This is a genomic window from Rhizobium azibense (genome assembly GCF_004342325.1).
GTDB classification, from domain to species: domain Bacteria; phylum Pseudomonadota; class Alphaproteobacteria; order Rhizobiales; family Rhizobiaceae; genus Rhizobium; species Rhizobium etli_B.
Genome location: NZ_SMBJ01000008.1, coordinates 111,210 through 167,640 on the forward strand (window position 1 = coordinate 111,210; position 56,431 = coordinate 167,640).

A 56,431-nucleotide genomic window follows, 5' to 3' on the forward strand; every position below is an offset into this window, starting at 1 on the left:
GACTTTCCGTGAAGACAGCTTTTTGCCGCACGGAACGGACGAGGCTGAATTCGCCGAAGACCAGCCCGTCCTGTTGACGGCATCAGCCGGAAACGCCAACGCTGCGACCGTGCGTTTCGTCGTCGACGGCGCAGAACCGCCGTCGGTGGACACTTATGAGCGCATCGTCTTCATGTTCGACGGATACGACCAGGAGCAGCTCGAAGCCGCGCGGGTCCAGTGGAAGAGGTTGAAGAGTGAGGGGCACAGCCTCACCTATTGGCAGCAGACGCCGGAGGGACGCTGGGAGAAGAAGGCCTGAGCGCCAAGATCAGGCAAGACCGCCGTCGGCCACGATCTTGTCGATGAAAGTCTTCTTCGACGCGGTATAGGCGGCACGATTTCGGGCATATTTTCGGGCAAGATCGACCTTCAGCTCTTCGTAGGCTTGGACGAGCGTGGGATCGCTCCGAAGCCTATCGCGAAAAAGTATGTTCCGTTTCCAGTTGTGACCCTGATATTCGACGACATGGGCAAGGTGCGTGCGCGTCTCGCCCTTGATGCCGCGGCCGAAGATGTGGTCGTCTGGCACGATATCGGCTCCAGCATAATCGTAGCCGATCTGTTCCATCGGGCCGATACAGGTCGCCCCGTCTTCGAAACGTCTGACGCCGATCAGAATGTCGATGATTGGTTTTGCTTTGATCGCCGGGATGGCGGTACTGCCGAAATGCTGGATGTCGAGCGCCAGAGATCCGAGCGCGCCCCGGATTCTATGCTCTTCCAGCTGGTAAGCTTCCCGCCATCTGGCGTCGGGAGCGGCGAGCCTGACGGTCAAATGCCGCACGCCCAACCCAAATGATTCGTCTTGCGCCTGCGGCATTATATTGAACGTCCTTGGCAAGGGTCGATCTCGCCACTCTAACATCCATCGGCGGCACTGGCATCCGGCCGACGATCCGGAGGTCAGTCGTGGAATGCTTCGACCAACTTCCGCTTGCCGAGCATGAAGGCGTCGGCAACGTGGCGTAGCGGTGCGACGTCGACATCCGAGTTGCCTGCCTTGATGATTTCTGCGAAGCGCCTGTAGAGCGTTGGATATTCCTCTTCCGGAGCGGAGAATTTCAGTTCGCCGTTGACGGAAAGCTTCGATCCGCCTTCCGCAAGCTCCATCCTGCCGGCTGCCGTTTCGGCAATGATGTCCCAACTCTGTTTGCCGGTTTGGCGCCAGTCGAATTCGCCGTGGACCGGAACATCGTCAGCATTCTTGAAATGCAGGTCGGCCGCAATCGGCGCGTCGCGGTTTTCCGGAAACTCGAGCGTAGCGCTCGTCAGGAAGATCGCCTTCGGCAGGATATGGGTGACGATTGAAAGCGCATTGATACCCGGATCGAAAACGCCGAGCCCGCCCGCCTGCCAGATCCAGTCCTGGTTCGGATGCCAGTGGCGCACGTCCTCCTTCCAGATGACGTGGACGCTTTCGATCCTCGTCGAGGCGAGGAAGGCCTTCGCGGCCTCGACCGCAGCCGCATAGCGCGAATGCCAGCTTGCAAAGAGCGAGACGCCTTTTTCGGCGGCAAGCGCTTCGAGGTCGGCGACTTCGCTCAGGGTCGCGCCCGGCGGCTTTTCGAGGAAGACGTGCTTGCCGGCAGAAAGCGACTTATGGGCTGCCTCGTAGCGATATTGCGGCGGCATGCAAAGCGACACGGCGTCGATCGCAGGCACGGCGTCGAGCATGGCTTCGATGCTTGTGAAACTCTGGATGCCGTCGACGGTGCCATGGCGGCTTGCCGTCGCAACAAGCTTGAAATCGGAGTTCTTGGCGATCGAAGGGAGGTGCTGGTCGCGGACGATCTTGCCCACTCCGACGATGGCGAGGTTGATGGGTGACATGGCTGAAGCTCGCATTCGGTGTTTCGCTCAAAAGTATGATTTATTGGGCGCTGTTTTATCAGAATGTTATCGCCGGGCAAGCGGCGTTGTCACGTGAGTTCGACAAGGCCCGACGCCTAGCCCGCCATGGCGTCCTCATATTCGGCCGAAAGCTCCAGCCACTGTTCTTCGGCGGCTGCGAGCTTTGCGGCTGCCTCGCCGCGCTGCTTGGCTTTCTCGCTGGCCTTTGCCGGAGCCTTTTCGTAGAGCGTCGGATCGGCAAGTTCGGCATCGAGGTCCTGAATCTGTTTCTCCAGCTTCGCAGTCAACGATTCGATTTCGTTGATCTTTTTCCTCAGCGGCGCGAGCGAGGCACGCTTGCCGGCATTGGCCTTGCGCTGATCCGCCTTGGAGGAGGGCTCGTCGCTTAGATCAGGCTTTTCGTCTTTTTTTTTGCCCGCAAAGACGACCAGGTTGCGGTATTCCTCCATATCGCCTTCGAAATTCGAGACCGTGCCGTTGTTGATGAGCCAGAGACGGTCGACCGTCGCCTCGATGAGGTGGCGGTCGTGCGAGATAAGGATGACGGCGCCATCGTAGTCGTTGAGCGCTTCTATCAAAGCGCGGCGACTGTCGATGTCCAGGTGGTTGGTCGGCTCGTCGAGAATGAGAAGGTTCGGCGCGTGGAATGCGGCAAGCCCCATCAGCAGGCGGGCCTTCTCGCCGCCGGAAAGATCCTTGGCAGCAGTCGACATCTTTTCCGTCGAGAGCCCCATCTGCGCCACGCGGGCGCGGACCTTCGCCTCGGGCGCTGCCGGCATCAGGCGGCGCACATGCTCGACCGGCGAGTCGTTGGGAACAAGGTCGTCGAGTTGGTGCTGGGCAAAAAAGCCGATCTTCAAGCTCGGTGCGAGCTTGATGTCGCCGCTTTCGGCCGAAAGCCGGCCGGCGATGAGTTTGGCGAAGGTCGACTTGCCGTTGCCGTTGGCCCCGAGCAGCGCGATGCGGTCGTCGTTGTCGATGCGAAGGCTGATATTCTTGAGGATCGGCTTGCCCGGTTCGTAACCGACGGCGCCGCTCTGGATCGCGACGATCGGCGATGCCGGCTGCTTTTCCGGCTCGGGGAACGTGATCGGCTGCACATGATTTTCGATCACCGCGGCGACCGTGCCCATGCGTTCGAGCGCCTTGACGCGGCTCTGCGCCTGGCGCGCCTTGGAAGCCTTTGCCTTGAAGCGGTCGATGAAACTCTGGAGATGCTTGCGCGCGGCTTCGTTCTTGGCCTTCGCTTTCGTCTGCAGTTCGTCGGCTTCCGCCTTCTGCCGCTCGAACTGGTCGTAGGCGCCGCGGTAGAAGGTCAGCTTCTTCTGGTCGAGATGGATGATCGAATTGACGGCATTGTTCAGGAGGTCGCGATCGTGGCTGATGATGATGACCGTGTGCGGATAGCGCCGCACATAGTCTTCCAGCCAGAGCGTACCTTCAAGGTCGAGATAATTCGTCGGCTCGTCGAGAAGCAGCAGATCTGGTTCGGCAAAGAGTACTGAGGCAAGGGCCACGCGCATGCGCCAGCCGCCGGAAAAGGCCGAGGCGGGGCGCTGCTGGGCATCCTGGTCGAAGCCGAGGCCAGCGAGAATGCTTGCCGCCCGCGCTTCTGCCGAATGCGCATCGATATCGACAAGGCGCATCTGGATTTCGGCAATCCGGTGGGGATCGGTTGCGGTCTCGGATTCGGCAAGCAGCGCGGCGCGCTCCTTGTCGGCGGAAAGCACGATCTTGATCAGCGGCTCTTCTGTGCCCGGCGCTTCCTGCGCCACCTGGCCGATGCGTGCATTCTTCGGTATGGAAACTGAGCCAGTCTCTGCGCCGAGATCGCCGGTGATGATCCTAAAGAGCGTAGATTTGCCCGCGCCGTTGCGCCCCACAAGGCCAGCCTTCGTGCCCGCCGGAAGCGTCACGCTGGCATTGTCGAGGAGTAGGCGCCCGGCGATGCGGGCAGAAATGTCGGTAATCGTGATCATGCGCGGCGTTTTGGCCGAAAGCCGCGATCAAGGCAAGACCGTGTCGATGGAAGCGGGCTGAAAGCTTGCACCGGTTGGTGGCGATTGGACCCGGGCGGCAATTGGCGCTGCTCGGGCGTTTGGCTTGCAGTTGTGCGGCCGTTGCCGATCGCAGCAAGCCCGTCAACGCATCGGTTACCGATGCCGGTTGCACCATCGCGTGTTCCAGCGTCTCGATCCGTTCGACATCGGCAAGCAGCTTGGCCCTTATTTCGGTTTCGGCCAAAAGCACGTTCCGTTCGCAAGAGATTCTGCGAGAAATTCCATCTTGCTCATCAAGTCCGCAAGACCTTGGTCGCCATTGCCGCAGATATGCGGCTTTGAGCCCGCGGAGTGGTCTTTTCCCCGCATTTGATAGCCACGGCGCGCGCTGCGCGGCCCTCGCAACAGCCGTCCTCAAAGACCTCAAGTTCAGGACGCACCGGCCCAACGGCGGATGGTCCGGTCATGAGCCGGTTCGAGCACTGCCTTGATCTGCATGAAGGAAGGGGCTCACCATGACAGCGGCGTGAAATTGCCGCGTCCCCCTTGTTTTCGGGGCTAGGGGCGGGTAAAGACCGCCCACTTTTCCCGCTAAACCAGAGGATTTGACCCAATGGCGATTGAACGCACCTTTTCGATGATCAAGCCGGATGCAACGAAGCGCAACCTGACGGGCGCTATCACCAAGATGCTGGAAGATGCCGGCCTGCGCGTCGTTGCTTCCAAGCGCGTCTGGATGAGCAAGCGCGAAGCTGAAGGCTTCTACGCCGTTCACAAGGAGCGGCCGTTCTTCGGCGAACTCGTCGACACGATGACGTCTGGACCGACCGTCGTTCAGGTTCTCGAGGGCGAGAACGCAATCCTCAAGAACCGCGAGATCATGGGTGCGACCAACCCGGCAAACGCTGACGAAGGCACGATCCGCAAGGTGCACGCCCTTTCGATCGGCGAAAACTCCGTTCACGGCTCGGATGCTCCGGAAACGGCCGCGCAGGAGATCAAATACTGGTTCTCCGACACCGAGATCGTCGGCTGAATCGAAATTTCAGCCGGGAGGCTGAAGCCTTTGAAGTGACACTGAAAGCCGGGGCCTCGCTCCGGCTTTTTGGTTACGCGGCCGGGCACTTGTCTGTATTGCTGAAGTCCGTCGTTCCGTCCGGCTTGAAGACTTCCGGGTTCTGCGTATAGAGCGGTCCGACGACGAGCGGCTTGCTCGGCAGGATCGATTGATCGACGTCCGAGACCAGTTGTGTCTTCAGCTCCTGTAGCGTCGTGCCCCCGGCATCGACGAGACGGATCTTGACGGAGTAAGGCCTGTCCTTGCGTATGCAGTGGACGTTCGGGCTCTGGAGAGTGATCTTGTCCCAGGCCGGGTAGATTTTCTCGGTGAGCACGATCGGGTCGCCGCCGGCCGGGTTCTCGAATTCGGCTATCGCCACTGCGCCATCCGGAATGGCCGCAGTCTTTTTCAATGTGACGAGGTAGGTCGCGCTTGCGACGCGGTAATTGAACACAAAAATATGGCCGCTTACTTCGACCATTTTCTCCATCTCGCGCTGGCAGGCGGCGATCAGCGCGGCGCTCAGGGCCAGCGCCCAGACAACCTTGGTCCTCATATCGCGTCCTCCTTCTTGCGACGGTAGTGCCTGCTTGCCTTGGCGCGGTTGCCGCACACGCCCATGTCGCACCAGGCACGGCTCTTGTTCTTGCTGCGGTCTATGAACAGCCAGCCGCAATTGCGGCATATCTTCAAGCGCTGCGGAACAGGCATCGCGATCAGGCGAAGCACCGAATGAGCGGTCGCAGCGTCAAGCCCGTTGGGCCTGGAATTTCGCAGTGTTACGGCAAGTTTCGAAAGCAGGTCCGCAAGGAGTCGATCATCATTGCCTGTCAAAACCCGTTGCCGGAAATAGCGGTCCGTGGCTTCGCGCAGCGCGATGAAATTCGGCCTGTTTTCCGGCGGCACCGGCAGCACCCGGCCGAATAGGGCACGCTCGGCGCAAAATTCTGCCGCCGCATCCGGAAAGCTCGTGAACTGTTCATCCGCCGCAAAGCGGTCGATGCTGCGGGCCTTATCATGGCGCAGAACGACGCTGTTGGCGACATCCAGCGCCAGCGCGCCGCCAGAAAAACGATGTGCGGTCCAGGCAAAGATCATAGTGAAAATATAACTGGTAAAATAGGGTTTGCCAGTTATTATTTGCAGGCGATCCGGAGTTTCCGATGGGTTATCTTTTGCAGCAGCTGGCAAACGCGGTGCCGTTGGCAGCGCTCTACGCGGCGCTTGCCTTTGGCTATGCGCTTGCCTTCGGCGTCACCAAGCGAGCCGATATCACCTATGGTGCCGTCTTCGCTTTCGCGGGACAGATCCTGCTGCTGTTCACCGATTTGGCCTATAACCGCCTCTGGCTGGTCCTGCCCGCATCGCTCGCGCTCGGCGCTGTCATGTCGTTCACCTATTCGCTCGGCGCCGGCTTCTGGATCGGCCGCTCCGTCATGCAGCCGCTCGTGCGACGCTCGCCGAACACGGTCATCGTCGCAGCCCTCGGGGTGACCATCCTGCTCATGGAGACGGCGCGGCTGGCCTCCGATACGCGGGAGCTCTGGCTCTCGCCATTCCTCAACCGAACCGTCGTTTTCTGGAGCGACGCATCCTTCAAGGTGACGCTGACTTACATCCAGCTGATCAATACCGGGCTGATGTGTGCGTTAATTGCGGTGGGCGGTCTGGTGCTCCGCCGCACCGCCTGGGGTCGCGTCTGGCGCGCAGTGACGGACGATCCGTTCGCCGCTGAACTTTGCGGCGTGAGCTCAACCGGCGTTTTCCTCGCTGCCTACGTGGCTGCCGCCTTCGTCGCCACCTGCTGTGGCATCCTGACGACCTTCTATTACGGTTCGATGGATTTCGGCGCGGGCCTGCTCTTCGGCCTCAAGGTGCTGATGATCGCCGCTGCCGGCGGCTATTCCGATCCCCTGAAATCGGCAGGCGGTGCCGCAGGCATCGGTTTTGCCGAAACCCTGTGGACCGCCTACGGCCCCTTCCTCTGGCGGGATTTCGTCATCTTCTCGCTGCTCGTCTTCCTGCTGGTGCTGAGCCGGCGCGAGCGCGCCATTCCGTGACTACTTCCACTTGTCGCGCGCTTTCTCGTCTGCATCCTTGGCAGAGACCCAATCGCCTGCCGAGCCATCCGTGCAATGTTCCTTTTTCCAGAAGGGGGCGGAGGTTTTCAGGAAGTCCATCACGAAGTTGGCGCCGTCGAATGCCGCCTGCCTGTGCGGCGCGCAGGCAATCACCAGCACGATATTTTCCTTTGCGCTGATTTTTCCGAAGCGGTGGATGGCGGTGAGCCCAAGCAGGCCGAAACGCTCGATCGCCAACGTGGCGACGCGCGTCATCTCCGCCTCGGCCATGCCCGGATAATGTTCCAGTTCCAGCGCTGCCAATGTGCCGCCTTCGTCGCGGCAGAGACCGGAGAATGTCACGATCGCTCCAACGCCGGGTGCGGCCTTCGCCAGACGGTCGACTTCAGTCTGCAGGTCGAAGTCTTCGCGCTGGACGCGGATAGTCGGGGCCGGGCTCACGACATGCTTTCCCTTTGCTGATGCGCGATGACCTTAAACCGCACGCCTAAATCCTCCTGCTTGTCACAGCAATCCGGTGCTCCCGGCTCCTTGGGGCGAAGGAAGTCAGAGAAAGAGAGTGATCGACAGCGCGCACGGGCCGTGGCTGGCTTGCGGCGACAAGCACAGGAATGACGCAGGAGCGTTGGCCAGCCGTCTTGATACGCAGTGTTTCCATTCGTCTTCTCGCTAGCGCGAGCGTGCGTCCGTTATCCGTCACCCGCCCGTCATCGGAGGAAAAATCCCGATCTCACGGGCATTGCCAATCGGTTCGTCGTGTTCGGCGTGTTCCTGATCGAGGGCCACGCGGATGACGTTTTCGTATTGCAGCGCCGTCTCATATTCCTCGCCCAGTGTCTTCAAGTGACCGAGAAGATCGGCAACGGTGAGGACGGACGCGGGAAGGGCGATCTCTTCCTCGCTCTTGCCGATCCGTTCCCGCACCCAGGCAAAATAGACGAGACGCGTCATTCTTCGTCATCCACGATATGTTTCAAGCCGGCGCGGAAATAGTCATAGCCGGTATATATGGTCAAAATGGCCGCGATCCAAAGCAGGCCGATGCCGATCTGCGTCGTAAAGGGAAAAATCGCATCGCCCGCCGGACCGGCAAGCAGGAACGCGATTGCCACCAGTTGCAGCGTCGTTTTCCATTTGGCGATCCGCGTGACGGGAACGCTGACCTTGAGGGCGGCCAGATATTCGCGCAGTCCCGAAACGAGGATTTCGCGGCAGAGGATGGTGATTGCCGCCCAGATCGACCAGCCGGCGATTGTCTGATCGGCGGCAACCAGCAGCAGGATCGAGGCGACCAGGAGCTTGTCGGCGATCGGATCGAGCATGCGACCGATATTCGAAGTCTGGTTCCAGATGCGCGCCAGATAACCATCCAGGAAATCGGTGAGGGAAGCGATGATGAATATCCAAAGGGCGACCCATCGCGCCGTGTTGCTGATCGCAAGCCGTCCCTCGACAAAGAAGCACAGGACGATCAGCGGTACCGCGAGAATGCGGCCGTAGGTCAGCAAATTGGGAATATTATACGCGCGCGATGCCATGAAACCGTTCTCTGAATTTTTGTGATTGTAGATGACGGGTTTGACCGCAAGCCGTCAACATTCTTTCTGTTTTTCTGCCGCCTTTGCGTGGAATTTGCGACCGTTGCCGCTATTTCGCGGCATCGTCGTGAAAATGGTTATAGACCTGCTTTGCGACCGTCTCGGAAATGCCGTCGACTGCCATGAGATCGGAAAGCGCTGCCCGCGAAACGGCTTTTGCGGTGCCGAAATGCTGCAGCAGCGCCCGCTTGCGGGAAGGGCCGATGCCGCCGATCTCGTCGAGCGGGTTCTTCACCATCTCCTTCTTGCGCCGCGCGCGATGGGAGCCGATGGCGAAGCGGTGGGCTTCGTCGCGCAGGCGCTGGATGAAATAGAGCACGGGATCGCGTGGCGGCAGCGTGAAGCTTTCGCGCCCCGGCGAAAAGAAGCGCTCGCGCCCCGCATCGCGGTCGACGCCCTTTGCCACGCCGATGGCAATGACGCTGTCAGTGATGGCGAGTTCTTCGAGGATGGCGCGCACTGCCGTCATCTGGCCCTGGCCACCGTCGATCAGGATCACGTCCGGCCAGGCAGGGAAGGGCAGATCGGCGGCCTCAGCGCTCGATACCGTCTGCGTCCGGTCCGGAATGCCTTCCTCCTTGATCAGCCGCGAGAATCGCCGGGTCATGACCTCGCGCATCATGCCGAAGTCGTCTCCGGGCGTGATGTCGGTCGATTTGATGTTGAACTTGCGGTACTGGCTCTTGACGAAACCTTCTGGCCCGGCCACGACCATGCCGCCCACCGCGTTCGTGCCCATGATATGCGAGTTGTCGTAGATCTCGATCCGCTGTGGCGCATAGGGTAGGCCGAACGTTTCCTTGAAGCCCTCGAGCAGGCGCGATTGCGAAGCGGTCTCGGCCAGCTTGCGGCCATGTGCCTCGCGGGCATTGGCAACGACATGGTCGACCAGATCGCGCTTTTCACCGCGCTGCGGCACCAGGATCGACACCTTGTGCCCGGCCTTTTCGCCGAGCGCCGCCGCCAGCAGTTCCATTTCCTCGATTGTTTCCGACAGCATGATCTGCTTCGGCACCGGCTTGTCGTCGTAGAATTGCGCCAGGAATGCATTGAGAACCTCGGCGCTCGAAAGCTGCGGGTCGGCCTTCGGAAAGTAGGCGCGATTGCCCCAGTTCTGGCCCGTGCGAAAGAAAAAGACCTGGATGCAGGAAATACCGCCCTCGTGGTGGATCGCAAATACATCCGCTTCCTCGACGCCTGCGGGATTGATGCCCTGATGGCTCTGGACGTGCGACAGCGCCGCGAGGCGATCGCGATAGATCGCCGCACGCTCGAAATCGAGATCTTCGGCGGCGGCGTTCATCTCCTCTGCCATGTGCTCCTTCACCTTCTGGCTTTTGCCGGAAAGGAAATCCTTGGCCTCCTGCACCAGTTGCGCATAGTCTTCGTCGCTGATCTCGCGGGTACAGGGGCCAGAACAGCGCTTGATTTGGTAGAGCAGGCAGGGGCGCGTACGCGTCTCGAAGACGCTGTCCGTGCAGGTGCGGATCAGGAAGGCGCGCTGGAGCGAATTGATCGTGCGCCCGACGGCGCCGGCGGAAGCGAAGGGACCAAAATAATCGCCCTTGCGGGCGCGGGCGCCGCGATGCTTGAAGATCGACGGGGCGCGATGATCGCCGGTGATGAGGATATAGGGAAACGACTTGTCGTCACGCAAAAGCACGTTAAAGCGCGGCCGCAAGCGCTTGATCAGATTCGCTTCCAAAAGCAGCGCCTCGGTCTCCGTGCGCGTCGTCACGAATTCCATGTGCGAGGTCAGGCGGACCATCTGCGCGATCCGGTTGGAATGGACCCGGCCCATCGCATAGTTGCCGACGCGCTTCTTGAGGCTGCGCGCCTTGCCGACATAAAGCACGTCGCCATCGGCATTGAACATGCGGTAGACGCCGGGGCTGTTCGGCAGCCGCTTGACGAACTCGCCGATCAGTTCCGCGCCGGCAAGCCCGCTCTCGTTGCCGCCGCCTTCGTTCCAGTCGATCGCAGCCGGAAGCGGCGAGGCGGAAAGGTCGCTTTCCACCTCGATATCGTCTTCGTTTTCATCGGTTTCATCATAAAGAACACCGCCATCGGGCAGCTTCTTGGCATTCATTCCTTGATCTCCAGCACATCCGGCGTCTGCCACGCAAGATGCTGGCCGCCGTCGAGTGCAATCATCTGGCCCGTGATCGAAGGCGTCTCGAACAGAAAACGAATCGTTCGGCCGAATTCCTCCAATTCAGGTCCTTGCTTCAAGATAAGGGCTGCGACCTGTGCTTGAAAGTCTTCCTGCAACTGCCGTTCGCTCGGCATCGAGGGGCCAGGCCCGATGGCGTTGACACGAATCTTCGGAGCAAGTGCCTGCGCCATCGTCTGCGTTGCGGTCCAAAGTGCCGACTTCGACAGGGTATAGGAATAAAAGCTCGGCCGCAGCGCCCAGACGCGCTGGTCGATAACATTGACAATGAGGCCAGTGCAGGTTTCCGGCAGCTGGGCGGCGAACTGGGCAGACAGGATCGAAGGGGCCCGCACATGCACCGCGAAGTGCTCGTCCCAGGCAGCATCGTTCGTCTTTCGCACCGAATCTTCGCGGAAGACCGAGGCATTGTTGACGAGCAGATCAATGGGTCCAAGGCGATCCGCGGCCCTTTTTACCAGCGTTTCCGTGTCGCTTGTTTTGGTAAGGTCGGCTTGCACTGCAAAGACGTACTTGCCTCCTTGCCGCAATTCCGCCGCAACCGCCTCCGCCTCGTCGATCGAGCGATTGGCATGAATGGCAACGGAAAAGCCGTTTTCCGCCAGATCCTCGACTATCGCCCGGCCTATTCTCTTGGCAGCCCCGGTTACGAGCGCGGCCTTAAGTCTTTTCTCGTTCAAATGCGTGCCTTCTGGTCCCGCGAGTCTAAGTGCGCTTCTATATAGCGGCAGGCACAGACTATATAAATAGGCTGTGAGATTGCCTTTTCGGCAGGCCTATTCTATGTATTATTTGAGAATTAAATTTCCTAAAATAAGTATTGACAATTTAACCAACCGTTATGGTTAACAAATATTCTGTTGCGCTATAGCAACATCAAATTTCAGCCGCTTCTCTGCCTCAATCATTTCACAATTTGGCTCTCTCAAATCCGCAATTGCGCTCCACTTTCGGCCTCGATCCGAGAGGGACATCTAGTAATTTCTCGCGAATGCTTCGACTCAGGACAGTTACGAAGGGCGCGAGATCGAAAGGAGAATGAGTATGCGTACATTTATTGCTAGTCTGATGGCGTCCGCCTTCGTGATCGCCGGCTTTTCTGCCGCCAATGCCGCCGACGCAGTCGACCAGGTTCCGGAAGCTCCGGTAGCACAGGCCGAGCCGGCCGCTCCGGCAGGCAACTGGGAAGGCTTTTACCTCGGCGGCGCAGGCACCTATAACAAGGGCAACTTCGGTGGAGACCGCGACGGTTACGCAATGGGCGGGCAGCTCTACACCGGCTACAACTGGCAGAGCGGCCAGATCGTTTACGGTGTTGAAGCCGATCTCGGTTATTCAGGCCTCGACAGCACGTCAAACGGCATCACTAACAAGAACCGCTTCAACGGCTCCGTTCGCGGTCGTGTCGGTTACGACCTGAACCCCTTCCTGCTCTATGCCACGGCTGGCGCCGCTGCGGCGAACAACAAGGTCAGCGGCTTCGGTGATTCGGAGTCCAAGACGGCTTTGGGTTACACAGTCGGTGCCGGTGCTGAAGCGTTCGTGACGAACAACATCACGGCACGTGTTGAATATCGCTTCAGCGACTATCAGAACAAGGACTTCGATCTCGGCGCCGCCAACGTATCGCGCGGCTATGATGAACACAGCGTGAAGGTCGGTATCGGCGTCAAGTTCTAAGTCTGCCGAACACCATCCGATGAAAGCCGGGCCTTGCGCCCGGCTTGAACATGAAGAGGCCGGAACATCGGATATGATGATCGGCCTCGTTTTTGTCAGCCGTGCGGCTTGAGTTCCTGATAGGCTGGAAATTTCTTCTCGAATTTGCCTGCCCAGTCGATCAGTTCCGGATGCTCGGCTTCCCACTCGCCCTTGAAGCGCAGTTGCAGATAGCCGATCGTCGCAGCAAGCGCGAAGTGACCGCCATTCAGCCTGCGGCCGATCTTCGGTGGATGCGCGCTGATGTGGTTCAGGCCGCTGACGGCCTTCTTCCACTGGCGGTCGATCCAGGGCTGGTGCACCTTCTCCTCGTCGCGGAAGCGGCGCTCGTAAACGATCGCCAGCAGGCAGTCGCAGATGCCGTCGCAGAGTGCTTCGAGAATTTCGGCATCGGTTCGCTTGCCGTTCTTCGAAGGGTAGAGCTTGCTGTTCTTGAGCCGTCCGAAATAGTGCATGATCGCCACGCTGTCGAAGACCGAAACTCCGTCATCGGTCAGAAGCGTCGGTATTTTGCCGAGCGGGTTGTTGTCGACGAGGATCGCCGGGCCGGCATTGGTATCGACGCGGATCTCGGCGACGCCGAGTTCCAGATAATGCGCGGCCATCAGCACCTTGCTGGAATAGGGCGATGTCGGGGAGCACAGCAGCTTCATGTTTCACCTCTAGAGCAGATTCGGCGCGGACTATTTCGCACCTGCAGCAAAGGGTCAATCGGCCTTTGCGGTCGTCGCTTCACCACGCAGCCAGAAGGCACGCTGTGAGGCGAACCGATCCTGGGCGAGACAATCCTTGAGCGCCGGCAGCAGCACGTGCAACTCGTCCTTCAGTGTGAAGGGCGGGTTGACGATGATGAGACCCGAGCCCGTCAACCCGGTCACGCCGCGATCGCTGCGCACGCTGAGTTCAGCGCACAGCATCTTCGGAATTTGGGTCAGTTGCATCCCCTCGTGAAATTCCTTGATGGGAGCGCCCCTTTTCAGCGGATACCAGAGGCAATAGGTGCCCCCCGGAAACCGCCGGTATGCTTTGGTCAGGCCCTCGACCAGGCGCTCGTATTCGCCGTCCTCCTCGAACGGCGGATCGACAAGCACGATGCCGCGCTTTTCCTTCGGCGGCAGATGCGCGCCGAGCGCCAGCCAGCCGTCGAGCTCGGTGATACGGGCATGGTGATCTCCTTCGAACAGCCGGTGAAGGCGGACGTAGTCCTCCCGATGCAGTTCCATCGCCGAAAGCCTGTCCTGTGGGCGAAAGAGCATGCGCGAAAGCTTCGGCGAACCGGGATAGAAGCGCACGCCGCCATCCGGGTTGAGTTCCCGCACCGCGGAAAGATAGGGTTCGAGCAGCTCTGCCACCTGCGGCGCAAGCTCGGCCTTCATGATCCTGCCGATGCCGTCCTGCCACTCGCCGGTCGTTTGCGCCTCTTGCGAGGAGAGGTCGTAAAGGCCGACGCCGGCATGCGTGTCGAGCACGCGGAAAGCGCCGTCCTTCTTCTGCAGATAGCGGATGAGACGCGCCAGAACGGCGTGCTTCAGCACATCGGCAAAGTTGCCCGCGTGATAGATGTGGCGGTAGTTCATTTTCGCTGATGCCTGTTATGAATTCATGTCATAGCCGTCATTTCCGGCTTTTGGCGGATGACGCCTTGGAATATAGAAAAGCCATGAACATTGCGACCCCCATGCACGCCAAATCCGCCGACCCCGGCAAGAGGGTCGGGCACACTGCCTGTCCGCACGACTGTCCCTCCACCTGCGCACTGGAAGTGGAGATCGCAAATGACGGCCGCATCGGCCGTGTGCGCGGTGCCAACGACCACACCTATACGTCCGGCGTCATCTGCGCCAAGGTCGCCCGCTATGCCGAACGCCTCTACCATCCGGACCGGCTGATGCATCCTGTGCGTCGCATCGGCGCAAAAGGCGAGGGGCGCTGGCAGCAGATTTCCTGGGACGCGGCCCTGGACGAAATCGCCGAAGCCTTCGTGAGGGCGGAAGGGAAGGATGGCAGCGAGGCGGTCTGGCCATACTATTATGCCGGCACCATGGGCTGGGTGCAGCGCGACAGCATCGAGCGGCTGCGCCACGCCAAACGCTATTCCGGCTTTTTCTCGTCGATCTGTACCAACCCGGCCTGGACCGGCTTCACCATGGCGACGGGCACGCTGCGCGGTCCCGATCCGCGCGAGATGGGCCGCACCGATTGCGTCGTCATCTGGGGCACGAACGCGGTCGCGACGCAGGTCAATGTGATGACGCACGCGATCAAGTCGCGCAAGGAACGCGCCGCCAAGATCGTCGTCGTCGACATCTACGACAATCCGACGATGAAGCAGGCCGACATGGCGCTGATCGTCAGGCCTGGCACTGATGCGGCACTTGCCTGCGCCGTCATGCACGTCGCCTTCCGCGACGGTTACGCCGACCGGGCCTACATGACGAAATATGCCGACGATCCGGCAGGTCTCGAAGCGCATCTCAAATCGAAGACGCCGGAATGGGCGGCCGCGATCACCGGCCTGACGGCCGACGAGATCGAAGCCTTTGCAAAGCTCGTCGGCACGACGAAGAAAACCTATTTCCGCCTCGGCTACGGCTTTACCCGCCAGCGCAACGGCGCAGTCGCCATGCATGCCGCCGCCTCGATCGCCACTGTGCTCGGCTCCTGGCAGTATGAGGGCGGCGGCGCCTTCCATTCGAACAGTGACATCTTCCGCATGAACAACGCGGAGCTGACCGGCAAGTCGATGAAGGATCCGGATATCCGCATGCTCGACCAGTCGCAGATCGGCCGCGTGCTGACCGGCGACGCCGCATCACTGCGCCATCGCGGACCGGTCACCGCCATGCTGGTTCAAAACACCAATCCGATGAACATCGCGCCTGAGCAGCGCCTGGTGAAGCGCGGCTTTGCGCGTGACGATCTCTTCGTGGCCGTGCACGAGCAGTTCATGACCGAGACGGCAGAAATGGCCGATATCGTCATTCCGGCCACGATGTTCGTCGAGCATGACGACATCTACCGCGCGGGCGGGCAGAACCATATCCTGCTCGGCCCGAAACTCGTCGAACCGCCGCCGACGGTGCGCACCAACCTTTTCGTCATCGAGGAGCTTTCAAAGCGCCTCGGGGTCGCGCACCAGCCAGGCTTCGGCTTTAGCGCCCGGGAAATGGTTGACCGCATTCTCGAAACAAGCGGCCTGCCGGACTACGACCACTTCCTCGAGCATAAATGGTTCGACCGCCAGCCTGACTTCGAAGACGCGCATTTTCTCAACGGTTTCGCGCATCCCGACGGCAAGTTCCGCTTTCGGCCGGACTGGGCGAACCAGCCGGCGCCTAACCGTCCACCGGAATCCGTCGGCCTGCTCGGCCCGCATCCCGAGCTGCCGGCTTTTCCGGACCAGGTGGACGTCATTGAAGTGGCCGATGCCGAACATCCCTTCCGGCTTGCAACGTCGCCCGCCCGCAACTTCCTGAATTCCAGCTTTTCCGAAACAAAGACGTCGCGGCAGAAGGAGGGGCGTCCTGAACTGATGATCAATCCCCAGGATGCCGACATGATCGGCATTGCTCACGGCGATCGCGTCCAGATCGGAAACCGGCGCGGAGAGGTGCGCCTGCACGCAAACGTCACGAACGAGGTCAAGCCGGGCGTTTTGATTGCCGAAGGCTTGTGGCCAAACAAAGCGCATCTCGACGGCGAGGGCATCAATGTGCTCACCGGCGCAGACCCAGTCGCGCCCTATGGCGGTGCGGCGGTTCATGACAATAAGGTCTGGCTGCGCAAGGATGCCGTATGACGAAGTTCGCGAAGGCAAAGGCGCAGGTCGTCGAGGAAACGACGCTTGCGGAAGGCTGGACACGGTTGAGCGCTTACAAGCTCGATTACACGGACTCGAACGGCCTCACCCATCGCCTGCATCGCGAGGTCTATCACCGCACGCCGGCCGCGACGATCCTGCTCTACGATCCGAAACGCGGCTCCGTCATCCTCGTCAAGCAGTTCCGCCTGCCGCCCGATCTTCGGGGCGAGCCCGCCTTCATGATCGAAACGCCGGCCGGTCTCCTCGACGGCGAGGAGCCGGAGGCAGCGATCCGCCGCGAAGCGATGGAAGAGACGGGTTTTCGCGTCCGCGACGTCCGGTTCCTCTTCAAGGCCTACAGTTCGCCGGGTTCGAACAGCGAAGTCGTGCATTTATTCGCCGCGCCGATCGATACGTCCGACCGCGTCTCGAACGGCGGTGGCCTGGACGAAGAGCATGAGGATATCGAAGTGCTGGACGTGCCGCTGGACATTGCAATCACCATGATCCAAAGCGGTGATATCTGCGACATGAAGACGATCGTCCTGCTGCAATGGGCGGCGATGAACAGGAATAGCTTGACCTGATTGGCATTTCTTCCAAGCGCCGTCGATCTTTCGGCGTTCTACCCAATCATGCCCGACCGTTTCCAGGATGCCGGATTGCCGTTTGCTCGCGAGTGCAAAGGCCGTCACGACAAGGCCGCTCATATTCGTGCAGCGCATAGAAACGCCATCAGGAGAGTGCCCATGTGGCTCAGCAATTTCACGCTCGTTCTTCCCCAAGAGGTGGTGAGCCGGGGCTCAATCCGGATAGAGGACGAGGCGATTGCCGAGATACGGCCGGAGCCGGTCGGCAATGCCGCGATCGACGGCGGCGGGCGCTTGCTGATGCCGGGATTCGTGGATCTGCATGGCGACATGATCGAGCGCGAGATCGCGCCGCGCCCGAACGCCATGATGCCGATTGATTTCGGCATCCATGAGCTCGACAAGAAACTCGCGGCCGCCGGCGTGACGACGGCTTTTGCGGCGGTTTCCTTCGCGACCGAGAGCGTCTACGGCTATGTCCGTTCGCTCGAAACAACGGGTGCGATCATCGAGGGAATCAACCGGCTCAAGCACGATCTCTTGATCGACCATCGCGTCCATGCTCGTTATGAGATCACAAACACGGGTGCCGCGCCCGCGCTCGAAAGGCTGCTTCAAGCCGGTCATGTCGACATGGTGTCGCTCACCGACCATACGCCGGGGCAGGGGCAGTACAACAACATCCAGAGCTACATATTGAGCATCGCCGAGCGCCGGGCGATCTCCGAGGAAATGGCAGCGGAAATGGTCGCCCGGCGCATCGCCATGCGCAACAATCCGGAGATCGAGGCAAGGCTGAGGGAGATCGTCGCCCTCTCGCTCAAATGGAAGCTGTCGCTTGCTTCGCACGATGACGATAGTGCGGAAAAGGTTGCCAGGATGCATGATCTCGGTGTGACGACCAGCGAGTTTCCCGTCACGCTGCCAGCTGCCTTGGAGGCCCGCCGCCGCGGGCTCTGGACGCTTATGGGGGCGCCTAATGCGCTTCGCGGCCAGTCGATGTCCGGCAATCTGAGTGCGCTCGATGCCGCAAGGGCCGGGCTACTGACGGTGATTGCTGCCGATTATCACCCGGCGGCTTTCGTGCCCGGCATCTTCAAGATCGCCGAGTATACCGCAATGCCGGCCGCGGTCGCCATGGCGACCGAAAATGCCGCCCGTTCCGCAGGTCTGACCGACCGCGGCGCAATCGCCGTCGGTCAGCGCGCCGATCTTGTCGTCGTCGAGCCAGGCGATGTGCACCGCATCCGCGCCACCTTCTGCGGCGGACGCTTCGTCTACAGCGACGGCACCTTGCATCAGCTTCGGGCACGCGCTGACTGAAGGATCAGGCGATCAGCGAAATTATGCGATCGGCATTCGGGCGGGCGGATATCTCGGCGCCGACCGCCCTGCCGCCTTCCATCCTCACCTTGCCTTCGGCAAGGAGCCGCAGCGCCTGGGGATAGAGCTGATGCTCGACCGTCAGGACACGCGCGGCGAGCGCTTCGGCGGTATCGCTGGACAGAACCGGTACGGCGGCCTGTCCGATCACCGGCCCTTCATCCATGCCTTCGGTCACGAAATGCACGGTGCATCCGGCGATCCGCATGCCGGCGTCGATGGCGCGCTGGTGCGTATGGAGGCCCGGGAAGAGCGGCAGAAGGGAAGGGTGGATGTTGATCATCCGGCCCTCGTAACGTTGGATGAATTTCGCGCTCAGAAGCCGCATGTAGCCCGCAAGGCAGAGAATATCGGGCGAGAGGCGGTCGAGCGCTTTGAAGATCGTCGCCTCGTGGGCCTCCTTGCTGTCATAGTCCTTGCGGACGAAAGCAAAGGTGGAAATGCCTTGCGCGGCAGCTTTTGAAAGGCCGCCCGCATCCGCCTTGTCGGAAATCACGCCGACGATTTCAGCGGGAAAGTCCGGAGCTTTCGCTGCCGCGACGAGCGCCATCATGTTGGAACCGCCGCCGGAAATGAAGACGACGACGCGTTTGCGCGGCATGGTCATAGAGCGAGCGTGCCCTTGTAAACCGTTCCCTGCGCAGCTTCTGCGCGAGCGATCATGCGGCCGAGCGTGATGATCCTTTCGCCTTCCGATTCCAGGACGGCAGTCACCGCAGCGGCATTTTCAGCCGAGACGACGGCGATCATGCCGACGCCGCAGTTGAAGGTGCGCAGCATTTCCTTCGCCTCGACGCCGCCCGTCTTGGCAAGCCAGGAAAAGACCGGCGGAACCTTGACCGCGGCAAGATCGATCTCGGCGGCGAGATGCTTCGGCAGTACGCGGGGGATATTTTCGGGGAAGCCGCCGCCGGTGATATGCGCCAGCGCCTTGACGGCGCTGGTTTGGCGGATCGCCTTCAAAAGCGGCTTTACATAGATGCGGGTCGGCGTCAGCAGCGCCTCGCCGAGAGCCGTGCCTTCGGCGAAAGGCGCCGGCGCCTCCCAGCCGAGACCCGAAAGCTCAACGATCTTGCGCACCAGAGAAAAGCCGTTCGAGTGAACGCCGGAGGAGGCGAGGCCGAGGATGATATCGCCTTCGGCGATATCGCCTGCCGGCAGAAGCTGGCCGCGCTCGGCAGCGCCAACGGCAAAGCCTGCGAGATCGTAATCGCCGGAAGAATACATACCGGGCATTTCCGCCGTCTCGCCACCGATCAATGCACAGCCCGCCTCCCGGCAGCCCGCAGCAATACCGCCGACGATCGCCGCACCCTGATTTGGATCGAGCTTGCCGGTCGCGAAATAGTCGAGGAAGAAAAGCGGCTCAGCACCCTGCACGACAAGGTCGTTGACGCACATGGCAACGAGATCGATGCCGACCGTTTCGTGATAATCGGCGTCGATGGCGATCTTCAGCTTGGTGCCGACGCCGTCATTGGCGGCGACGAGAACCGGATCGGTGAAGCCGGCAGCCTTGAGATCGAACAGGCCGCCGAAGCCTCCGATTTCGCCATCGGCGCCTGGCCGTCTTGTCGAGCGTACGGCAGGCTTGATCTTCTCAACCAGAAGATTGCCGGCATCGATGTCCACGCCTGCGTCGCTATAGGTCAGGCCGTTTCTTCCAGACTGGCTCATGCTGATCTCCGATGGCTGGTTCGGGCGGTTTAACGAACCGCGTCACATGCGGGTCGCAATTGCATGAGAGTGCGCTTTATGCAAGGCGGCTATGGAGAAAAGCCCCAATTTCCCGCTCTTTCCATAGGCCAGGGTTGGATTTTCCGCCGCAGGGTTGACCATCTTCGGGCCTGCATCCTATGTGCTTCGAGTAGCGGCGCGAAATGATTGCGTCACTGGGCAGACAAACGGGGAAAGCGATGCCACATCAAGTCAGCGGAGCAAGTCTCAAGCGGCAGGTCTTCTTCTGGCTGGGCGTGCTCGCCTTCTTCATCGTCTTTCTCTATATATTCAGCTCCATCTTGCTGCCCTTCGTCGCCGGGATGGCGATCGCTTATTTCCTGGATCCCGTGGCCGACCGTTTGCAGCGTCTGGGGCTCAGCCGCCTGATGGCAACAATCGGCATCCTTGTCGCCTTCGTCATCATCTTCGCGCTGGCGCTGATGATCCTCATTCCGGTCCTGATCAATCAGTTCAACGATTTCGCCCAGCGGCTCCCCGGCTATATCAGCCAGCTGCAGGCCTTCATCGCCGATGTGCAGGATTCGGTGTTGCCGGGTTGGGTCGCAAACCAGCTCGGCACGATCAAGGACAATTTCTCCGGAATATTGTCGGAAGGCATGGGCTTCCTGACCGGCCTCTTTGGCCAGATCTGGAATTCAGGCAAGGCCATCGTCGACGTCATCTCGCTGCTGGTCGTGACGCCGGTCGTTGCTTTTTACATCCTACTCGACTGGGATCGCATGATTTCAAAGGTCGATCAGTGGATTCCGCGCGATTATGTAAAGGACGTTCGCCAGATCGCTCATGAGATCGATCAGGCGATCGCCGGCTTCATTCGCGGGCAGGGCTCTCTGTGCCTGATCCTCGGAATCTTCTATGCCGTCGGTCTTTCGCTCATCGGCTTGAACTTCGGCCTGCTCATCGGCCTGTTTGCCGGGATGATAAGCTTCATTCCCTATGTCGGTTCGCTGGTCGGGCTGGTCCTTGCCGTCGGCGTGGCGCTCGTCCAGTTCTGGCCGGACTACCTCTGGGTCGGCGCCGTGCTCGTTGTCTTCTTCAGCGGCCAGTTCCTGGAAGGCAATATCCTGCAGCCGAAACTCGTCGGCCACAGCGTCGGACTTCACCCGGTCTGGCTGATGTTCGCACTCTTTGCGTTCGGCGCGCTTTTCGGCTTCGTCGGCCTGCTCGTTGCCGTGCCGGCCGCTGCCGCTGTCGGTGTCCTTGTCCGCTTTGCGCTCTCGCGCTACCTTCAGAGCGATCTTTATGCGGGCCGCTCGCAACCTGCCGACGCCCGGACGACAAAAGCCGAATCCAAATGAACGACGTGAAGCGCAAGGCGGGGGAACAGCTTCCGCTGGTCTTTTCCCATGATGCAGCAAGCGGCCGAGACGACCTTTTGGTCTCCGACCGACTGAGTGCTGCGGTGACCATCATCGACGCCTGGCCGCAATGGCCGTCGCCGGTCGTCATCCTGGCCGGGCCGGTGGGGTCGGGAAAGTCGCATCTCGCAAGCATCTGGAAAGAGCATAGCGGTGCCGTCTGCATCCATCCGAAGCGGGGATCGGAAGCCGCCGTTACTGCGGCAAACGGACCTGTCCTTTTCGAGGATGTCGACCGCCTCGGCTTCGATGACACGGAGCTCTTTCACGTCATCAACAGCGTGCGCGAAAACGGCAACAGCCTGCTGATGACGAGCCGACTCTGGCCGATGTCGTGGCCGGTGGAGCTTCCGGACCTGCGCTCCAGGCTCAAGGCTGTGACCGTCGTCGAAATCGGCGAGCCGGACGAGGAATTGCTGTCGCAGGTTATCGTCAAGCTCTTCTCCGACCGGCAGCTTAATATAGATGACAAACTCGTCCTTTATATCGTGAACCGGATGGAGCGATCGCTGAACGCGGCCCAGACGATCGTCGAAAGGCTCGACCGGCTGGCCCTTGCGCGCGGAACGAAGATCACCCGGGCTCTCGCTGCTGAAGTGTTGAATGAATTGGGCAATTCGGCCTCTTCCGATTGACTGTCACAGTTCCGTCGTGAAACTGATATACTGCGCATGGACGAAGGAAACGGGGTTATCTGAACATGGACAGTGCGGTTGCGGAGCATCAGGAACCCATTCGGGAGACGTCGGCAGCTGTCCCGCCACTGGAAGACCTGCTCGCTAGTCCCGAACGTTTCATCAACCGCGAATTTTCCTGGCTGCAGTTCAACCGTCGCGTTCTGGAGGAAACGCTGAACACTGAGCACCCGCTGCTCGAGCGCGTCCGGTTCCTGTCGATTTCGGCGGCCAATCTCGACGAATTCTTCATGGTGCGCGTCGCCGGCCTCGAAGGCCAGGTGCGCCAGAACATCGTGGTTCGCACGCCGGACGGGAAGACGCCGGCAGAACAGCTCGACGCAATCCTGCAGGAGATCGACAATCTGCAGATGGAGCAGCAGGCTTCGCTCGCCGTCCTGCAGCAGTATCTCGCGAAGGAAGACATTCTGATCGTCCGTCCCGGCGCTCTCAGCGACGCCGACCGGCAGTGGCTGGCTGCAGAGTTCGAGCAGGCGATCTTTCCGGTTCTGACGCCGCTGTCGATCGATCCGGCTCACCCGTTCCCGTTCATCCCGAACCTCGGTTTCTCGATCGGCCTGCAGCTTACCAGCAAGCACGGGCGCGAGCCGATGACTGCGCTGCTTCGCCTGCCGCCTGCGCTCGATCGCTTCGTGCGGTTGCCCGATGACGCTGGCACGATCCGCTACATCACGCTGGAGGATGTCGCCAACATATTCATTCACCGGCTCTATCCCGGTTACGAGGTGCAGGGCTCCGGTACATTCCGCCTCATTCGCGACAGCGATATCGAAGTGGAGGAAGAAGCCGAAGACCTCGTGCGCTTCTTTGAAACCGCCTTGAAGCGCCGTCGCCGCGGCAAGGTGATCCGCATCGAGACGGATTCCGAGATGCCGGCATCGCTTCGCCAGTTCGTGGTGCAGGCGTTGAACGTTCCAGACAATCGTGTCGCCGTTTTGCCGGGCCTGCTCGCTCTCAATACAGTCTCGGAGATCACCAAGGCGCCGCGCGACGACCTTCGGTTTCCACCCTACAATGCGCGATTTCCCGAGCGCGTTCGGGAACATGCGGGAGACTGCTTTGCGGCCATTCGCGAAAAGGACATGGTGGTTCATCACCCCTACGAGTCTTTCGACGTGGTGGTCCAGTTTCTTCTCCAGGCTGCGCACGATCCTGACGTTCTGGCCATAAAGCAGACCCTTTACCGCACCTCGAACGACAGCCCGATCGTGCGTGCCCTCATCGATGCTGCCGAAGCCGGTAAGTCGGTGACTGCACTCGTCGAACTCAAGGCCCGTTTCGACGAAGAGGCGAACATCCGTTGGGCGCGCGACCTCGAGCGCGCCGGCGTGCAGGTCGTCTTCGGCTTCATCGAGCTCAAGACACACGCGAAGATGTCGTTGGTCGTTCGCCGCGAGGAAGGCAGGCTCCGCAGCTACTGCCATCTCGGCACCGGCAACTACCATCCGGTTACCGCAAAGATCTATACCGACCTCTCGTTCTTCACCTGCAATCAGGTGATTGCCCATGATATGGCGAACATCTTCAACTTCATCACCGGTTACGGCGAACCGGAGGAGAGCATGAAGCTCGCCGTCTCGCCTTATACGCTGCGCTCGCGCATCCTCCGTCACATCGACGAGGAGATCAAACATGCCAAGAACGGTGCGCCGGCAGCGATCTGGATGAAGATGAACTCGCTCGTCGATCCGGAAATTATCGACGCGCTCTATACGGCAAGCCGGGCAGGCGTTGAAATCGATCTGGTCATTCGCGGCATCTGCTGCCTGCGCCCGCAGGTGCCGGGCCTGTCCGACAATATTCGCGTCAAGTCGATCGTCGGCCGCTTCCTGGAGCACAGCCGCATCTTCTGCTTCGGCAATGGATACGGGCTGCCGTCCGACAAGGCGCTCGTCTATATCGGCTCCGCCGACATGATGCCCAGAAACCTCGACCGCCGCGTCGAGACGCTCGTCCCGCTCATCAATCCGACTGTGCACGAGCAGGTTTTGTCCCAGATCATGCTGGGCAATATCATTGACAATCAGCAGAGCTACGAGATATTGCCCGACGGCACGTCTCGGCGCATGGAAGTGCGCAAAGGCGAAGAGCCGTTCAATGCGCAGCAGTATTTCATGACCAATCCCAGCCTTTCCGGCCGTGGTGAAGCCCTGAAATCCAGTGCGCCCAAGCTGATTGCCGGTCTGCTTTCCGGCTGGACCAAGAGATAAAACTGGACCTGCATGGTTGAATCAGAAGCCCAGGGGCGCCTGCCAGGGATTGCCCCGGTCTCCGTCGTCGATATCGGGTCGAATTCGATCCGCGTGGTCGTCTACGAGGGCATGTCCCGCTCGCCGGCGATCCTTTTCAATGAAAAGGTGCTCTGCGGCCTCGGTAAGGGAATTGCCCTCAACGGCAGGATGGATGAGGAAAGCGTCGCGCGCGCGCTTTCCGCACTGCATCGGTTCAAGGCCCTTTCCGACCAGGCCCGGGCGGCGACTATGTATGTGCTGGCCACGGCTGCCGCGCGCGAAGCCTCCAACGGGCCTGATTTCATCCACCAGGCCGAAACGATCCTCCAACGCAAGATCCGGGTGCTTTCCGGCGAGGAGGAGGCGAAGTTTTCCGCGCTCGGGGTCATCAGCGGCTTCTTCCATCCCGACGGCATCGCAGGCGATCTCGGCGGCGGCTCTTTGGAACTCATCGACATCAAGGAGCGCGAGATCGGCAGGGGGATCACCCTGCCGCTCGGGGGACTTCGCCTTTCCGAATATGCCGGTGGTTCGCTGGCGAGAGCCCGCACTTTCGCCCGCAAGCATGTTCGAAGCGCCGCAAAAATCCTGGAGAAGGGGACCGGACGGACCTTTTACGCGGTTGGTGGCACCTGGCGCAACATCGCCAAGCTGCACATGGAACTTACCCAGTATCCGCTGCACATGATGCAGGGCTACGAGGTTTCTTTCGAAGGGATGATGCAGTTCCTCGATCAGGTGGAAGTGGCCAGGGACTCCAAGGATCCAGCCTTCCAGGCGGTTTCGAAGCATCGCCGTGCACTGCTGCCCTTCGGCGCCGTTGCCATGAAGGAAGTGTTGAGCGCGATGAATCCCGGTGTCATTTCCTTTTCGGCGCAGGGCGTCCGCGAAGGTTATCTCTACTCGCTGCTGTCGGAAGGCGAGCGCCGCGCCGATCCGCTGCTTTCGGCGGCCGGCGAGCTTGCCATCCTGCGCGCGCGTTCACCTGAGCATGCGCGCGAGCTTGCGGGATGGACCGGCTATATGATGCCCTATTTCGGCGTCGTGGAAACGGAAGAGGAAGCGCGCTACCGCCAGGCGGCGTGCCTGCTCGCCGACATCAGCTGGCGCGCGCATCCGGACTATCGCGGCCTGCAGGCGCTGAACCTGATTGCCCATTCCTCCTTCGTCGGCATCAGCCATCCCGGCCGGGCGTTCATCGCGCTCGCCAATTACTACCGCTTCCAAGGCCTTCATGACGACGGCTCGACGGCACCGCTTGCCACGATCGCCGGCTCGCAATATGTCGAGCGAGCCAAGCTGCTCGGTGGCATGCTGCGCGTCGTTTATCTCTTCTCGGCCTCCATGCCGGGCGTGGTGAAGAATCTGACATTCCGCAAGTCCTCAAATCCAAACATCGACCTCGAATTCGTCGTGCCGTCGGAATATCGCGACTTTGCCGGAGAACGCCTCGACGGACGCCTGCAGCAACTTTCGCGGCTGACGAACAGACGGCTGGCGTTCAGATTCGAGTAGGGGCAAGCAAGCCAGCCACAGCGGCCTGCGCCCTGAGCGGTTCTCCCGCAACTCAAAATGAGTTTCCCGCGCCCAAGGACTTGGGCGAAAGCCTGCTGTGACAGGCACCACGGATGAGGCGAACGACCGGTGAAACGGTTTGCCCGGGGGATGCCTTATAGCCGCAAGAAAGAAGAGGATGGAACTTGCGCGCCACCCTCTTACTGGGGGCGTAAAGCTATCTTGCACTCAAAAAGTCACCCACCTCCAGCAGGCTGAACTCGTTGTCATCTGCCTTGTCGACGGCACGGCCGGCGGAGAAGGGAAGGTTGTTGTCGTTGCCGACGATGATGTGCGTGGCATCGACGCGGTCGACATTCTCGATCGTCACGAAGGGCATGTCGTAGAAGCCTTCGCGGCCGCCCTTTTTCTTCTTGTTGTCCGGGTCTTCGATATGCATCAGGTCGATATAGCCGATCTTGCGCACGGCCTTGCCGACCTTGGCATCGTCGAGCTCGATTTTGTAGATGCGCTTGAATTCGGCCGGAGCTTGGAAGCAGTCCGGCCTGGGCTCCTTGGGATCGGCACAGACCTTGTCCTTCGTACCGGCGCCATTGTCGCGTTCTATGACGAGGGCGGTCGTGTCGTCGAGCATGTTGAAGTCACCGATCGCAGCACCCTTGTCCTCGAATGGATAGAACCAGCTGCTGCCCGTCCATTTCTTGGAGGCGATCTCGAACTCGATGACGCGGATGGCAGTCTTGCCGTCAACGGACTCCATCTTGCCGTCGTCCTGATAGAGCGAGCCTTCCAGAAGGCCGTAAAGCTTGGTTCCGTCCTTCGACATGGCAAGACCCTCGAAGCCGCCGGAGCGCTTCAAGTTGAAGGCAGGCAACTTGGCGGCCGGATTTGCCGGAACCGAAAGCAGCGGGTTGTCGGGCGACATCACCGGCTTTCCATCGGCCGTGGTGGCAATCACGTCGGTCAACTGTCCTTCGGTATCGACTTTCAGTAGATAGGGACCGAACTCATCGCCGAGCCAGAAGCCGTCGGCGACCGGCTGGATGGATTCGATGTCGAAATCCCCGCCGGTCAGATAGCGTTTCTCTGCACCTTCGAGAGTAATCGGGAAGGGTGCGATCTTGTTTGGATCGGAGAGGAAGATATTCTTGACGATGTCGGCTTTGCCGGTCGTCCAGTCCAGTTTCATCTGGTGCAGGAAGAGCATCGCATCGCTGGAGTTGCCCTTGGAGCCGAAACCGTTGTCGGACAGTGTCCAGAACGTGCCGTCTTCCATTGTCTTGATGCCGGAAAAGCCTTGGACAGGCTGGCCGTCGAGCGGCAGCTTGATGTCGGTGATGCGCTGTCCGTCCTTGCCGGGAACCGAGCCGAGCGCTTCGGTTCGCTTGCGGTCCGCAGTCGTGAACTTGCCGGCGTGCTTCAGGAATTGAGGCGCGTCGGCGGGCGCGGGAACCAGCGTGTTGGCAGGCAGGATCGCCTGGCCTGCGAGCTTGGCCGGAAAAGCCTGCTGGTCGGCGGAAGCGGAGGCGGCGGCGAGGAAGAAGAGAAAGACGGAAGTAAAAAGCGCAGCTTTCATGGAAACCTCCAGAAAATGAATGGCGGTTTCGCTTAGCAGTCCATTGATGGCGCTTAGTTGAAGGTTGAATGAAGCTTTGGTGACGTTGTCGACGTGGGCAGGGCCTGTGCCAGCGTCATGACGCCCAGTCCCTGGCCCCGGCCCTTGAGGGCATGAACACCCAGGTCCTGCGCGCTGATCCTTTCGGGCAGCGTCAGGCGTTGGGCAAGCTCGCTCGAGATCAACACCGGCCGGTTCAGTGTCTTGCAAAGGGATTCAAGTCTTGAAGTTGTATTCACCGTGTCGCCGAAATAGGTGATCTTATGGTGATCGACTCCGATTTCGGCTGTGATGACCAAGCCGCCATGAAGTGCCGCGCGCAGGCGGGGCACCTGCCCATACTGCTTCAGCCAGCTTTCCGCATCGGCTTCGATATCGTTGAGGATGTCGAAGATGCAGCGCACGCAGCGGCCGTCCTTCAGCCCGCGCGCGAGCGGCCAGGTTATGATTGCAGAATCGCCGACGTAATCATCAATCGCACCTTTGTTCCGCCGCACCGGTTCGGCAAAAGCGGCAAACAGCGAGTTCAGCAATTGCTGTGCTCGAAGATCACCGTGTTTTTCGGCAAAGGGCGTCGAATCGACGAGGTCGATAAAGAGGAAGATGCGTTCCTCCTGGACGGGGGTCCGGTAGCGTCCGGAGAACATGCTGAGAAAAACATCGCGGCCGAGCAGCTCGCGCACGCGCAAGACGAAGATGATGACGGCGCAGACAGCCAGTGCATACATGAAGACGTTGAACGGCATCACCAGGATGTTCAAGAGCGACTGAGGCTTGATCAGGCCGACCGCCGACAGCAGCGAGGCGGCCAGCGCATAGCCGATGTTCATGAAGATTTCATAAATCAGCAAAGCCGAAATGATGAACGCCGCCGTTGGAAGTTTCTGGAGCCGTCGGTAGAGCGGGCGCAGGAAGGCTCTGCGCTCGAAGGCCAGAATCGGCATGCCGATAAAGACCGCAAAGACCGCCCCGATGATGACCGGTTCGTCGGGAAAGACCACCAGGCTATAGGCTACGCCGCTTGCAGCCATCACGGCCGTTAAGAGAAGCCAGTTCTGCGCTGGAGAAATCTCTTTCATGACATCTGACCTGTGTTGGTACCCGCGGGCATTTTTCCACGCGAGACGCTTCGGTCAAGCGATTTCGCGAGCCGGCTCGAGGGGCAAGGCATCAAAGCGAAACGGTATCGACTCTCTTGCCGACGAAACGAAGCGCGATCTCGCCCTTTATGAGCTGGAGAGCGGGCACGCCGAACAATTCGCGGCGCCAACCGCTAAGTGCCGCGACCTGCGCCTTCTCGCCGTCCGCGGCAATCTTGTCGAGGTCTTCGCTGTTGGCGATGACTTTCGGCGCAACGCCGTGTTTTTCCGAAATCAGCTTCAACAGTACCTTGAGCAATTCGACCGCAGCGGCAGCACCCTCAGGCGCTTGCGTGTGGCGGGGCACATGGGGCATCTCGGCTTTCGGCAGGGCAAGGGCCGCATTGACGGCTTCGAGAACCGCCGTACCGGCGGCAGAACGCTCCCATCCCTTGGGGATCGTGCGCAGGCGGCTCAGGGCGTCGGTGTCCTTTGGCTGCTGCTGGGCGATCTCGTAGATCGCATCGTCCTTCAACACGCGCGAACGCGGCACGTTGCGCGATCGCGCTTCTCGCTCGCGCCAGGCCGCGACGAATTTGAGGGTTGCGAGTTCCTGCGGTTTGCGCAGCCGCATCTTCAAACGTTGCCAGGCGTCATCCGGATGCATGTCGTAGGTCTCGCGCGATTCAAGAATATCCATCTCCTCCGAGAGCCAGGACGAGCGCCCCTCGCGCTCGAGTTCGGCCTTGAGATAGAGATAGGCGTCGCGCAGGTGTGTGACGTCCGCCAATGCATAATCGAGCTGCTTTTCGGAAAGTGGCCGGCGGCTCCAGTCGGTGAAGCGCGAGGATTTATCGATCTGCACGCCCTTGGTCCGGCTGATGAGCTGGTCGTAGGAAACGCTGTCACCGAAGCCGCAGACCATGGCGGCGACCTGCGTGTCGAAGATCGGATGCGGGATCAGCCCGCCGCGGTGGAAAATGATTTCGATGTCCTGGCGCGCCGCATGGAAAACCTTCAGCACGTCCGCGTTGGCCATCAGTTCGAAGAAGGGTGCAAGGTCTATGCCCTTAGCAAGTGGATCGATGATGACTTCCTTCGTCAAGCTTGCCATCTGTATCAGGCAAAGCTCCGGCCAGAATGTCGTCTCACGCAGGAATTCAGTGTCGATTGTAATGAAGTCGGACTTGGCCAGCTCTTTGCAGGCGGCCGCCAGTTCGGCGGTTGTTTCTATCATGTCAATTCATTCGCAAGGAAAAAGGTCGGTTAAACCTTCCTTCTCCTTTACGCTCGATATGTCAATACGTTGAAGGTGCCTATACTGGCGTCTCCGGCGGCGATCATCGCTGGCAGACAATGAAAGCGTAGATTTGCGGCATATCCGTTCCTTGCGTAAGGCCGGAAGAAGGTGGCGGAAGGCGGAGCGGCCAGTAGCTTACCTTAAGCAACCCGCAGATAACTCGTCATGCCCGTCTTCTGATGCTCGATGATATGGCAATGAAGCACCCAGTCGCCCGGATTGTCGGCGACAAAGGCGAGCTGGACCTTCTCATCGGGCTGGACGAGATAGGTGTCGGAAACGAGGGGCATCACCTTGCGTGTCGAGGACGAAATGACCGTAAAGCTCATGCCGTGCAGATGGATCGGATGCAGGTGCGGCGTCACGTTCTCGAGCTGGAAGATGTAGCTTTTGCCAAGCTTCAGTTCGGCAAGCGGGGCGGTCGGATCGGCAATGTCGCCCGGCCACGGCAACCTGTTGATCGCCCAGAAACTGTAGCCGAGTGTACCGCATATGCTGTCGACGGAGGCGTTTTCCGCTGTGGCGCTGAGCACCAGCGGGATCTTCTCGGCGGCGGAAAGATCGGCGTGCGGGACCGGATTGGCGGCAAGCGGAGCAAGGTCGCCGACGTTGCGTTTCAGCGACTGACCGACGGCGCGCAGGCAAGCGATCGTTTTCGGCGCGGTTCCCCTGATATCCTCCAGTATCGCTACACCGCCTTCGCTGTCCGGCATCCGCACGGCAAGATCCAGCCGCTGTCCCGGACCGATCTGGAGCAGGTCAAGCCGAAAGCGCTGCGGCACCGGATTGCCGTCGATGGCGATCACCGTCGCCTCGACGCCTTCCATCCGCAGCGAATAGACGCGGGTCACATCCGTCACGGCGATGCGCAGGCGCACAAGGCTGCCGGCTGGTGCATCATATTGCGGCTCCTGCTGCCAATTCGCCGTGCGCACCGTTCCATAGGTGCCGGTCTTTGCCGCGTCGCGTGGACGGAAGGGTGCAATGAATTGCCCATCTGCGCCGAGCCGCCAGTCGCGAAGGTTGAGCACGATCTCGGCATCGAATGTCGGATCGGCCGGATCCTCGACGAGGATCACGCCGGTCATGCCGCGGCCCATCTGGGTGAGCGTGTTGCAATGCGGGTGATACCAGAAGGTGCCGGCATCGGGCGGCGTGAAGGCATAGTCAAAGCTGTCGCCCTTATAGACGTAGGGCTGCGTCATGAAGGGCACGCCGTCCATCCTGTTGTCGATGCGAAGGCCATGCCAGTGGATCGTCGTCGGCTCGTCGAGAGCATTGGTCAGGCGTGCGGCAAAGGGTCTGCCACGGGTCATGCGAAGCACCGGCGGCGGGCCGCCATCGCCCCAGGTCATGACATCCCTTGTCGGGCCGGCAGCGGTGAGCAAAGCCTCTGTCATGGCCGCCTTCAGCACCTGCGGTTGGGGCGTCGAACCGGCCAAGCCGAACCTGCCGGCAACGCCCATGCCGGCACTGTAGGCGCCGGCGACGGCGGACGCCTTCAACAGATTGCGGCGGGTGAGTATGGGCATCTGGCGCTCCGGCAACAAGAATGGAGCCATCTTTAAAATTGACTGGGGTTTTCATCAATAAGGAAGTGGGGGCCAAACTGCCGCAGTTGCCTTGCATCAGGCGCGCCGAATAAAGGCGCCAAAGTGGTGCTCAATGCGGCCCAAGCCTTGACAAATCAGACCGTCCATGCGCTTTTCCGCCCGATTTTCTTGTCGGCACCGGAGAGCCATTCGAGCCCCTTGCTGCCGTCTCAAGCCAAAATACCAGGATTAGACAATATGCATCGCTACCGCAGCCACACATGTGCAGCCCTCCGCAAGTCGGATGTTGGCTCGAATGTCCGGATTTCCGGCTGGGTCCACCGCGTTCGCGACCATGGCGGCGTTCTCTTCATCGACCTTCGCGATCATTACGGCATCACGCAGGTTGTTGCCGATCCGGATTCGCCGGCTTTCAAGATCGCCGAAACCGTTCGCGGCGAATGGGTCATCCGCATTGACGGCCTCGTAAAGGCGCGTACTGAAGACACCGTCAACAAGGCGATGGCGACCGGCGAGATCGAGCTCTACGCGCAGGAGATCGAAATTCTCTCCGCCGCCAAGGAACTGCCGCTGCCGGTCTTCGGCGAGCCGGACTATCCCGAAGACGTCCGCCTCAAGTACCGCTTCCTCGACCTTCGCCGCGAAACGCTGCATAAGAACATCGTCAAGCGCACGCAGATCATCTCCGCCATGCGGCGTGAAATGGGCAATATCGGCTTCACCGAATATTCGACGCCGATCCTGACGGCCTCCTCGCCGGAAGGCGCGCGTGACTTCCTCGTGCCGAGCCGCATCCATCCAGGCACCTTCTACGCCCTGCCGCAGGCGCCGCAGCTGTACAAGCAGCTCTTGATGGTTGCCGGGTTCGACCGCTATTTCCAGATCGCTCCCTGCTTCCGTGATGAAGATCCGCGAGCCGACCGCCTGCCCGGCGAATTCTATCAGCTCGACCTCGAAATGAGCTTCGTGACCCAGGAAGACGTCTGGAATGCCACGGGTCCTCTGATGACCAAGATTTTCGAGGAGTTTGCCGAAGGCAAGCCGGTGACGAAGGAATGGCCACGCATTCCTTATGACGAGGCAATTCGCAAGTACGGCTCCGATAAGCCGGACCTGCGCAACCCGATCGTCATGGAGGCAGTGACCGAACACTTCGCCGGCTCCGGCTTCAAGGTCTTCGCGAACATGATCGCATCCAACCCGAAGGTCCAGGTCTGGGCGATCCCGGCAAAGACCGGCGGCTCCCGCGCCTTCTGCGACCGCATGAACGCTTGGGCGCAGAGCCAGGGCCAGCCTGGCCTCGGCTACATCTTCTGGCGCAAGGAAGGCGAAAAGCTCGAAGGAGCCGGTCCGCTCGCCAAGAACATCGGTGAAGAGCGCACGGATGCGATCCGCACCCAGCTCAGCCTCGATGACGGCGACGCCTGCTTCTTCGTCGCCGGCGAGCCGGACAAGTTCTACAAGTTCGCAGGCGAAGCGCGCAACCGCGCAGCCGACGAGCTGAACCTCATCGATCGCGACCGTTTCGAACTCTGCTGGATCGTCGACTTCCCGTTCTTCGAATGGAACGAGGACGAGAAGAAGGTCGATTTTGCGCACAACCCCTTCTCGATGCCGCAGGGCGGCTTGGAGGCGCTCCAGAAGCAGGATCCACTGACGATCAAGGCCTTCCAGTACGATGCCGTGTGCAATGGCTTCGAAATCGCTTCGGGTTCGATCCGCAACCAGTCCCCGGAACTGATGGTGCAGGCCTTCGAAAAGGTGGGCCTCAGCCAGGCAGACGTCGAGGAACGCTTCGGCGGTCTCTATCGCGCCTTCCAGTACGGCGCACCGCCACATGGTGGCGCCGCCTTCGGTATCGACCGGATCGTGATGCTGCTCGCTGGAGCGAAGAACCTGCGCGAAATTTCGCTCTTCCCGATGAATCAGCAGGCCCAGGACCTCCTGATGGGCGCACCGTCGCCGGCAACGCCTGCGCAGCTGCGCGAACTGGCGATCCGCCCGATCCCGCCGGTCAAAAAGGACTGATACAACTTGAAAAGCCCGGTGCCGTTACCGGGCTTTTCTGTTGGTGGAGTTCAGACCTTACTGGTTCGCCGTCACCTTCACGCCAAGCACGCCGGGCAGCGTGTTCGGAGCGCCCATGGCAGCGCCCATGATGGTCGGGAAGGGGACCGGCTTGGCCGGTGAGGCGCTGACGGCGAAGCTTTTCGGGTCGTCAAGATAAGTGTTGACCGCTCCCGAAATCGCATTCTGCAGTTCCGGAACGTTAAGCTGCGCCAGGGCAATCGGCGTCATAGCCTTCAGCGCATCCGCCATCTGCTGTGCCGAAATGTTCTGCTTGGAGCCAGCATATTCCAGCGCACGCTTCGTGATCGATGCGTCATCGAATCGGATTTCGGCGCCGTTGAACGAAAGTTGCTGCATCAGGCCGAGCATGGCGAGGCCAAGCGCCTGCTGCGCTTCTTCCTTGTTCGGGTTCGTTTCGGAGGCCTTCGCCGCTTCCTGCAGCGACTTCATGAAGGGCAAGGTGTATCCCGAAATCTTGAGGGCAAGGTTCAGGCGGCCGACATTCGTCACGTCGAAGGCGAATTCGGAGATGTCGATCGTGCCGGGCCCGAGATCCCAGGCACCCTTCATCGTGATGTCGCCGTTGACGTGCTGCAGGGCTAGCTTCTCGATCGCTTCCTTCGCCTGCGGGTCCGTAGCATCGCTGAGATCCGCCTTCATGCTCTTGAATGCGCCGTCGAAGTCAAAACCGGATTCGTCTTCGCGAAGCGAAAGGTTCATCTGGGTTTCGCTCAGCGAGAAGACGTCCTTGCCATTCTTGGTGACCTTGAACGGGCCGACATGCGCCGTTTCGTAAATCAGCATGGAGTCGAGGCCGTCACCGCTGACATCGGCCGGAATGGATATGCCGCCGAGGGTCATTTCGGAGGCGCTGACGGTTGCGCCGTCTTGCGTGACGTTGATGTCGGGAAAGGCTGCTTCCTCGATGTAGTAACCACCGTCTTCGTCTTCCTCGACGCCGGTCATCGTGATGTCGCCGATGGCGAAGGCCTCGCCGCCGGTCGGTTTGAAGCGCGCATTCTTCAGCGTTACCGTCGTGTCGTTTACATCGACACCATCGGCAGCGATCGTTCCGCCTTGGGAACTATAGGCGGCGTTCAGCTTCTTCAGGAGATCCTGCCCGTCAAGCGCGAACGCGGAGCCGGCGAGTGACAGGAAAGCGGCGCCAGACAGCATCAGCCGGGTTGTCCGGTAAAAGGTCATGGATAAGTCCTTTTGGTGGCGGTTGCAAATTGCAGCGAAATTACTGCGAATCGACTGCGATTTATATTTGCAGGTTTCTAAATTTCTGTTGAACGGGAAAGCAAACAAAGTCCAAATTGGTGGCGATGCTTGATGACCTTTTCATGTCATTCCAGGACGTAATCCACAGGGCCACCTCCTCATTCCTTGCCGTGAATCGCCTTCTGGGCTAGGCAAGGCACATGGGACAAGAGATTTTGCCGCCTTCCGGCGGAGACGACGACAGCATTCACCCGGTTGATCTGAAGGCCGCGCTCGAGGAGCGTTACTTGGCCTATGCACTTTCAACCATCATGCACCGCGCGCTTCCAGACGTCCGCGACGGCCTGAAGCCGGTTCATCGGCGCATCATTCATGCCATGAGCGAGATGGGCATACGCCCGAACGCTGCCTTCAAGAAATGCGCCCGCATCGTCGGCGACGTCATCGGTAAGTTCCACCCTCATGGCGACCAGTCAGTCTACGATGCGCTGGTGCGTCTGGCGCAGGATTTCTCCCAGCGTTATCCGCTCGTCGACGGACAGGGAAACTTCGGCAATATCGATGGTGATAACGCCGCCGCCTACCGTTACACCGAAGCGCGCATGACAGAGGTCACGGCGCTGCTACTCGAAGGCATCGAGCAGGATGCCGTCGATTTCCGCCTGACCTATAACGAGGAAGACGAGGAACCGACCGTTCTTCCGGGCTCTTTCCCGAACCTGCTCGCCAACGGCTCCTCCGGCATTGCCGTCGGCATGGCGACTTCCATTCCTTCCCATAACGCCCACGAGCTTTGCGATGCGGCACTGCATTTGATCAAGCATCCGGATGCGACTGTCGAAAAGCTCGTCGAGTTCATTCCGGGGCCGGATTTTCCGACAGGCGGCATCATCATCGACGGTCGCGAAAGCATCATCGAAAGCTACCGCACTGGCCGCGGCGGCTTCCGCGTCCGCGCCAAGTGGCAGATCGAAGATCTCGGTCGTGGCGGCTATCAAATCATCGTCACCGAAATCCCCTTCCAGGTGCAGAAGTCGCGATTGATCGAAAAGATCGCCGAGCTGCTGATCGCCCGCAAGCTGCCGCTGCTGGAAGACATACGCGACGAGTCTGCCGAAGACGTCCGTGTCGTGCTGGTGCCGAAGAGCCGTACAGTCGATCCGACGATCCTGATGGAATCGATGTTCAAGTTGACGGAACTGGAGAGCCGCTTTCCGTTGAACATGAACGTTCTTTCCATGGGACGCATTCCGCGCGTCATGGCGTTGAACGAGGTGCTGAAGGAGTGGCTGAATCACCGCCGGGAGGTCCTGCAGCGTCGTTCACGCTTTCGCCTTGCCGCAATCGACAGACGCCTCGAGATCCTCGGCGGCTTGCTCATTGCCTACCTGAACATCGACGAGGTGATTCGAATCATCCGCGAGGAGGACGAACCGAAGCCGGTGATGGTGGCCCGCTGGGGACTGACTGACAACCAGGTCGAGGCGATCCTCAACATGCGGCTGCGCTCTTTGCGCAAGCTCGAAGAGTTCGAAATCCGAACCGAGTTTGACGAACTCACCAAGGAGAAGTCCGGCATCGAGGCGCTGCTCGCCTCCGAGGAAAAGCAGTGGCATACGGTCGCCTGGGAAATTGGCGAAGTGAAGAAGAAGTTTGCCAAAGCAACCGAAATAGGCCGCCGCCGCACCCAGTTCGCCCAGGCGCCCGAAGCCGACGAGCAAGCCATCCAGCACGCGATGATCGAGAAGGAGCCGATTACCGTCGTCGTTTCCGAAAAAGGCTGGATCCGTGCGCTGAAGGGCCACATCGCGGACACCGCGAGCCTGACCTTCAAGGAAGGCGATGCGCTGAAGATTGCCTTCCCGGCCCAGACGACGGACAAGATCCTTGTGGTCACGACCGGCGGCAAGGTCTTCACGCTTGGCGGCGACAAGCTGCCCGGCGGGCGCGGCCACGGCGAGCCGCTGCGCATCATGGTCGACATGGATAACGATCAGGATGTGCTGACAGCCTTCGTCCACGATCTGGCGCGCAAGCAGTTGATCGTCTCGACGGCCGGCAACGGCTTCGTTGTGGCGGAATCCGAAATGGCTGCGAACACCCGCAAGGGCAAGCAGATCATGAATGTTGCGATGCCGGACGAGACCAAGCTCATCGTTCCTGTCAGTGGCGATCACGTTGCTGTCGTCGGCGAGAATCGCAAGATGCTGGTCTTCCCGCTGGCCCAGGTTCCGGAGATGGCCCGCGGCAAGGGAGTGCGCCTGCAACGATACAAGGATGGCGGCATTTCCGACGTCCGTTGTTTTGCCGTTGTCGACGGTCTCGTCTGGGAAGACAGCGCAGGCCGTACGTTCACAAAAAACAAGGAAGAACTGGCCGAATGGTTGGGCGACCGCGCTTCGGCGGGCCGCACGGTCCCAAAGGGCTTCCCGCGCAGCGGCAGATTTGCCGGCTGAGGCGATAACAAATTGGCGATCCGCTCTTGGCGAGCGGGTCGCATCCTCTATTTCATTCCTGTTATCAAAATCGGGAGCAGGTTCATTCCGAGGACGGACGGAATGGCCGTCGGGCATTGCGCTCGCAGCGCAGCCCCCACACGGAGGAGCATCAATGTCTGCCAACACCATCAAGCTGCATGTCGATCACACTTATAATGCGCCGCCTTCCGTCGTCTACGACGCATGGCTCAACCCGCAAATTGCCAGGCGCTTCCTTTTCGCGACGAAGGATGGCCATGTTATCCGAGCCGAGATCGATCCCCATGTCGGTGGCCGCTTCCTGATCATCGACAGGCGCCCAACCGGCGACGCATGCCACTGCGGGATATTTCTCGAACTTCGCAGGCCAAGACGCATGGTGTTCAGCTTCTCGGCGGAGGAGCACGATCACAATCCCGACCGCGTCGAGATCGACATCGAGCCGCTGGGCGAGGGCTGCCGCCTGACGCTTTCCCACGAGATGTGCGCCGAATGGGGCGCCTTCGAAGAGAAGACCCGTCAGGGTTGGACGAATGTGATGGACGGCCTGGAACGGGTGTTGGAACAGACGGATCGGTTAGCGAGCTAGGAAGACGCTGACAACGCGCAGAAAGAGCCTCACGCCCTCGTCGTCTATTTCGCAGGCGGCGAGGGAGGCGACGAACGCAGCGAAGTAGCCAGTGCGCTTGTTGCCGTCGACAAGGGAATGGCATCGGACAAACTCAGAAGATGTGCAGCGGCGAGACTCGGCCCTGCCCCAACAGCCGGCCCGACGGTTCGGCGAACTCTTCGTCATGAATTCTTGCGATTGCCTCGCGGCTCAGTCATTTTGACATGGCTGATTTGGCAGGTTCGCCGATGTTTCTCCATGCCAACTCCGGCAGCGCACAACTCATCCGACAGGTGCAAAGACTTTCGCGTCAACTGAATGCCGCCGACGTTGTCCCGCACCTCAAGGTCTATCGCTGCTGCTGAACACTGCTTTCGCGCGACATAAAGAGCGAGCGTCATGATCGCGATGATGAGGATCGCGCCGCCGACGAGCGTCATCGCGGTCGGAAATTCGGCGAAGATGAGCCAGACCCATATCGGAGCAAGCACCGTTTCCAGCAGGTAGAACATGCCGACTTCGGGGGCAGAGAGATAGCGCGGGCCGGTTGCCAGACACCAGAAGGCGACGGGCATCACGATGGCGCCGTTGACGATGATCCAGCCGGGATGATCGATCCAAACGCCCGAAGGCAGCGCCATGCCGAAGCCGAGGATTGCCGGGAACATCGCGGCAAGGAGGGGTACGAAGCCCATGTCGCGCCGAGAGGCCCGGCCGACTGTGATTGCCGCGGCAAGGATGAGCGCGCTGAGCACCGCCATCGCGTCGCCGAAGGTGTGGCCGCTCGAAATTCCGTCATGCACGATCACTCCCACGCCGACGATCATGGCGGCCATCGACAGCAAGGTGGAAACCGGCGGCCGCTCTTTCAGGAATACCCACGAAAGGAGCGCGCCGAACATCGGATTGAAGGCAACGATGAAGACGACGTTGGCCGTCGCCGTATTGAAAACCGAAAGCAGGAAAGTCAGCGTGGACAGGCCGTAAAGCAGTCCTGCAGCGATGCCGTTCCGGCCCGGTATCAGAACCGGCCATTTCCCTTTCAGCACGCGGATCGCTGCTATGACAAGCAGCGTCACGAGAACCGTCGTGATGCTGCGAAGACCGAGGATCGGCCAGATCTTTCCTCCGGCCAGTCGCACGAGCGGAATGTCCATGGAAAGGGCCAGGCCACCGATTGCGGTCACGGCAAGGCCTTTCCGATGATCGGAAAGGGTAGGAGGGGACATTTAGTCGTGCGTTTCGGGCATCGTGGAGGGATCGAAGCGTTCCCAGCCGCGCGGCGTCAGGTGCTCTTGCGGCTGGAACCGCGTCTTGTAGTCCATTTTGCGCGAACCCTGAACCCAGTAGCCGAGATAGACATGCGGAAGGCCGAGCGCCTTCGTGCGCTTCACATGATCGAGGATCATGAAGGTGCCGAGCGAGCGCTTGTCATATTCGGGATTGAAATAGGAATAGACCATGGAAAGACCGTCGCTCATCGTGTCGGTCAGGGCGGCAGCCAGGAGCTCGCCTCGTGGACGGGTCTCCAGCCCTGAACCTTCCTCGCGCTTGCGGTATTCGATGATCTTGGTGTTCACATGTGTATCTTCCACCATGATCGCATAGTCGAGCACGGTCATGTCGGACATCCCGCCTTGCTGATGGCGGTCGTCGAGATAGCGGCGGAAGAGTGAATACTGCTCGCTGGAAGGCTGCGCCGGAAATTCGGTCGCCATGACGTCGACGTTGTGGGCGAGCACCCGTTTCATCGAATTTGTCGGCTGGAACTCCTGCGCCAGGATACGCACCGAGACGCAGGCACGGCACGCTTCGCAGGCGGGGCGGTAAGCTATGTTCTGTGAACGGCGGAAGCCGCCCTGTGTCAGAATGTCGTTCATTTCTGCTGCGCGCGGACCGACGAGATGCGTAAAGACCTTACGCTCCATCTCATGCGGCAAATACGGACATGCAGCCGGAGCCGTCAGATAAAACTGCGGTGATGGCGAGGCCTGCGTATTCATCTGCCGGGGAAATGTCCTTTCGCACTGACTATTTTATGACAGCATGAACTAAGAATAGAAAACGTCAACAGCGCGGCTGGTCTATCCGCGCTATCAATTTTTCTGTTCTTTTTTGATATGGCGCCGCGGGCCGGCCGGCAAAGGCCGGCGGCGGATTTTATTTGTCGCCTCAGTCGGTGCGTACGGTCACGGTGCCGACAAGCAGGTCGTGGATCAGGCGGCTGCGCTCGGTAAAAAGGCCAGCAAGCAGAATCAGCGGCGTCAATAGCGAATTAAGGATCCAGAACAGCGCCAGATGAGCAATCGCCAAAAGGAAATCCATCGGGCGGCCATCGACGCGCGCAATTGCAATGCCCATCGCCCGCATGCCGGGCGAAGCCTGGCTCGGCCCGCCGACCGTCAAGCCGAAATAAAGGCCGGCAACCAGCACGAACAGCGCCGGATAGAGAAAGAAGCCGAGGCCGAGCGTCAGAATCGACAGGAAAAACAGCACGACTGCCGCAGGGATGCAGAGCAGCAGCACAATGATGTAGTCGAGAATGAACGCGAAGACCCGCCGGCTCAGCGTGCCGCTATAGGCGCGCCAGTCTTCCGGTGCGGCATAAAGCGGGTTCGGGTTAAGGCTCATTTGCGGTCTCCTTTGGAAATCGATGCCACTGATATGGTGTCGGCCGTCGGAGATACAATAATGGGCGAAGTTCAGCGCTTTGCCAGCAGTCTGGCGACCTCGATCGCGAAATAGGTCAAGATCCCGTCGCAGCCTGCGCGCTTGAAGGCAAGCAGCGTTTCCAGCATCGCCCGTTCGCCGTCGATCCAGCCGTTCATTGCGGCAGCCTTGATCTGCGCATATTCGCCGGAAACCTGATAGGCGAAAGTCGGCAGTCCGAAGGCCTCCTTCATCCGCCAGCAGATGTCTAGATAGGGCAGGCCCGGCTTGACCATCAGCATGTCCGCACCCTCTTCGACATCAAGTGCTGCATCGCGGATCGCCTCGGTGCCATTGGCGGGATCGATATAGTAGGTCTTCTTGTCGCCCTTCAGCAGGCCGCCGGTCGAGATCGCCTCTCGATATGGGCCGTAAAATGCCGAGGCAAACTTGGTCGCATAGCTCATGATCCCGACATTCTGGTGCCCTGCGGCATCGAGTGCCCGGCGGATCGCGCCGATGCGACCGTCCATCATTTCCGACGGGGCAATGATATCAGAACCGGCATCAGCCTGCATGACGGCGGCGCGCGCCACCTGATCGACAGTCTCGTCGTTGACGATTTCGCCATCGTACAGGATACCGTCATGGCCGTGACTGGTGAAAGGATCGAGAGCCACGTCGGTGATCACGCCGATGTTCGGAACGGCTTTCTTGATGGCGATGGTCGCCTGATTGATGAGATTGTTGGCCTCCAGGCTGTTCGAGCCCGTTTCGTCACGTAGTGTCATCTCAATATTCGGGAAGGTGGCGATTGCCGGGACGCCGAGGTCAGCCGCTTCCCTGGCCGCATCCGTCAGCTTGTCGATGCTCATGCGGTTGACGCCGGGCATGGAGGGAACAGGCTCCAAGATGCCGGAACCTGGGATCACGAAGACCGGCCATATCAGGTCATCCACCGTCAGCCGGTTTTCCTGCACCAGCCGGCGCGTCCAGTCCGCCTTGCGGTTGCGGCGCATGCGGCGGTGTCTGGTGATCTCGTCGACGAGGTGCGTCTTGTCCTGCATTGTCTTTCGTCCCTGGCCATTCCATTTCTTGGTCCGCTCATTATCATGACGGACCCGAAAACCAAACCGGGGCGATTAGCCGCGGCGGCTCGGCCGCTGGTGGAACTGCAAAGGGAATTCTAGAGTCTGCGCCATGGAAAATGATTCTCCGACGATGCCGAAGCGGACGCTGATAGACATCCTGTTCATCCTCTTCCTGAGGCTGGTCGCGATCTCCTGCTTCTGGTTCGGCCTGCAATATTGGGCGATGCTTGTTGGCTATTCGCTGGTGGGGGCAGGGCGATTTGATCTTTTGAGCTTGCCGTGGAAAGTTGCTGCCACCAGCCTTGCCGTCCTCTTCCCCGTCGCTTCGCTCGGCCTCTGGCTGACAGTATCCTGGGGCCCGGTCGTTTGGGTGCTCGCCGCAGGCGGACAAATCCTCATGTATGGCCTGCTTCCGCAGACCTTCGGCTCCAACCGGCTGATCCTTCTGATGCATGGCGCGGTTGCCCTGGTCTACTTGGTTTTCCGCCTGGCGCTCTGGCTGGAGAAACGCCGCCAGCGTCGCAAAGTAAGCGTTGATTTACCCTGATACAACGCGGGGTTTCCGGTAAGGTGCTGTTAAGCCTGCAGTTTAAGTAGAATTTTATTTGTATTCGATAGGGTCTGTCTCAAGGCGGGAAGAAAACCAACACCGCCAAACAAAACAGTGAGGCAGTCATCATGAATACGAAAATCAAGCCGCAGGCGGTATCGAACTTCCGCGATCAGCAGGACCAGGACATCCGTAATCTCTACATGGAATCCCTTCACCTTGTTGAACGTCTTCACCGCCGCCTTCTGGATGTCATCAAGGACGAGTTCGACCGTCAGGGCCGCAGCGACGTCAACGCCATCCAGGCTCTGCTCCTTTTCAACATCGGCAATTCCGAGCTGACCGCCGGCGAGCTGCGCTCGCGTGGCTACTATCTCGGCTCGAACGTGTCCTACAACGTCAAGAAGCTCGTCGATCTCGGTTTCATCAACCACCAGCGTTCACGCATCGACCGCCGCTCCGTCCGCATCAGCCTGACGGAAACCGGCACAGAGGTCGCCGAAACAGTCGCCAAGCTCTACGAGCGCCACATCGCCTCGATCGACAAGGTCGGCGGCATCGGCACGGACGAGTTCACCCAGATGAACAAGCTCCTGCAGCGCCTCGACCGCTTCTGGAACGACCAGATCCTTTACCGGCTCTAAGGACAAGAGACCTCCTCCAGGGTCGAAGAAAACCGGATGCGTCCCTGCGCGTCCGGTTTTGCCGTTCCGGCCAGGCGTGTCATCTTTGCAACGCGTCGCACCCAAGCACAGCAGCCTGTATTCAGGTCGTTTTTTAGCCGTTATTAACCAGCACCGTTCAACATGGTTCGATATGGCTTCGTCCGTGCCGCTCCCGACCATCGGTAGGCATATGGGGCGTCGGGCGACACGAATTGGCCATATTGGTATGACAGCGGACATGCACGGCAAGCGGCGCTTCTTGTATGGTCGTTCAAATTCGTCCGCGCTTCCGGCTCGCAATCTTATGGGGCCGGGCGCAGAAAATTTGCGATGCGCCGGAAAACGGAATGGTAGTGATCTGTGCCGTGGCGCAGTGAATCGCAAAGCCCGCGGTTTTCCTTCAAGCTGCGGCATTGAGTGGTTGGGATGATGTCGAAGAAAAACCGAATTGAAGCTCTTTCGCGCCGCGCCTTTCTTGCGTCTGCGGCAACCGTCGGTGCTGGTGCAATCGCCGCCCCGGCCTTTGCGCAGTCGGCGCTCGACGCGCTGATCAACGCACCACGCCGCGGCACCTGGGATGACCAGTTCGATGCCAAGGCTGCCTCGCGCACCGCGAGTGCCGCCGTCTCCAATACCCCGATCCTCAGCCCGCAATCGGTTCCGAGTATCCAGCAGGCGATCGTGGAGTATCAGCAGATCGCGTCCGCTGGTGGTTGGCCCGAGGTCAATCCGGCCGGCCTGCGTCTTCAGCTCGGCGTGACCGATCCTTCCGTCCAGGCTCTGCGCCAGCGCCTTGCCATTACCGGTGACCTGCCGCGCGAAGCAGGCATGTCTTCCGCCTTCGATTCCTATGTCGACGGTGCGGTCAAGCGCTTCCAGGCTCGTCATGGGCTTCCGGCAGACGGCGTCATCGGCGAATTCACGCTGAAGGCGATGAACATTCCGGTTGACGTGCGCCTGCAGCAGCTAAACACCAACCTCATCCGCCTGCAGACCTTCCCGGAAGATCTCGGCCGCCGCCACGTCATGGTCAATATTCCGGCCGCCTATGTCGAGGCGGTCGAGGACGGTAGCGTGGCGACACGTCATGCGGCGGTCGTCGGACGTATCAGCCGCCCCACGCATATCGTCAACTCGAAGATCTACGAGGTCATCCTCAATCCTTATTGGACCGCGCCGCGCTCGATCGTCGAGAAGGACATCATGCCGCTGATGCGCAAGGACCCGACCTATCTCGAGAAGAACGCCATTCGCCTGATCGACGGCAAAGGCAACGAAGTCGCCCCCGAGACCATCGACTGGAACGGCGAGGCGCCGAACCTGATGTTCCGTCAGGATCCGGGCAAGATCAATGCCATGGCTTCGGCGAAAATCAACTTCCATAACAAGAACGGCGAATACATGCACGACACGCCGCAGCAGGGCTTGTTCAACAAGTTGATGCGCTTTGAGTCGTCGGGCTGTGTGCGCGTCCAGAATGTCCGCGACCTGACGACGTGGCTGCTGCGCGACACGCCGCCGTGGTCGCGTCAGCAGATGGAGCAGGTGATCGCCAGCCGGGTCAACACGCCGATCACGCTTGCCGAGGAGATCCCGGTCTATTTCGTCTATATTTCCGCCTGGGGCATGCCGGACGGCCTCGTGCAGTTCCGAGACGACATCTACCAGATGGACGGCAACGCCGAGCTCGCGCTCGATACGACCGCCGGAATGGAACAGCCGGTTCAGTAAGTTTCATGCAGATCAATTGGAAACCGCGCTGAAAGGCGCGGTTTTTCTTTGCCAGCGGTGGCCCTTCATCGGCTTGCCGGGACCTTCCTGCGGCAATGGGGCCGAATGGGATATGTCGCAAGGCTTCGGTTGATCTCTTGGGTTTGCGAGGCGCGTGCCTTCAAGTTGGCGCATGGTGGATCAGGGTGAGGGCCATTCCACGGCAACCAGCCAAGTCCACGACACTGCTGCGCGTAGATTGCCCAGCAAATGTCGTTCTTCGTATTGCTCTCGGCAGGGCGGAACGCTAATACCTTCGCGCATTCCAGTTGAGGAGCCTCCCATGACAAATGCTTCCACGCAGACCTTCTTCAATCGCTCGCTTGCAGACACCGATCCGGATATCTTCGGCGCGATTGAAAAGGAGCTCGGCCGCCAGCGGCATGAGATCGAATTGATCGCATCGGAAAACATCGTTTCCCGCGCGGTGCTGGAAGCCCAGGGCTCCATCATGACGAACAAATACGCGGAAGGCTATCCGGGCAAGCGCTACTACGGCGGCTGCCAGTTCGTCGATATTGCTGAAGAGCTGGCGATCGAACGTGCAAAAAAGCTCTTCGGCGTCAACTTCGCTAACGTCCAGCCCAATTCCGGCTCGCAGATGAACCAAGCGGTCTTCCTGGCGCTGCTGCAGCCGGGCGACACATTCATGGGCCTCGACCTGAACTCGGGCGGTCACCTGACGCATGGTTCGCCGGTCAACATGTCCGGCAAGTGGTTCAACGTCGTGTCCTACGGCGTTCGCGAAGGCGATAATCTCCTCGACATGGACGAAGTGGCCCGCAAGGCCGAAGAGCACAAGCCGAAGCTGATCATTGCCGGTGGCACCGCTTACTCCCGTATCTGGGACTGGAAGCGTTTCCGCGAGATTGCCGACGCCGTCGGCGCCTATCTCATGGTCGACATGGCTCATATCGCCGGCCTCGTTGCAGGCGGCCAGCATCCGTCGCCGTTCCCGCACTGCCACGTCGCAACGACCACGACCCATAAGTCGCTTCGCGGCCCGCGCGGCGGCGTCATCCTGACGAACGACGAGGATCTGGCGAAGAAGTTCAATTCGGCTGTCTTCCCAGGTCTCCAAGGTGGTCCGCTGATGCACATCATCGCCGCCAAGGCCGTCGCCTTCGGCGAAGCGCTGCAGCCGGAATTCAAGGAGTACGCCGCACAGATCGTCAGGAACGCAAAGGCGCTTGCCGAGACGCTGATGGCCGGCGGACTCGATGTCGTCTCCGGGGGTACCGACAACCACCTGATGCTCGTCGATCTTCGCAAGAAGAACGCGACCGGAAAGCGCGCCGAAGCAGCGCTCGGGCGCGCCTACATCACCTGCAACAAGAACGGTATTCCGTTCGATCCGGAAAAGCCCTTCGTCACCTCCGGCGTCCGGCTCGGTGCACCGGCAGGCACGACGCGCGGCTTCAAGGAGGCGGAATTCAAGGAAATCGGCAACCTCATCGTGGAGGTTCTCGACGGCCTGAAGGTCGCCAACTCCGACGAAGGCAACGCTGCTGTCGAAGCAGCCGTTCGTGGCAAGGTGGTCGACCTTACCGGCCGCTTCCCAATGTACGACTATATCGGCTAAGGATAGCGCATGCGCTGCCCATTCTGCGGATCGGAAGACACACAGGTCAAGGATTCACGCCCGGCGGAGGACAATACGTCCATCCGCCGCAGACGTATCTGTCCCGACTGCGGCGGCCGCTTCACGACCTTCGAGCGCGTGCAACTGCGCGAGCTCATGGTCGTCAAGAAGACTGGCCGCAAGGTGCCTTTCGACCGGGACAAGCTGGTGCGGTCCTTCGAGATCGCGCTGCGCAAGCGTCCGGTCGACCGTGACCGCATCGAAAGGGCTGTTTCGGGCATCGTCCGTCGCCTCGAAAGCTCCGGCGAAGTCGAAATCAGCTCCGAGGCGATCGGCCTTCAGGTGCTTGAAGCTCTCAAGAGTCTCGACGACGTCGGCTTTGTTCGGTATGCCTCGGTCTATCGGGACTTCTCGCATGCCGAGGATTTCGAAAAGGTCATCTCCGAAATCAACGCCAAGATCAGCCGCGACACTTTGGAGACCTGAGCCGTGAGCGCCGGGCCGCATGACGAGCGTTTGATGGCCGAGGCAATCGGACTTGGCCGTCTGCATCTCGGCCAGACCTCCACAAATCCTTCCGTCGGCTGCGTCATCGCCAAGGACGGCGAAATCGTCGGCCGCGGCACCACGGCGATCGGCGGGCGCCCGCATGCCGAGCCGCAGGCGCTTGCCGAGGCCGGCGAACTGGCTCGCGGCGCCACCGCCTATGTGACGCTCGAACCCTGCGCTCATCACGGCAAGACGCCGCCCTGCGCCGAAGCCTTGATTGCCTCTGGTGTGGCGCGCGTCGTCATCAGCGTGGCCGATCCCGATCCGCGCGTCTGCGGCCGTGGCATTGCGCTTCTGCGCGAAGCCGGCATCGAGGTTGAGACAGGCGTGCTGGAACAGGAGGGCAGGCGCTCGCTCGCCGGCTATCTCACCCGGCAGACGAAGAACCGGCCCTATGTGATTCTGAAGCTTGCCGTTTCCGCCGACGGCATGATCGGCCGCAAAGGCGAGGGACAGATCGCCATCACCAGTCCTCTCGCCCGCGCACAGGTCCACGCGCTCCGCGCCCAAACCGATGCCATCCTCGTCGGCATCGGCACGGCGATTGCCGACGACCCGGAACTGACGGTGCGCGTGCCGGGTCTGCAATCGCTGTCGCCGGTGCGTGTCGTGCTTGATCCGCGGCTTGATTTGCCGCTCGGCAGTAAACTTGTGCGTTCAGCAAGAGAGGTGCCGACCATTGCCGTTGCAGGCGAGGCACCCCCTTCTGTGGTGGTGGACACCTCCCTTACGAATGGCGACATAGACGGGGTGAGCACTCTTTCGCCGTCTTTCGACCGGGTCGACGCCACTGTTGAGGTGCCAGTAGAAACGAACTACAGCAATCTGCCGATCTCCCCCCTGGCGGGGGAGATGTCGGGCATGGCAGAGGGGGGTGAGGCACGCGCCGAAGCACTGCGCGATGCAGGCGTCGAAATCCTCTACTGCCATCCTTACCATCCCGAAGTATTGCTTCCCGCGCTCGCCTCGCGCGGCATTTCCTCGCTCCTCGTCGAAGGCGGTGCGAAGACGGCGCGGCTTTTCCTTGACGCCGGTCTCGTCGATCGGATCCAGCTTTATCAGGGCCAGATCATCATCGGCGAGGGCGGTATTGAATCGCCTCTGAGGAAGACCGATATGCCATCCGGTTTTGCCCATCGAGGCACATTCATGTTCGGCGACGACAGGCTGGACGAATACGAAAGAGAATTTTGATGTTCACCGGAATTGTAACCGATATCGGCACGATCGAATCCATTTCACCCATGAACGAGGGTGTGAAGCTCCGGGTCGCCAGCGATTACGACCCTAAGACCATCGATATGGGCGCCTCGATTTCCCATTCGGGCATCTGCCTGACGGTGACCGGCCTGCCGGAGGAAGGCAGCAACGGGCGTTGGTTTGAGGTGGAGGCCTGGGAAGAGGCGCTGAGGCTCACGACGCTTGCAAGCTGGAAGGAAGGCACCCGCCTCAACCTGGAGCGCTCTTTGAAGATCGGCGACGAACTCGGTGGCCACATCGTCTCCGGGCATGTCGACGGCAAGGCAGAAATCCTGTCGGTGACGGCCGAAGGCGATGCGACCCGCTTCCGTCTGCGCGCCCCGGAGCATCTCGCGAGGTTCGTGGCGCCCAAAGGCTCGATCGCGCTCGATGGTACGTCGCTGACTGTCAATGCCGTCGAAGGCACCGATTTCGACGTGCTTCTCATTCGCCATACTTTGGAAGTCACGACATGGGGCGAGCGAGGGGCCGGCGACTTCGTCAATTTCGAGGTCGATACGATGGCGCGTTATGCAGCTAGGCTGGCTGAATTCCCTGCCGCGAAAGCAGAATGATTTCGCCGTGATAATCAATGCGCGTCACCTCGCGGAAGCCGAGCTTTTCGGCGACGCGTAGCGAAGCTGCGTTTTGCGGGCTGATGATGCAGGTCATCTCTTTGCCGGGGAAATGACGGTCCGCCCATGCAATCAGCGCTGTGAGCGCTTCTGTCGCATAGCCCCGTCCGTGTGCGCAAGGCAGCAACACCCATCCGGTTTCCAATGTTTCCTCGATAGATGGAGACATCTCACGTCGGGCTTCGTGGAAGCCTGCTTCGCCGATCAGCCGCCCGCTTTGCTTTTCCTCGACGATCAGAAAGCCGAACCCCATATGATGCCACATGCCGCTCGCCCTCATGAGGCGGGACCATGTCTGCTCGCGTGTCGATGGCACGCCGCTGATATGTCGGACGACGTCTTCATCGGCCCACAAGTCCATATAGGCATCGAAATCGTCGAGCCGGTGCGGCCGCAGTATCAACCGCTCGGTTTCAATGGTCGGAATGTTGATCGTCATGATTCTGTAAAGCCTGTCTCACGCGCCTGCTTCGCCGTCCCAGTAGTCGAGATCGCTTGACGCGCGCCCGATGAAGCGGAAGCGCCAGCCGTCGTGATTGGTCTTGGCGAGGAATTTTTGGGAATCGGGGTACTCGACGATCTCCGTTTTCGCCATCGTGGAGATGCCAAGATAGATCAGCGTCGTCCGGCCGGTATTGAGGATTTGATGTGCCGTTTCCTTCCCGCCGGCAGGTGCGCCGAGCGTGTCGCCTTTTTTGATAGGGTAACGGCTGGTTCCAAAACGGTATTCGCCGGTCCCTTCGATCACGAAGAACAGCTCGTCCTCGACATGGTGATTGTGGAACGGACAGCTCGATTTGCCGGGAGGCACCTCGTTGTAGCTGATCCCAAGATTGGAAAGGCCAAGCAGGCGGCCGAAGGATGCGTCGGCGCCTTCGTAGAGCGCGCCCTGTTGCCACCGCTCCAGCGTCAGGTCGGCAATATTAAGAACCGGTTTCATGTTCCGTGTCATGTCTTTTCCCTTTTGCAGGGAGAAGAGACCATCAATTCGATCTGGTTTTCAATAGGCGTCGGTTGAATTGTCGGGCAGGGCGGCGCAGCGATCTGCACCGCCCTGCGCGATCAGTCGGTAAATAGGGTAATGCTGCCATCGGCTGCCTGTTCGGCATTGATGACGTTGCGGACATTCACGCCGTCATTACCGAGCTTGCGCATCAGCACCTTGTTGGCGTCGATCGATGCCTGAATCTGGCGCACATCCTGTGCCGAGCGTGGCGGAGCGGAGCGCGGACCATTTGCTTCGGGACTTACGTCGTGAAAGTTGTAGAAATGCCTTACGGTGAAGTCGTTACCCCGGAAATTGCGGAGCGTCTGTTCGATGCCCGATGGGCTGTTCATGCCAAAGCTTTCCGCACGGCTGACGCCGGCAAGCGCGAGGGAGGAGAAGGCGGAAACGAGGGCGAGTGTGGCAACGCGGTTCATGATGGTATCCTTTCATCTGCTATGACGGTCGGCTGTCGTGCAGGGGATCGTCGGCGTTACGCTTGTTGAATTGGGTCGGCCACAGCGTCGAATCAATAGCTAAACACCTGAAATAACATTACAAATTGTTCATGGCGATTGCCTTCGATTTGCCGTTTTCGAGGTGCGCGCGAGCGTGGCCGGCATATATTTTCCCTATCCTTTTATAGAGATTTCCGGCCATGATCCGAATTTGCTTGCCATTCATCGAAAGGCATGTTTTGACCGCGGCCTGCCAAATGGCAAAGTCCTCAGAAACCGAAGGTGATGCATGGCGCGAGATAACGCTCCCCATATTTTGATCGTCGAAGCGCGCTTCTATGACGACATGGCCGACGCTCTTTTGGACGGGGCAACCTTCGCGCTCAAGGAAGCCGGCGCGACCTACGATGTCGTGACCGTTCCAGGAGCCCTGGAGATTCCGCCGGCGATTGCCATGGCGCTCGATGGCGCCGACAATGGCGGCAGTCAATACGACGGCTATGTCGCTCTCGGCATGGTCATCCGCGGCGAGACCTACCATTTCGAGATCGTGTCGAACGAATCCTCCCGCGCATTGATGGACCTCGCCGTCAGCGAATCGCTTGCCATCGGCAATGGCATCCTGACGGTTGAAAACGATGAGCAGGCATGGGCACGCGCCCGCCGCTCGGACAAGGACAAGGGCGGGTTCGCCGCTCGCGCAGCTCTCACGATGATCGAGCTGAAGAAGAAACTGGGTGCATACGAATGACTAGCGAAAATCCGGAGCGTCAGGTAAAGACAGCAAATCAGCGCGGTGCTGCGCGGCTGGCTGCTGTTCAGGCGCTCTACCAGATGGATATCGGCGGCACCGGTGTTTTGGAAATCGTCGCCGAATATGAGGCTCATCGCCTCGGTCAAGAAATCGACGGCGAGACCTATCTCAAGGCAGATGCCGCGTGGTTCCGTTCCATCGTTTCCGGCGTGGTGCGCGAGCAGCTGCGCCTGGATCCTTTGATCGCCTCTGCCCTGCAGGACGACTGGGCATTGTCGCGCCTCGACAGCACCGTGCGCGCGATCCTTCGCGCCGGCGTTTTCGAGCTTCTCGATCGCAAAGACGTACCGGTAGCCGTGATCGTTACGGAATATGTCGAGATCGCCCGGGCTTTCTTCGAGGATGACGAGCCGAAGCTCGTCAATGCCGTGCTCGACCGCATCGCCAAACAGGTGCGCGGCGAACTGAAGAAGTAAGTCTTCCGTCCGCTATCGGACCATTTCGCGCTTTATGCTGCGCTGCAAGGGTTTTCGTCCCTCGCGGTCTTGACGTCGTGTTTCCCACCCCGCAATCTCCGCACGCAAAGCTAGAGCGTTCCTGTGGAGAGAAGACGATTCGGCTGCGTCCGTGGCCGGAGGGAGGAGTGCTCCGGCACTTTTGGAGGAAAGAGCGAAATGATCATTCTTTTATGCGTAATTGCATGCGGTCTGCTCTCGGTGGTTTATGCCATCTGGGCAACCCGCTCGGTTCTGGCAGCCGATCAGGGAAACAGCCGCATGCAGGAAATCGCGGGTTATATCCGTGAAGGCGCGCAGGCCTACCTCATGCGCCAGTACAAGACGATTGCGATCGTCGGCATCGTCGTTTTTATCGCAGCCTGGCTGCTTCTCTCCGGCATGGCTGCCATCGGCTTTCTGATCGGCGCCGTGCTTTCCGGTGCTGCCGGCTTTATCGGGATGCACGTCTCCGTCCGCGCCAACGTCCGCACGGCGCAGGCCGCATCGCACAGCCTCTCGGCTGGCCTCGATATCGCCTTCAAATCCGGTGCCATCACCGGCATGCTCGTCGCCGGTCTGGCTCTGCTCGGCGTATCCATCTATTATTTCATCCTGACCGGCCTGCTCGGCCATGAAAGCGGTTCGCGCGAAGTCATCGACGCGCTTGTTGCGCTCGGCTTCGGTGCCTCGCTGATCTCGATCTTTGCTCGTCTGGGCGGCGGCATCTTCACCAAGGGTGCCGATGTCGGCGGCGATCTCGTCGGCAAGGTCGAGGCAGGCATTCCGGAAGACGACCCGCGCAACCCGGCGACGATCGCAGACAATGTTGGCGACAATGTCGGCGACTGCGCCGGTATGGCCGCCGACCTTTTCGAGACCTATGCCGTTTCCGTCGTCGCAACCATGGTTCTCGCCTCGATCTTCTTTGCCGGTGCACCGATCCTGCAGTCGGCGATGATCTATCCGCTGGCAATCTGCGGCGCCTGCATCCTCACCTCGATCGTCGGCACCTTTTTCGTCAAGCTTGGATCCAACGGCTCGATCATGGGCGCACTTTACAAGGGCCTTATCGTCACCGGCCTCCTGTCGATTGTCGGTCTAGGCGCTGCAACATCGTTGACGGTGGGCTGGGGATCGCTCGGACAGGCCGGCGGTGTGGATGTCACCGGAACCAACCTCTTCTTCTGCGGCCTCGTCGGCCTCTTGGTAACGGCGCTCATCGTCGTCATCACCGAATATTATACCGGCACCAACAAACGCCCGGTCAATTCGATCGCCCAGGCATCCGTGACAGGCCACGGCACCAACGTCATCCAGGGACTTGCCGTCTCGCTGGAATCGACGGCGCTGCCTGCGATCGTCATCGTCGCCGGCATTATCGGCACCTACCAGCTCGCGGGCCTCTTCGGCACCGGCATCGCCGTCACCGCTATGCTCGGCCTTGCCGGCATGATCGTCGCCCTCGATGCCTTCGGCCCTGTGACCGACAACGCCGGCGGCATCGCCGAGATGTCCCACCTGCCGCCGGAAGTCCGCAAATCGACGGACGCGCTCGACGCCGTCGGCAATACGACAAAGGCTGTAACCAAAGGCTACGCGATCGGCTCTGCCGGTCTCGGCGCGCTGGTGCTCTTTGCTGCCTATTCCTATGACCTCAAATATTTTGCGGCAAATGGCGACAGATATCCCTACTTCGCAGGCATAGGGGAGATTTCATTCGATCTCTCCAACCCCTACGTAGTGGCCGGATTGATCTTCGGTGGACTCATTCCCTACCTCTTCGGCGGCATCGCCATGACGGCCGTCGGCCGTGCCGCCGGCGCAATCGTCGAGGAAGTGCGCCGCCAGTTCAAGGAAAAACCGGGCATCATGCAGGGCACGGAAAAGCCGGATTACGGCAGGGCGGTCGACCTTCTGACCAGGGCCGCTATCCGCGAGATGATCATCCCGTCGCTGTTGCCGGTCCTGGCTCCGATCGTCGTTTATTTCGGTGTTCTGCTGGTTTCCGGCTCCAAGGCCTCGGCCTTCGCCGCACTCGGCGCATCGCTTCTTGGCGTCATTATCAACGGTTTGTTCGTCGCCATCTCGATGACGTCCGGCGGCGGGGCATGGGACAACGCGAAGAAGTCCTTCGAGGATGGCTTCGTCGACAAGGACGGCGTCCGCCACATGAAGGGTTCGGACGCACACAAGGCCTCCGTCACCGGCGATACGGTCGGCGACCCATACAAGGACACTGCAGGACCGGCCGTCAATCCGGCGATCAAGATCACCAATATCGTCGCCTTGCTGCTCTTGGCGGTCCTGGCCTGATCGAAACCATGGAGACAAAGAAGAAACCCGCCGGAGCGCTGATCCGGCGGGTTTCTTTGTCGAGTCGGATAATCATCGAATACTTGCAGGATTCTGCGGGTTGCCAGAGGGCGTTCCAAACAGGCTCTTTGCTGCACCGCCTGCGCCGCCTGCCAGAATCTGCTGCAGGAAGGTGAGTTCACGGCCGCCGGTCGGGGTCACGCGCGAAATCGTATCGAAGACCCTGCCGTCCTGAAGCGTGTAATTCGCGCGGCGCGTGACGACGCCGTCCTTGTCGAAGTAGATCGCAAGTACGCTCTGATCGACGACCTTGAGTTTCTGGAAGGCGACGGAGCGCGTGCGCTTCTGCGAGATGTAATAGAAGACCTCGGTGTCGAACGTTGCCGTCGTCGAAGGCGTGCCTAGAGACAGAAGCACCTGTTCGCGGCTGGAGCCTTCCGGAACGAGATTGAGGGATTGCTCGTCGACAATATAGCCGCCGTTAAGCACTGTTCCCGTTTGGCAACCTGTAAGGCCGGCTGAGGCAATCATGATGGCGATGGCTGCGTTGCTGAAGAATTTTATGTCAGACTTGAAATACCGTTTCTTCAACGACATCTACTCCCTTGAGGTATCGATAGGCAGCTTTCGGGGCCCTGCAATCACCGCTGATGCAAAACCTTTGTGGCCTTTCCGGGGTCGAACAGTCCTAAATCCCCCAGATCGGACCTACGGGGCACTGTCTCGAAAGTGGCCACCTTCGGCATTGCAATTCGCGCCTGCTTCGGTAAACCAGCTTTCGAAATCATGCAACACGGCCCACGCAACTGCGCGTGAAGAACGAGGCTTTTCCGGAAGAAACAATGGTCTTCGGGCTCTTTCGCAAGAAAAACAACAACCAGGCGATCGTCGAACGGCAGTATTCGGTACTGACCACCGCAGCCCGTATGCCGGAATTCTACGAGGCCATGCATGTCCCAGACACCGTGATGGGCCGTTTCGAGATGCTGTCGCTGGTGATGATCCTCTTCTTCCGTCGCACACGTTCGTCCGGAACCAGCGGACAGGAGATTGCCCAGGAGATCGTCGATGCCTTCTTTGAGGATATCGACCATTCCATCCGCGAACTCGGTATCAGCGACAACGGGGTGCCGAAGCGCATGAAGAAGCTTGCCGGCATGTTCTACGGGCGTCTAAAATCCTATTCGGCGGCAATGGACACCGGTGACCGCGCGGCCCTTGCCGCAGCCCTTAACCGCAACATCCATCCGCAGGCCGCCGATGCTTGCGACATGACGGCGCTTGCCAACTGGATGTTTGCCGCAGAAGCCGATCTGTCGGCGCAGACCGAGGACCGGATCACCACCGGCTCGGCGACGTTGCCACAGGCAGCGTGAGGAGGACGCCATGAAACATCGCAGTGACGACATTCCATTTTCCTACCTTGTCAAGGTCGGCCATATCTCGGCAAACCCTGTCGAAGTGCACCTCAAAGCGGACGAGAAGGAGCGGAAGGCGCTTGCCGAACGCTGGGATGTTCTGTCCGTCGACGATCTGCATGCGGATCTGCAGATCAATCGCTGGAAGAAGGATGGCATCCGCGTGAAGGGCAGGGTGCAGGCAAAGATCGTTCAGGCCTGCGTCGTGACGCTCGACCCGGTACCTGCCGATATCGACGAGCACTTCGAGCAGATCTACGTGCCCGAGAATTCGAAACTCGCCCGGCACCCGGCCAATGATGCTGGCGAAATGGTTCTCGATCCTGACGGGCCGGACCTGCCTGAAACCTTTGCCGGCGACACGATCGACGCGGGAGAGGTGGTGATGGAATTCGCCGCGCTGGCGATTGATCCCTATCCCCGCAGGAAGGGCGCCGAGTTCTCCGGCCATATGGAGGATACCGGCGAAAACGATAAGAAGCCTTCTGCCTTTGCTGTGCTCAAGGATTGGCAGAAGGACTGAAACCCGTGGGCTATTTGACACAATTCAGTTGTAAGCGATAGGAAAACCGGTATTTTGGCCGAAATTTTCGCTCCCCTCAGGCGAAACAAAAGGATCAGGGACGCGTGATCAGAATATCTCTCGACCTCATGGGTGGCGACTTTGGTCCCGAGGTTGTCATCCCCGGTGCCGCGAAAGCGTTGGAACGGCATCCAGATATCTCCTTCGTCTTTTTTGGCCTGAAAGAGCAGTGCGATCCTGTTCTCGCCAAGTTTGCGAAAGTCAGGGAAAAGTCGGTCTTCCACGATTGCGAACTTGCCGTTCGCATGGACGAGAAGCCCAGCCAGGCGCTGCGCCGCGGCCGCTACATTTCCACCATGTGGCGCTCGATCGAGGCCGTGAAGACGGGCGACGCGGATGTGGCCGTTTCGGCGGGAAACACCGGCGCGCTGATGGCCATGGCAAAGTTCTGTCTGCGCACGATGGCCAACATCGAGCGCCCGGCGATTGCGGCCATTTGGCCGACGCTGCGGGGCGAGAGCATTGTTCTCGATGTTGGGGCGACGATCGGGGCCGATTCTCAACAGTTGATGGATTTCGCCCTGATGGGTGGCGCCATGGCACGCGCCCTCTTCGAACTCGAACGGCCGACGATCGGCCTTCTGAACGTCGGTGTCGAAGAGGTCAAGGGCCAGGAAGAAGTCAAGGAAGCAGGCCGGCTGCTTCGCGAGGCCAACATAGATTCGCTCGAATATTCCGGGTTCGTCGAAGGCGATGACATCGGGAAAGGCACCGTCGATGTCGTCGTGACCGAAGGCTTTTCCGGCAATATCGCCTTGAAGGCGGCAGAAGGTACGGCAAAACAAATGGCCGCATATCTGCGTGCTGCGATGTCGCGCACGCTGCTTGCCAGGATCGGCTATCTCTTTGCCAAGAGTGCTTTCGACATGCTTCGCGAAAAGATGGACCCGAGCAAAGTCAACGGCGGCGTATTCCTTGGTCTCAACG

The 56,431-nt window shown here is 60.1% G+C and carries 52 protein-coding genes and 2 pseudogenes (2 of these 54 only partly in view); 27 read left to right on the forward strand and 27 right to left on the reverse strand.

What is annotated here, in order from left to right; all coding sequences use genetic code 11:
• Window positions 1-301, forward strand: the 3' portion of a protein-coding gene (locus EV130_RS20520; RefSeq protein ID WP_132552130.1) for a DNA polymerase III subunit chi. 149 nt of this gene lie to the left of the window's left edge; the window shows 301 of its 450 coding nt (coding positions 150-450); its start codon lies off the left edge, out of view; the stop codon is at window positions 299-301.
• A 9-nt stretch (window positions 302-310) separates the two neighbouring features.
• Here EV130_RS20520 and EV130_RS20525 read toward each other — a convergent pair whose 3' ends face one another.
• The 3 genes from EV130_RS20525 to EV130_RS20535 form a co-directional block, all read right to left on the reverse strand.
• Window positions 311-862, reverse strand: a complete 552-nt coding sequence (locus EV130_RS20525) for a GrpB family protein (protein WP_074060746.1) — start codon at window positions 860-862, stop codon at window positions 311-313.
• 83 nt (window positions 863-945) lie between these two features.
• Window positions 946-1,872, reverse strand: a complete 927-nt coding sequence (locus EV130_RS20530) for a Gfo/Idh/MocA family protein (RefSeq protein ID WP_132661192.1) — start codon at window positions 1,870-1,872, stop codon at window positions 946-948.
• A 116-nt stretch (window positions 1,873-1,988) separates the two neighbouring features.
• Window positions 1,989-3,872 (reverse strand): ABC-F family ATP-binding cassette domain-containing protein, encoded by a 1,884-nt coding sequence (locus tag EV130_RS20535; protein ID WP_132661195.1) that lies wholly within the window; start codon window positions 3,870-3,872, stop codon window positions 1,989-1,991.
• Between the two features lie 634 nt (window positions 3,873-4,506).
• On the opposite strand from EV130_RS20535, the gene ndk reads away from it, so the two are divergent.
• Window positions 4,507-4,929: a nucleoside-diphosphate kinase gene (gene ndk / locus EV130_RS20540; RefSeq protein ID WP_022714709.1), complete on the forward strand. Its 423-nt coding sequence runs from the start codon at window positions 4,507-4,509 to the stop codon at window positions 4,927-4,929.
• A gap of 73 nt (window positions 4,930-5,002) precedes the next feature.
• On the opposite strand, the gene EV130_RS20545 is transcribed toward ndk, so the two are convergent.
• Window positions 5,003-5,509 carry a hypothetical protein gene (locus EV130_RS20545; RefSeq protein WP_074060749.1) on the reverse strand — a complete coding sequence of 169 codons (507 nt, stop codon included), beginning with the start codon at window positions 5,507-5,509 and terminating at the stop codon, window positions 5,003-5,005.
• Window positions 5,506-6,051, reverse strand: coding sequence for a CGNR zinc finger domain-containing protein (locus tag EV130_RS20550; protein ID WP_132552225.1), 546 nt, complete (start codon window positions 6,049-6,051; stop codon window positions 5,506-5,508). The genes EV130_RS20545 and EV130_RS20550 overlap by 4 nt, the downstream gene beginning before the upstream one ends.
• Before the next feature lie 65 nt (window positions 6,052-6,116).
• Here EV130_RS20550 and EV130_RS20555 point away from each other — a divergent pair, with 65 nt between their 5' ends.
• On the forward strand, window positions 6,117-7,013 hold the full coding sequence (locus EV130_RS20555) for a branched-chain amino acid ABC transporter permease (RefSeq protein ID WP_132661198.1): 897 nt from the start codon (window positions 6,117-6,119) through the stop codon (window positions 7,011-7,013).
• On the opposite strand, the gene EV130_RS20560 is transcribed toward EV130_RS20555, so the two are convergent.
• From EV130_RS20560 to EV130_RS20580, 5 genes are all read right to left on the reverse strand, one after another.
• Window positions 7,014-7,475, reverse strand: a complete 462-nt coding sequence (locus tag EV130_RS20560) for a molybdenum cofactor biosynthesis protein MoaE (protein ID WP_132552134.1) — start codon at window positions 7,473-7,475, stop codon at window positions 7,014-7,016.
• A 255-nt stretch (window positions 7,476-7,730) separates the two neighbouring features.
• Complete coding sequence (gene moaD, locus EV130_RS20565) at window positions 7,731-7,985, reverse strand: molybdopterin converting factor subunit 1 (protein WP_074060754.1); 255 nt, start codon at window positions 7,983-7,985, stop codon at window positions 7,731-7,733.
• Window positions 7,982-8,572, reverse strand: a complete 591-nt coding sequence (gene pgsA / locus EV130_RS20570; RefSeq protein WP_074060755.1) for a CDP-diacylglycerol--glycerol-3-phosphate 3-phosphatidyltransferase — start codon at window positions 8,570-8,572, stop codon at window positions 7,982-7,984. The genes moaD and pgsA overlap by 4 nt, the downstream gene beginning before the upstream one ends.
• Before the next feature lie 109 nt (window positions 8,573-8,681).
• Window positions 8,682-10,721 (reverse strand): excinuclease ABC subunit UvrC, encoded by a 2,040-nt coding sequence (uvrC, locus tag EV130_RS20575; RefSeq protein WP_132552135.1) that lies wholly within the window; start codon window positions 10,719-10,721, stop codon window positions 8,682-8,684.
• Window positions 10,718-11,485: an SDR family oxidoreductase gene (locus EV130_RS20580; RefSeq protein WP_074060757.1), complete on the reverse strand. Its 768-nt coding sequence runs from the start codon at window positions 11,483-11,485 to the stop codon at window positions 10,718-10,720. Before EV130_RS20580 ends, uvrC begins: the two co-directional genes overlap by 4 nt.
• Window positions 11,486-11,849: 364 nt before the next feature.
• Between EV130_RS20580 and EV130_RS20585 the strand changes: the two genes are divergently transcribed.
• Window positions 11,850-12,485 (forward strand): outer membrane protein, encoded by a 636-nt coding sequence (locus tag EV130_RS20585; RefSeq protein WP_074060758.1) that lies wholly within the window; start codon window positions 11,850-11,852, stop codon window positions 12,483-12,485.
• Window positions 12,486-12,580: 95 nt separating this feature from the next.
• Here EV130_RS20585 and EV130_RS20590 read toward each other — a convergent pair whose 3' ends face one another.
• A complete protein-coding gene (locus EV130_RS20590; protein WP_074060759.1) occupies window positions 12,581-13,177 on the reverse strand; it encodes a glutathione S-transferase in 597 nt (198 codons plus the stop codon).
• A 54-nt stretch (window positions 13,178-13,231) separates the two neighbouring features.
• Window positions 13,232-14,101, reverse strand: coding sequence for a 23S rRNA (adenine(2030)-N(6))-methyltransferase RlmJ (locus EV130_RS20595; RefSeq protein WP_132661200.1), 870 nt, complete (start codon window positions 14,099-14,101; stop codon window positions 13,232-13,234).
• A gap of 83 nt (window positions 14,102-14,184) precedes the next feature.
• On the opposite strand from EV130_RS20595, the gene EV130_RS20600 reads away from it, so the two are divergent.
• The 3 genes from EV130_RS20600 to EV130_RS20610 all read left to right on the forward strand — a co-directional run bounded on the left by EV130_RS20600 (window position 14,185) and on the right by EV130_RS20610 (window position 18,239).
• Entirely contained in the window at window positions 14,185-16,323 is a 2,139-nt protein-coding gene (locus EV130_RS20600; protein WP_074060761.1) for a molybdopterin-containing oxidoreductase family protein, read from the forward strand.
• Window positions 16,320-16,913: an NUDIX domain-containing protein gene (locus EV130_RS20605; RefSeq protein WP_132661203.1), complete on the forward strand. Its 594-nt coding sequence runs from the start codon at window positions 16,320-16,322 to the stop codon at window positions 16,911-16,913. Before EV130_RS20600 ends, EV130_RS20605 begins: the two co-directional genes overlap by 4 nt.
• A 162-nt stretch (window positions 16,914-17,075) precedes the next feature.
• Window positions 17,076-18,239, forward strand: coding sequence for an alpha-D-ribose 1-methylphosphonate 5-triphosphate diphosphatase (locus tag EV130_RS20610; RefSeq protein ID WP_074063107.1), 1,164 nt, complete (start codon window positions 17,076-17,078; stop codon window positions 18,237-18,239).
• Window positions 18,240-18,243: 4 nt separating this feature from the next.
• Here EV130_RS20610 and purN read toward each other — a convergent pair whose 3' ends face one another.
• Both purN and purM read right to left on the reverse strand, forming a co-directional pair.
• On the reverse strand, window positions 18,244-18,906 hold the full coding sequence (purN, locus tag EV130_RS20615; protein ID WP_132661206.1) for a phosphoribosylglycinamide formyltransferase: 663 nt from the start codon (window positions 18,904-18,906) through the stop codon (window positions 18,244-18,246).
• Entirely contained in the window at window positions 18,903-19,976 is a 1,074-nt protein-coding gene (gene purM / locus EV130_RS20620) for a phosphoribosylformylglycinamidine cyclo-ligase (RefSeq protein WP_132552139.1), read from the reverse strand. Before purM ends, purN begins: the two co-directional genes overlap by 4 nt.
• Window positions 19,977-20,215: 239 nt before the next feature.
• Between purM and EV130_RS20625 the strand changes: the two genes are divergently transcribed.
• The 4 genes from EV130_RS20625 to ppx all read left to right on the forward strand — a co-directional run bounded on the left by EV130_RS20625 (window position 20,216) and on the right by ppx (window position 25,838).
• Window positions 20,216-21,337, forward strand: coding sequence for an AI-2E family transporter (locus tag EV130_RS20625; protein WP_132661209.1), 1,122 nt, complete (start codon window positions 20,216-20,218; stop codon window positions 21,335-21,337).
• Entirely contained in the window at window positions 21,334-22,032 is a 699-nt protein-coding gene (gene hdaA, locus EV130_RS20630; protein WP_074060766.1) for a DnaA regulatory inactivator HdaA, read from the forward strand. The genes EV130_RS20625 and hdaA overlap by 4 nt, the downstream gene beginning before the upstream one ends.
• A 65-nt stretch (window positions 22,033-22,097) precedes the next feature.
• Entirely contained in the window at window positions 22,098-24,302 is a 2,205-nt protein-coding gene (locus tag EV130_RS20635; protein ID WP_074060767.1) for an RNA degradosome polyphosphate kinase, read from the forward strand.
• A 12-nt stretch (window positions 24,303-24,314) separates the two neighbouring features.
• Window positions 24,315-25,838, forward strand: coding sequence for an exopolyphosphatase (gene ppx, locus EV130_RS20640; protein WP_074060768.1), 1,524 nt, complete (start codon window positions 24,315-24,317; stop codon window positions 25,836-25,838).
• A gap of 217 nt (window positions 25,839-26,055) precedes the next feature.
• On the opposite strand, the gene EV130_RS20645 is transcribed toward ppx, so the two are convergent.
• From EV130_RS20645 to EV130_RS20660, 4 genes are all read right to left on the reverse strand, one after another.
• Window positions 26,056-27,414 carry an esterase-like activity of phytase family protein gene (locus tag EV130_RS20645; protein ID WP_132661212.1) on the reverse strand — a complete coding sequence of 453 codons (1,359 nt, stop codon included), beginning with the start codon at window positions 27,412-27,414 and terminating at the stop codon, window positions 26,056-26,058.
• A 53-nt stretch (window positions 27,415-27,467) separates the two neighbouring features.
• Window positions 27,468-28,532: an adenylate/guanylate cyclase domain-containing protein gene (locus tag EV130_RS20650; RefSeq protein WP_074060770.1), complete on the reverse strand. Its 1,065-nt coding sequence runs from the start codon at window positions 28,530-28,532 to the stop codon at window positions 27,468-27,470.
• 91 nt (window positions 28,533-28,623) lie between these two features.
• Entirely contained in the window at window positions 28,624-29,769 is a 1,146-nt protein-coding gene (gene rnd / locus EV130_RS20655; RefSeq protein WP_074060771.1) for a ribonuclease D, read from the reverse strand.
• A gap of 203 nt (window positions 29,770-29,972) precedes the next feature.
• Window positions 29,973-31,364, reverse strand: a complete 1,392-nt coding sequence (locus EV130_RS20660; RefSeq protein ID WP_132552143.1) for a multicopper oxidase family protein — start codon at window positions 31,362-31,364, stop codon at window positions 29,973-29,975.
• A 258-nt stretch (window positions 31,365-31,622) separates the two neighbouring features.
• Here EV130_RS20660 and aspS point away from each other — a divergent pair, with 258 nt between their 5' ends.
• Window positions 31,623-33,413 carry an aspartate--tRNA ligase gene (gene aspS / locus EV130_RS20665; RefSeq protein WP_074063108.1) on the forward strand — a complete coding sequence of 597 codons (1,791 nt, stop codon included), beginning with the start codon at window positions 31,623-31,625 and terminating at the stop codon, window positions 33,411-33,413.
• A gap of 57 nt (window positions 33,414-33,470) precedes the next feature.
• Here the strand turns inward: aspS and EV130_RS20670 are convergent, their stop codons facing one another.
• On the reverse strand, window positions 33,471-34,658 hold the full coding sequence (locus EV130_RS20670; protein WP_132661215.1) for a YdgA family protein: 1,188 nt from the start codon (window positions 34,656-34,658) through the stop codon (window positions 33,471-33,473).
• Between the two features lie 221 nt (window positions 34,659-34,879).
• On the opposite strand from EV130_RS20670, the gene parC reads away from it, so the two are divergent.
• Both parC and EV130_RS20680 read left to right on the forward strand, forming a co-directional pair.
• Window positions 34,880-37,135, forward strand: a complete 2,256-nt coding sequence (gene parC / locus EV130_RS20675) for a DNA topoisomerase IV subunit A (RefSeq protein WP_132661218.1) — start codon at window positions 34,880-34,882, stop codon at window positions 37,133-37,135.
• A 154-nt stretch (window positions 37,136-37,289) separates the two neighbouring features.
• Entirely contained in the window at window positions 37,290-37,745 is a 456-nt protein-coding gene (locus EV130_RS20680; RefSeq protein WP_074060773.1) for an SRPBCC family protein, read from the forward strand.
• A 389-nt stretch (window positions 37,746-38,134) separates the two neighbouring features.
• Here EV130_RS20680 and EV130_RS20690 read toward each other — a convergent pair.
• The 4 genes and pseudogenes from EV130_RS20690 to hemB form a co-directional block, all read right to left on the reverse strand.
• Window positions 38,135-38,995 (reverse strand): annotated as a pseudogene (locus EV130_RS20690) (DMT family transporter); the annotation flags it as partial.
• Window positions 38,996-39,769 carry an arginyltransferase gene (locus EV130_RS20695; protein ID WP_074060774.1) on the reverse strand — a complete coding sequence of 258 codons (774 nt, stop codon included), beginning with the start codon at window positions 39,767-39,769 and terminating at the stop codon, window positions 38,996-38,998.
• Window positions 39,770-39,938: 169 nt separating this feature from the next.
• Window positions 39,939-40,397 (reverse strand): RDD family protein, encoded by a 459-nt coding sequence (locus EV130_RS20700; RefSeq protein ID WP_074060775.1) that lies wholly within the window; start codon window positions 40,395-40,397, stop codon window positions 39,939-39,941.
• Window positions 40,398-40,468: 71 nt separating this feature from the next.
• Window positions 40,469-41,482 (reverse strand): porphobilinogen synthase, encoded by a 1,014-nt coding sequence (gene hemB / locus EV130_RS20705; protein WP_074060776.1) that lies wholly within the window; start codon window positions 41,480-41,482, stop codon window positions 40,469-40,471.
• A gap of 133 nt (window positions 41,483-41,615) precedes the next feature.
• On the opposite strand from hemB, the gene EV130_RS20710 reads away from it, so the two are divergent.
• From EV130_RS20710 to EV130_RS20740, 7 genes are all read left to right on the forward strand, one after another.
• Entirely contained in the window at window positions 41,616-42,053 is a 438-nt protein-coding gene (locus tag EV130_RS20710) for a DUF6163 family protein (RefSeq protein WP_028739575.1), read from the forward strand.
• Window positions 42,054-42,184: 131 nt separating this feature from the next.
• On the forward strand, window positions 42,185-42,700 hold the full coding sequence (gene ldtR, locus EV130_RS20715; protein WP_074060777.1) for a transcriptional regulator LdtR: 516 nt from the start codon (window positions 42,185-42,187) through the stop codon (window positions 42,698-42,700).
• A gap of 450 nt (window positions 42,701-43,150) precedes the next feature.
• Window positions 43,151-44,452, forward strand: coding sequence for a L,D-transpeptidase family protein (locus tag EV130_RS20720; protein WP_074063111.1), 1,302 nt, complete (start codon window positions 43,151-43,153; stop codon window positions 44,450-44,452).
• Window positions 44,453-44,774: 322 nt separating this feature from the next.
• Window positions 44,775-46,073, forward strand: a complete 1,299-nt coding sequence (glyA, locus tag EV130_RS20725) for a serine hydroxymethyltransferase (RefSeq protein WP_132661221.1) — start codon at window positions 44,775-44,777, stop codon at window positions 46,071-46,073.
• Between the two features lie 9 nt (window positions 46,074-46,082).
• The gene (gene nrdR / locus EV130_RS20730) at window positions 46,083-46,559 is read left to right on the forward strand and encodes a transcriptional regulator NrdR (RefSeq protein ID WP_022714748.1); all 477 of its coding nucleotides are present in this window, start codon (window positions 46,083-46,085) and stop codon (window positions 46,557-46,559) included.
• A 3-nt stretch (window positions 46,560-46,562) separates the two neighbouring features.
• Complete coding sequence (gene ribD, locus EV130_RS20735) at window positions 46,563-47,816, forward strand: bifunctional diaminohydroxyphosphoribosylaminopyrimidine deaminase/5-amino-6-(5-phosphoribosylamino)uracil reductase RibD (RefSeq protein WP_132661223.1); 1,254 nt, start codon at window positions 46,563-46,565, stop codon at window positions 47,814-47,816.
• Complete coding sequence (locus EV130_RS20740) at window positions 47,816-48,436, forward strand: riboflavin synthase (RefSeq protein WP_074060780.1); 621 nt, start codon at window positions 47,816-47,818, stop codon at window positions 48,434-48,436. The genes ribD and EV130_RS20740 overlap by 1 nt, the downstream gene beginning before the upstream one ends.
• Here the strand turns inward: EV130_RS20740 and EV130_RS20745 are convergent.
• From EV130_RS20745 to EV130_RS20755, 3 genes are all read right to left on the reverse strand, one after another.
• Window positions 48,399-48,935, reverse strand: coding sequence for a GNAT family N-acetyltransferase (locus EV130_RS20745; protein ID WP_074060781.1), 537 nt, complete (start codon window positions 48,933-48,935; stop codon window positions 48,399-48,401). The two genes, EV130_RS20740 and EV130_RS20745, sit on opposite strands and share 38 nt — an antisense overlap.
• A gap of 18 nt (window positions 48,936-48,953) precedes the next feature.
• A complete protein-coding gene (locus EV130_RS20750; RefSeq protein ID WP_132552146.1) occupies window positions 48,954-49,448 on the reverse strand; it encodes a cupin domain-containing protein in 495 nt (164 codons plus the stop codon).
• Between the two features lie 110 nt (window positions 49,449-49,558).
• A complete protein-coding gene (locus EV130_RS20755) occupies window positions 49,559-49,918 on the reverse strand; it encodes a hypothetical protein (RefSeq protein ID WP_074060783.1) in 360 nt (119 codons plus the stop codon).
• Between the two features lie 310 nt (window positions 49,919-50,228).
• Here EV130_RS20755 and EV130_RS20760 point away from each other — a divergent pair, with 310 nt between their 5' ends.
• The 3 genes from EV130_RS20760 (at window position 50,229) to EV130_RS20770 (ending at window position 53,503) form a co-directional block, all read left to right on the forward strand.
• Window positions 50,229-50,690 (forward strand): 6,7-dimethyl-8-ribityllumazine synthase, encoded by a 462-nt coding sequence (locus tag EV130_RS20760; protein ID WP_074060784.1) that lies wholly within the window; start codon window positions 50,229-50,231, stop codon window positions 50,688-50,690.
• Window positions 50,687-51,169, forward strand: a complete 483-nt coding sequence (nusB, locus tag EV130_RS20765) for a transcription antitermination factor NusB (RefSeq protein WP_074060785.1) — start codon at window positions 50,687-50,689, stop codon at window positions 51,167-51,169. Before EV130_RS20760 ends, nusB begins: the two co-directional genes overlap by 4 nt.
• Before the next feature lie 198 nt (window positions 51,170-51,367).
• Window positions 51,368-53,503: a sodium-translocating pyrophosphatase gene (locus EV130_RS20770; RefSeq protein WP_132552148.1), complete on the forward strand. Its 2,136-nt coding sequence runs from the start codon at window positions 51,368-51,370 to the stop codon at window positions 53,501-53,503.
• Window positions 53,504-53,575: 72 nt separating this feature from the next.
• On the opposite strand, the gene EV130_RS20775 is transcribed toward EV130_RS20770, so the two are convergent.
• Complete coding sequence (locus EV130_RS20775) at window positions 53,576-54,100, reverse strand: outer membrane protein assembly factor BamE (RefSeq protein ID WP_074060787.1); 525 nt, start codon at window positions 54,098-54,100, stop codon at window positions 53,576-53,578.
• A 189-nt stretch (window positions 54,101-54,289) separates the two neighbouring features.
• Between EV130_RS20775 and EV130_RS20780 the strand changes: the two are divergent.
• The 3 genes and pseudogenes from EV130_RS20780 to plsX form a co-directional block, all read left to right on the forward strand.
• Window positions 54,290-54,879 (forward strand): annotated as a pseudogene (locus EV130_RS20780) (ubiquinol-cytochrome C chaperone family protein).
• A 10-nt stretch (window positions 54,880-54,889) separates the two neighbouring features.
• Entirely contained in the window at window positions 54,890-55,444 is a 555-nt protein-coding gene (locus tag EV130_RS20785) for a YceD family protein (RefSeq protein ID WP_074060789.1), read from the forward strand.
• A 104-nt stretch (window positions 55,445-55,548) separates the two neighbouring features.
• Window positions 55,549-56,431: the 5' portion of a phosphate acyltransferase PlsX gene (gene plsX / locus EV130_RS20790; protein ID WP_074060790.1), read on the forward strand. Its footprint extends 164 nt past the window's final position; 883 of the gene's 1,047 nt are visible here — the first part of the coding sequence; the start codon lies at window positions 55,549-55,551; its stop codon lies beyond the right edge, outside the window.

Coding starts and splice junctions, on each gene's coding strand:
- EV130_RS20525 (WP_074060746.1), bottom strand. CDS start 862: ATGCCGCAGGCGCAAGACGAATCATTTGGGTTGGGCGTGCGGCATTTG.
- EV130_RS20530 (WP_132661192.1), bottom strand. CDS start 1,872: ATGTCACCCATCAACCTCGCCATCGTCGGAGTGGGCAAGATCGTCCGC.
- EV130_RS20535 (WP_132661195.1), bottom strand. CDS start 3,872: ATGATCACGATTACCGACATTTCTGCCCGCATCGCCGGGCGCCTACTC.
- ndk (WP_022714709.1), top strand. CDS start 4,507: ATGGCGATTGAACGCACCTTTTCGATGATCAAGCCGGATGCAACGAAG.
- EV130_RS20545 (WP_074060749.1), bottom strand. CDS start 5,509: ATGAGGACCAAGGTTGTCTGGGCGCTGGCCCTGAGCGCCGCGCTGATC.
- EV130_RS20550 (WP_132552225.1), bottom strand. CDS start 6,051: ATGATCTTTGCCTGGACCGCACATCGTTTTTCTGGCGGCGCGCTGGCG.
- EV130_RS20555 (WP_132661198.1), top strand. CDS start 6,117: ATGGGTTATCTTTTGCAGCAGCTGGCAAACGCGGTGCCGTTGGCAGCG.
- moaD (WP_074060754.1), bottom strand. CDS start 7,985: ATGACGCGTCTCGTCTATTTTGCCTGGGTGCGGGAACGGATCGGCAAG.
- pgsA (WP_074060755.1), bottom strand. CDS start 8,572: ATGGCATCGCGCGCGTATAATATTCCCAATTTGCTGACCTACGGCCGC.
- uvrC (WP_132552135.1), bottom strand. CDS start 10,721: ATGAATGCCAAGAAGCTGCCCGATGGCGGTGTTCTTTATGATGAAACC.
- EV130_RS20585 (WP_074060758.1), top strand. CDS start 11,850: ATGCGTACATTTATTGCTAGTCTGATGGCGTCCGCCTTCGTGATCGCC.
- EV130_RS20590 (WP_074060759.1), bottom strand. CDS start 13,177: ATGAAGCTGCTGTGCTCCCCGACATCGCCCTATTCCAGCAAGGTGCTG.
- EV130_RS20595 (WP_132661200.1), bottom strand. CDS start 14,101: ATGAACTACCGCCACATCTATCACGCGGGCAACTTTGCCGATGTGCTG.
- EV130_RS20600 (WP_074060761.1), top strand. CDS start 14,185: ATGAACATTGCGACCCCCATGCACGCCAAATCCGCCGACCCCGGCAAG.
- EV130_RS20605 (WP_132661203.1), top strand. CDS start 16,320: ATGACGAAGTTCGCGAAGGCAAAGGCGCAGGTCGTCGAGGAAACGACG.
- EV130_RS20610 (WP_074063107.1), top strand. CDS start 17,076: ATGTGGCTCAGCAATTTCACGCTCGTTCTTCCCCAAGAGGTGGTGAGC.
- purN (WP_132661206.1), bottom strand. CDS start 18,906: ATGACCATGCCGCGCAAACGCGTCGTCGTCTTCATTTCCGGCGGCGGT.
- purM (WP_132552139.1), bottom strand. CDS start 19,976: ATGAGCCAGTCTGGAAGAAACGGCCTGACCTATAGCGACGCAGGCGTG.
- EV130_RS20625 (WP_132661209.1), top strand. CDS start 20,216: ATGCCACATCAAGTCAGCGGAGCAAGTCTCAAGCGGCAGGTCTTCTTC.
- hdaA (WP_074060766.1), top strand. CDS start 21,334: ATGAACGACGTGAAGCGCAAGGCGGGGGAACAGCTTCCGCTGGTCTTT.
- EV130_RS20635 (WP_074060767.1), top strand. CDS start 22,098: ATGGACAGTGCGGTTGCGGAGCATCAGGAACCCATTCGGGAGACGTCG.
- ppx (WP_074060768.1), top strand. CDS start 24,315: ATGGTTGAATCAGAAGCCCAGGGGCGCCTGCCAGGGATTGCCCCGGTC.
- EV130_RS20645 (WP_132661212.1), bottom strand. CDS start 27,414: ATGAAAGCTGCGCTTTTTACTTCCGTCTTTCTCTTCTTCCTCGCCGCC.
- EV130_RS20650 (WP_074060770.1), bottom strand. CDS start 28,532: ATGAAAGAGATTTCTCCAGCGCAGAACTGGCTTCTCTTAACGGCCGTG.
- rnd (WP_074060771.1), bottom strand. CDS start 29,769: ATGATAGAAACAACCGCCGAACTGGCGGCCGCCTGCAAAGAGCTGGCC.
- EV130_RS20660 (WP_132552143.1), bottom strand. CDS start 31,364: ATGCCCATACTCACCCGCCGCAATCTGTTGAAGGCGTCCGCCGTCGCC.
- aspS (WP_074063108.1), top strand. CDS start 31,623: ATGCATCGCTACCGCAGCCACACATGTGCAGCCCTCCGCAAGTCGGAT.
- EV130_RS20670 (WP_132661215.1), bottom strand. CDS start 34,658: ATGACCTTTTACCGGACAACCCGGCTGATGCTGTCTGGCGCCGCTTTC.
- parC (WP_132661218.1), top strand. CDS start 34,880: ATGGGACAAGAGATTTTGCCGCCTTCCGGCGGAGACGACGACAGCATT.
- EV130_RS20680 (WP_074060773.1), top strand. CDS start 37,290: ATGTCTGCCAACACCATCAAGCTGCATGTCGATCACACTTATAATGCG.
- EV130_RS20695 (WP_074060774.1), bottom strand. CDS start 39,769: ATGAATACGCAGGCCTCGCCATCACCGCAGTTTTATCTGACGGCTCCG.
- EV130_RS20700 (WP_074060775.1), bottom strand. CDS start 40,397: ATGAGCCTTAACCCGAACCCGCTTTATGCCGCACCGGAAGACTGGCGC.
- hemB (WP_074060776.1), bottom strand. CDS start 41,482: ATGCAGGACAAGACGCACCTCGTCGACGAGATCACCAGACACCGCCGC.
- EV130_RS20710 (WP_028739575.1), top strand. CDS start 41,616: ATGGAAAATGATTCTCCGACGATGCCGAAGCGGACGCTGATAGACATC.
- ldtR (WP_074060777.1), top strand. CDS start 42,185: ATGAATACGAAAATCAAGCCGCAGGCGGTATCGAACTTCCGCGATCAG.
- EV130_RS20720 (WP_074063111.1), top strand. CDS start 43,151: ATGTCGAAGAAAAACCGAATTGAAGCTCTTTCGCGCCGCGCCTTTCTT.
- glyA (WP_132661221.1), top strand. CDS start 44,775: ATGACAAATGCTTCCACGCAGACCTTCTTCAATCGCTCGCTTGCAGAC.
- nrdR (WP_022714748.1), top strand. CDS start 46,083: ATGCGCTGCCCATTCTGCGGATCGGAAGACACACAGGTCAAGGATTCA.
- EV130_RS20740 (WP_074060780.1), top strand. CDS start 47,816: ATGTTCACCGGAATTGTAACCGATATCGGCACGATCGAATCCATTTCA.
- EV130_RS20745 (WP_074060781.1), bottom strand. CDS start 48,935: ATGACGATCAACATTCCGACCATTGAAACCGAGCGGTTGATACTGCGG.
- EV130_RS20750 (WP_132552146.1), bottom strand. CDS start 49,448: ATGACACGGAACATGAAACCGGTTCTTAATATTGCCGACCTGACGCTG.
- EV130_RS20755 (WP_074060783.1), bottom strand. CDS start 49,918: ATGAACCGCGTTGCCACACTCGCCCTCGTTTCCGCCTTCTCCTCCCTC.
- EV130_RS20760 (WP_074060784.1), top strand. CDS start 50,229: ATGGCGCGAGATAACGCTCCCCATATTTTGATCGTCGAAGCGCGCTTC.
- nusB (WP_074060785.1), top strand. CDS start 50,687: ATGACTAGCGAAAATCCGGAGCGTCAGGTAAAGACAGCAAATCAGCGC.
- EV130_RS20770 (WP_132552148.1), top strand. CDS start 51,368: ATGATCATTCTTTTATGCGTAATTGCATGCGGTCTGCTCTCGGTGGTT.
- EV130_RS20775 (WP_074060787.1), bottom strand. CDS start 54,100: ATGTCGTTGAAGAAACGGTATTTCAAGTCTGACATAAAATTCTTCAGC.
- EV130_RS20785 (WP_074060789.1), top strand. CDS start 54,890: ATGAAACATCGCAGTGACGACATTCCATTTTCCTACCTTGTCAAGGTC.